The sequence below is a fragment of the Sphingomonas tagetis genome (assembly GCF_024211275.1).
Lineage (GTDB): Bacteria > Pseudomonadota > Alphaproteobacteria > Sphingomonadales > Sphingomonadaceae > Sphingomonas > Sphingomonas tagetis.
In genome coordinates, this window is the sequence record NZ_JAMLDX010000025.1 from 1 (window position 1) to 50,232 (window position 50,232).

The 50,232-nt window shown below is 62.5% G+C and carries 42 protein-coding genes, 1 tRNA gene and 3 pseudogenes; 22 read left to right on the top strand and 24 right to left on the bottom strand.

Going from position 1 to position 50,232, the window contains the following annotated elements; all coding sequences use genetic code 11:
* Positions 1-35: 35 nt before the first annotated feature.
* The 6 genes from M9978_RS20915 to M9978_RS20940 all read right to left on the bottom strand — a co-directional run bounded on the left by M9978_RS20915 (position 36) and on the right by M9978_RS20940 (position 7,011).
* Positions 36-797, bottom strand: coding sequence for a nucleotidyltransferase domain-containing protein (locus tag M9978_RS20915; protein ID WP_254296752.1), 762 nt, complete (start codon positions 795-797; stop codon positions 36-38).
* Between the two features lie 535 nt (positions 798-1,332).
* Positions 1,333-1,407, bottom strand: a tRNA-Glu gene (locus tag M9978_RS20920).
* 148 nt (positions 1,408-1,555) lie between these two features.
* On the bottom strand, positions 1,556-1,792 hold the full coding sequence (locus M9978_RS20925; protein WP_254296755.1) for a hypothetical protein: 237 nt from the start codon (positions 1,790-1,792) through the stop codon (positions 1,556-1,558).
* Between the two features lie 182 nt (positions 1,793-1,974).
* Entirely contained in the window at positions 1,975-3,729 is a 1,755-nt protein-coding gene (gene recJ / locus M9978_RS20930) for a single-stranded-DNA-specific exonuclease RecJ (protein WP_254296759.1), read from the bottom strand.
* Positions 3,730-4,115: 386 nt separating this feature from the next.
* Entirely contained in the window at positions 4,116-5,405 is a 1,290-nt protein-coding gene (locus M9978_RS20935; protein WP_254296762.1) for an MFS transporter, read from the bottom strand.
* A 136-nt stretch (positions 5,406-5,541) separates the two neighbouring features.
* On the bottom strand, positions 5,542-7,011 hold the full coding sequence (locus M9978_RS20940; RefSeq protein ID WP_254296765.1) for a S41 family peptidase: 1,470 nt from the start codon (positions 7,009-7,011) through the stop codon (positions 5,542-5,544).
* A gap of 330 nt (positions 7,012-7,341) precedes the next feature.
* Between M9978_RS20940 and rpsU the strand changes: the two genes are divergently transcribed.
* Together rpsU and M9978_RS20950 are read left to right on the top strand one after the other, a co-directional pair.
* Entirely contained in the window at positions 7,342-7,548 is a 207-nt protein-coding gene (gene rpsU, locus M9978_RS20945; RefSeq protein WP_010162663.1) for a 30S ribosomal protein S21, read from the top strand.
* Positions 7,549-7,643: 95 nt separating this feature from the next.
* A complete protein-coding gene (locus M9978_RS20950) occupies positions 7,644-8,270 on the top strand; it encodes an FKBP-type peptidyl-prolyl cis-trans isomerase (protein ID WP_254296768.1) in 627 nt (208 codons plus the stop codon).
* Here the strand turns inward: M9978_RS20950 and glpD are convergent.
* Positions 8,252-9,760: a glycerol-3-phosphate dehydrogenase gene (gene glpD / locus M9978_RS20955; protein WP_254296770.1), complete on the bottom strand. Its 1,509-nt coding sequence runs from the start codon at positions 9,758-9,760 to the stop codon at positions 8,252-8,254. The two genes, M9978_RS20950 and glpD, sit on opposite strands and share 19 nt — an antisense overlap.
* A 120-nt stretch (positions 9,761-9,880) precedes the next feature.
* Here glpD and M9978_RS20960 point away from each other — a divergent pair, with 120 nt between their 5' ends.
* Genes M9978_RS20960 through M9978_RS20970 form a run of 3 tightly spaced genes read left to right on the top strand, consistent with a single transcriptional unit; the run spans position 9,881 to position 12,416 of the window.
* A complete protein-coding gene (locus M9978_RS20960; protein WP_254296773.1) occupies positions 9,881-11,290 on the top strand; it encodes a cytochrome ubiquinol oxidase subunit I in 1,410 nt (469 codons plus the stop codon).
* The gene (gene cydB, locus M9978_RS20965) at positions 11,287-12,294 is read left to right on the top strand and encodes a cytochrome d ubiquinol oxidase subunit II (RefSeq protein WP_254296776.1); all 1,008 of its coding nucleotides are present in this window, start codon (positions 11,287-11,289) and stop codon (positions 12,292-12,294) included. Before M9978_RS20960 ends, cydB begins: the two co-directional genes overlap by 4 nt.
* Positions 12,294-12,416 (top strand): DUF2474 domain-containing protein, encoded by a 123-nt coding sequence (locus tag M9978_RS20970; RefSeq protein ID WP_254296779.1) that lies wholly within the window; start codon positions 12,294-12,296, stop codon positions 12,414-12,416. Before cydB ends, M9978_RS20970 begins: the two co-directional genes overlap by 1 nt.
* Before the next feature lie 3 nt (positions 12,417-12,419).
* Here the strand turns inward: M9978_RS20970 and M9978_RS20975 are convergent, their stop codons facing one another.
* The 3 genes from M9978_RS20975 to M9978_RS20985 all read right to left on the bottom strand — a co-directional run bounded on the left by M9978_RS20975 (position 12,420) and on the right by M9978_RS20985 (position 14,189).
* Positions 12,420-12,761, bottom strand: a complete 342-nt coding sequence (locus tag M9978_RS20975; protein WP_254296782.1) for a hypothetical protein — start codon at positions 12,759-12,761, stop codon at positions 12,420-12,422.
* Between the two features lie 78 nt (positions 12,762-12,839).
* The gene (locus tag M9978_RS20980; protein ID WP_254296785.1) at positions 12,840-12,983 is read right to left on the bottom strand and encodes a hypothetical protein; all 144 of its coding nucleotides are present in this window, start codon (positions 12,981-12,983) and stop codon (positions 12,840-12,842) included.
* 264 nt (positions 12,984-13,247) lie between these two features.
* On the bottom strand, positions 13,248-14,189 hold the full coding sequence (locus M9978_RS20985; RefSeq protein WP_254296787.1) for a M48 family metalloprotease: 942 nt from the start codon (positions 14,187-14,189) through the stop codon (positions 13,248-13,250).
* Between the two features lie 189 nt (positions 14,190-14,378).
* On the opposite strand from M9978_RS20985, the gene M9978_RS20990 reads away from it, so the two are divergent.
* The 6 genes from M9978_RS20990 to M9978_RS21020 all read left to right on the top strand — a co-directional run bounded on the left by M9978_RS20990 (position 14,379) and on the right by M9978_RS21020 (position 23,202).
* A complete protein-coding gene (locus M9978_RS20990; RefSeq protein WP_254296790.1) occupies positions 14,379-15,164 on the top strand; it encodes a metallophosphoesterase in 786 nt (261 codons plus the stop codon).
* A gap of 117 nt (positions 15,165-15,281) precedes the next feature.
* Positions 15,282-15,518, top strand: coding sequence for a hypothetical protein (locus M9978_RS20995; protein WP_254296792.1), 237 nt, complete (start codon positions 15,282-15,284; stop codon positions 15,516-15,518).
* A gap of 429 nt (positions 15,519-15,947) precedes the next feature.
* Positions 15,948-17,303 carry a bifunctional UDP-N-acetylglucosamine diphosphorylase/glucosamine-1-phosphate N-acetyltransferase GlmU gene (gene glmU / locus M9978_RS21000; RefSeq protein WP_254296795.1) on the top strand — a complete coding sequence of 452 codons (1,356 nt, stop codon included), beginning with the start codon at positions 15,948-15,950 and terminating at the stop codon, positions 17,301-17,303.
* A 65-nt stretch (positions 17,304-17,368) separates the two neighbouring features.
* Positions 17,369-19,192, top strand: a complete 1,824-nt coding sequence (gene glmS, locus M9978_RS21005; RefSeq protein ID WP_254296798.1) for a glutamine--fructose-6-phosphate transaminase (isomerizing) — start codon at positions 17,369-17,371, stop codon at positions 19,190-19,192.
* Between the two features lie 883 nt (positions 19,193-20,075).
* A complete protein-coding gene (locus tag M9978_RS21015; protein WP_254296800.1) occupies positions 20,076-21,311 on the top strand; it encodes a sugar transferase in 1,236 nt (411 codons plus the stop codon).
* A gap of 265 nt (positions 21,312-21,576) precedes the next feature.
* On the top strand, positions 21,577-23,202 hold the full coding sequence (locus tag M9978_RS21020) for a hypothetical protein (protein ID WP_254296803.1): 1,626 nt from the start codon (positions 21,577-21,579) through the stop codon (positions 23,200-23,202).
* Between the two features lie 166 nt (positions 23,203-23,368).
* On the opposite strand, the pseudogene M9978_RS21025 reads toward M9978_RS21020, so the two are convergent.
* Positions 23,369-24,451: pseudogene (locus M9978_RS21025) on the bottom strand (IS256 family transposase).
* A 367-nt stretch (positions 24,452-24,818) separates the two neighbouring features.
* Between M9978_RS21025 and M9978_RS21030 the strand changes: the two are divergent.
* A pseudogene (locus M9978_RS21030) lies at positions 24,819-25,763 on the top strand (IS630 family transposase).
* Between the two features lie 204 nt (positions 25,764-25,967).
* Here the strand turns inward: M9978_RS21030 and M9978_RS21035 are convergent.
* Complete coding sequence (locus tag M9978_RS21035; RefSeq protein ID WP_254296805.1) at positions 25,968-26,729, bottom strand: WecB/TagA/CpsF family glycosyltransferase; 762 nt, start codon at positions 26,727-26,729, stop codon at positions 25,968-25,970.
* On the bottom strand, positions 26,726-27,919 hold the full coding sequence (locus tag M9978_RS21040; RefSeq protein WP_254296807.1) for a glycosyltransferase family 4 protein: 1,194 nt from the start codon (positions 27,917-27,919) through the stop codon (positions 26,726-26,728). The genes M9978_RS21035 and M9978_RS21040 overlap by 4 nt, the downstream gene beginning before the upstream one ends.
* A gap of 186 nt (positions 27,920-28,105) precedes the next feature.
* Between M9978_RS21040 and gmd the strand changes: the two genes are divergently transcribed.
* On the top strand, positions 28,106-29,170 hold the full coding sequence (gene gmd, locus M9978_RS21045) for a GDP-mannose 4,6-dehydratase (protein WP_254296809.1): 1,065 nt from the start codon (positions 28,106-28,108) through the stop codon (positions 29,168-29,170).
* Between the two features lies 1 nt (position 29,171).
* Complete coding sequence (fcl, locus tag M9978_RS21050; RefSeq protein WP_254296811.1) at positions 29,172-30,104, top strand: GDP-L-fucose synthase; 933 nt, start codon at positions 29,172-29,174, stop codon at positions 30,102-30,104.
* A gap of 36 nt (positions 30,105-30,140) precedes the next feature.
* Here the strand turns inward: fcl and M9978_RS21055 are convergent, their stop codons facing one another.
* The 7 genes from M9978_RS21055 to M9978_RS21085 are packed head-to-tail and all read right to left on the bottom strand — an operon-like array spanning position 30,141 to position 37,664.
* Positions 30,141-31,226, bottom strand: coding sequence for a glycosyltransferase family 4 protein (locus M9978_RS21055; RefSeq protein WP_254296813.1), 1,086 nt, complete (start codon positions 31,224-31,226; stop codon positions 30,141-30,143).
* Positions 31,227-31,243: 17 nt separating this feature from the next.
* Entirely contained in the window at positions 31,244-32,002 is a 759-nt protein-coding gene (locus tag M9978_RS21060; RefSeq protein WP_254296815.1) for a glycosyltransferase family 2 protein, read from the bottom strand.
* Positions 31,989-32,891, bottom strand: a complete 903-nt coding sequence (locus tag M9978_RS21065) for a class I SAM-dependent methyltransferase (protein ID WP_254296818.1) — start codon at positions 32,889-32,891, stop codon at positions 31,989-31,991. Before M9978_RS21065 ends, M9978_RS21060 begins: the two co-directional genes overlap by 14 nt.
* Positions 32,892-32,900: 9 nt before the next feature.
* Positions 32,901-34,121, bottom strand: a complete 1,221-nt coding sequence (locus M9978_RS21070) for a hypothetical protein (protein ID WP_254296820.1) — start codon at positions 34,119-34,121, stop codon at positions 32,901-32,903.
* On the bottom strand, positions 34,118-35,377 hold the full coding sequence (locus M9978_RS21075) for a glycosyltransferase (protein WP_254296824.1): 1,260 nt from the start codon (positions 35,375-35,377) through the stop codon (positions 34,118-34,120). The genes M9978_RS21070 and M9978_RS21075 overlap by 4 nt, the downstream gene beginning before the upstream one ends.
* Positions 35,374-36,306 (bottom strand): class I SAM-dependent methyltransferase, encoded by a 933-nt coding sequence (locus M9978_RS21080; RefSeq protein ID WP_254296826.1) that lies wholly within the window; start codon positions 36,304-36,306, stop codon positions 35,374-35,376. The genes M9978_RS21075 and M9978_RS21080 overlap by 4 nt, the downstream gene beginning before the upstream one ends.
* A 5-nt stretch (positions 36,307-36,311) precedes the next feature.
* Positions 36,312-37,664, bottom strand: a complete 1,353-nt coding sequence (locus M9978_RS21085) for a lipopolysaccharide biosynthesis protein (protein ID WP_254296827.1) — start codon at positions 37,662-37,664, stop codon at positions 36,312-36,314.
* Positions 37,665-38,100: 436 nt separating this feature from the next.
* On the opposite strand from M9978_RS21085, the gene M9978_RS21090 reads away from it, so the two are divergent.
* From M9978_RS21090 to M9978_RS21110, 5 genes are read left to right on the top strand one after another with little or no spacing between them, the layout of a single operon-like run.
* Positions 38,101-39,468 carry an O-antigen ligase family protein gene (locus tag M9978_RS21090; RefSeq protein WP_254296829.1) on the top strand — a complete coding sequence of 456 codons (1,368 nt, stop codon included), beginning with the start codon at positions 38,101-38,103 and terminating at the stop codon, positions 39,466-39,468.
* Positions 39,469-39,507: 39 nt separating this feature from the next.
* A complete protein-coding gene (locus tag M9978_RS21095) occupies positions 39,508-40,218 on the top strand; it encodes a polysaccharide biosynthesis/export family protein (protein WP_254296832.1) in 711 nt (236 codons plus the stop codon).
* An 11-nt stretch (positions 40,219-40,229) separates the two neighbouring features.
* A complete protein-coding gene (locus tag M9978_RS21100; RefSeq protein WP_254296833.1) occupies positions 40,230-42,434 on the top strand; it encodes a GumC family protein in 2,205 nt (734 codons plus the stop codon).
* Positions 42,435-42,446: 12 nt separating this feature from the next.
* Positions 42,447-43,664, top strand: coding sequence for a hypothetical protein (locus tag M9978_RS21105; RefSeq protein ID WP_254296835.1), 1,218 nt, complete (start codon positions 42,447-42,449; stop codon positions 43,662-43,664).
* Positions 43,665-43,687: 23 nt separating this feature from the next.
* A complete protein-coding gene (locus M9978_RS21110; RefSeq protein WP_254296838.1) occupies positions 43,688-44,077 on the top strand; it encodes a hypothetical protein in 390 nt (129 codons plus the stop codon).
* A gap of 684 nt (positions 44,078-44,761) precedes the next feature.
* Here the strand turns inward: M9978_RS21110 and M9978_RS21115 are convergent.
* Complete coding sequence (locus M9978_RS21115) at positions 44,762-44,920, bottom strand: hypothetical protein (protein ID WP_254296840.1); 159 nt, start codon at positions 44,918-44,920, stop codon at positions 44,762-44,764.
* A gap of 29 nt (positions 44,921-44,949) precedes the next feature.
* Here M9978_RS21115 and M9978_RS23480 point away from each other — a divergent pair.
* Both M9978_RS23480 and M9978_RS21125 read left to right on the top strand, forming a co-directional pair.
* A pseudogene (locus tag M9978_RS23480) lies at positions 44,950-45,018 on the top strand (hypothetical protein); the annotation flags it as partial.
* Between the two features lie 160 nt (positions 45,019-45,178).
* Entirely contained in the window at positions 45,179-45,358 is a 180-nt protein-coding gene (locus tag M9978_RS21125) for a transposase domain-containing protein (RefSeq protein WP_254296845.1), read from the top strand.
* Positions 45,359-45,565: 207 nt separating this feature from the next.
* On the opposite strand, the gene wecC is transcribed toward M9978_RS21125, so the two are convergent.
* From wecC to M9978_RS21140, 3 genes are read right to left on the bottom strand one after another with little or no spacing between them, the layout of a single operon-like run.
* Positions 45,566-46,864 carry a UDP-N-acetyl-D-mannosamine dehydrogenase gene (wecC, locus tag M9978_RS21130; protein ID WP_254296848.1) on the bottom strand — a complete coding sequence of 433 codons (1,299 nt, stop codon included), beginning with the start codon at positions 46,862-46,864 and terminating at the stop codon, positions 45,566-45,568.
* A complete protein-coding gene (gene wecB, locus M9978_RS21135; RefSeq protein WP_254296850.1) occupies positions 46,848-47,981 on the bottom strand; it encodes a non-hydrolyzing UDP-N-acetylglucosamine 2-epimerase in 1,134 nt (377 codons plus the stop codon). Before wecB ends, wecC begins: the two co-directional genes overlap by 17 nt.
* A gap of 35 nt (positions 47,982-48,016) precedes the next feature.
* Positions 48,017-49,033, bottom strand: coding sequence for an NAD-dependent epimerase/dehydratase family protein (locus M9978_RS21140; protein WP_254296852.1), 1,017 nt, complete (start codon positions 49,031-49,033; stop codon positions 48,017-48,019).
* A gap of 104 nt (positions 49,034-49,137) precedes the next feature.
* On the opposite strand from M9978_RS21140, the gene galU reads away from it, so the two are divergent.
* Entirely contained in the window at positions 49,138-50,016 is an 879-nt protein-coding gene (gene galU, locus M9978_RS21145) for a UTP--glucose-1-phosphate uridylyltransferase GalU (RefSeq protein ID WP_254296856.1), read from the top strand.
* Positions 50,017-50,232 lie beyond the last annotated feature (216 nt).

The window sequence follows — 50,232 nt, forward strand, 5'->3', positions numbered from 1 at the left end:
TCCTTCGGCGATGGGTGCCTGGAAGGACGGTAAAACTATGCCGAGCCGGCTACCTCAAAACCCTGGGAAAACCGCGCGATCCTGCGTCCGCTCGGCATAGTCAGGCGCTCGGCATAAACCCCCTTATGCCGCGCGCGGCATAACGGAGTGTAGCTCGTGACGGTGAGAAGCACCGTGTGCAAAAGGCTTTCTGTTGTCTGATGTAGGTCAAAAGCTGCCTGCTTGGTGTGCCCCCGGTCGATAAGAAAGCGCGCGGCCTCGAACCTCTTCATCGCACCGGGGAACCACTCTTCAAAATACTCCTTCGCAAGCGCCAGCGCCTGTTCCGGGGTCTTCGGCTTGGGCTTGTGAAGCTCGGTATCGTCGCTTTGATAGAGCGCGATCCCGTCGCGGGCGATGTCCATGAAGAAGTAGCGGCCATGGGCAAGACCATCATTCACTTCTTGCAAGGAATGGACGATGAAGTTGACCGGTGTGTGGAGCGTCCTGGTGAGGGACAGCTCGCGGATCAGCCGCTCCTCAGCACGCTGCCAATAGGCGACGCGGTCGGTCAGCTCCTTCTGGTTGACGATCACCAGCAGATCGAAATCCGACTGATACCCTTTGGCGGTGTGCGGCTCGTCGACCCAGCCGCCACGCGCATAACTGCCGTAGAGGATGACCTTGAGGATACGGCCGAGCCTGCGATCGCCGGTGGGATTTCCGCGCGCATCCTCGAACTCCTCGAAGAGGATCTGGACAACCCGCTCCAGATCGCGCTGCTTGGCGGGCGGTAGATGGTCGAGGTCGGTGCGCATTCGTAGCAATCCCTAGCGGTAGCGTCGCGGCAATGCACCGCTGGAATGCGTATTGCGCAGTTCTGGCGTCATCTAAGGGGCGGTCTGGAGCAATGCGGCCAGCGCTTCAGCGAGAACCTGCCGACCTCGTATACCGGCAACTGCATTCCGCTTGACGGTACCTTGGTGGTTGCGTCTCGTGACCCATTTAAAGCCTGACGTAGGAGCACCAGTTTACCCTGGACTGAATCGTGGCGCAGGGGGATCGACCGAGTCAGAATAGGCGGACACCGGAAAACAATTGCGGTAGCAGCCGCGAAGCGCCGTTTTACATACTGGGGGGCGAACGTCGCTTGGGATTGCCTACGAGACTGCAGAAGATCCAAATAAACCCTCCGTCCAGACGCCATCCTGCGGCTCACCGGCGTGATCGTCGATGCACAGTGTCAAAAGGCAGCCGTAAGTGCGGACGTACCATCCTCCGGGTGCTAGGCCTCGATACAATCACCGATATCGAGCTTCCGAGTGTGGGCAGCAGCTCATCAGTTCAAATCGCTGGTGACCCCTACGGGAATCGAACCCGTGTTTCAGCCGTGAAAGGGCCGCGTCCTAACCGCTAGACGAAGGGGCCATAAAGGCGAGCGCGCGCACTAGGCCAAGGCGCGCGCGGTGGTCAAGGGGGTTTCCATTGGAGGGGTATCTCCCCGGCGAAGGGTTGCCCCCTCTTGCTAAAAAAATGGCGGCCAGAGCCGCCATTTCGATTTTACGGTTGAATCCGGTCAGTTGCTGTCGGAATCGTCCGAGATGATCAGGATGCCACCAATGATCGCGATGATCGCTATTGCCGGGATCAGGAAGCCGCCTACGCCTTCGTTGCTATCACCTGCCATCGAGGCAGCACGGACAGCGCCGCTGCTGGACAGGCTGAGGGACTTCGCCGAGTTCGCTTGAGCAACTCCTGCGCTGGCGAGCAGAAGGGCCGCGCTTGCACCCGTGAGGAAATTGTTGAGGTTCATCTGTAAGTCTCCGTGCGCAACGCTTATGTCGCTGTGCCGCGCGTAAGCTCATCAGATTTACAAGTCACTAACGCATCGTATGATACGCGGCGGAACGAGTGACGACCACGATTTTTCGTGTATTCGCTCATTCGGATCGCTCCCGAAAGCGCATGCACGAGGTTTTGCCTTCAGCGTAGGAGCTAATCCGCCCAAGCGGCGTCATCGAGATGGATTTCCGCCGCGGGCCTCGCCCCCCAGTCGTCGATCTTCGCGCGCCCCGCCACCCACAGCCGCCGGTCGCGCGGCGCACCGAGCAGCGCCATGCCGAGTGGCGTCTCGGCCGCGCGGAACGCCACGCATTTGATGCTGCGGCCGTCCTCGCCCGACACGATCGCGCGGACATGGCCATTGCCGACGATATCGCACTTGACGATCCGCACCGGCCCGGCGGCGACGCGCGGCGCGGGCCAGCCCATGCCATAGGGTCCGCCCGCTTCCATCGCATCGACCAGTTCGGGATTGACGCCGCCGGGCGCCAGCACCGCGTCGAGCAGCAGCGCGCGCTGGCCCGACACGCGCTCGACTCCCTCGGCGAGCTTGGCATCGAGGAACGCCGCGAACTCGGCGATCATGTCCTCCGCCACCGTGACGCCTGCCGCCATCGCATGCCCGCCGCCAGCGATCAGCAGACCGGCTTCCTTGGCGGCGATGATTGCGGCACCCAGATCGATGCCCGAGATCGAGCGGCCCGACCCCTTGCCGATGCCATCCTCGCCGATCGCAATGACGATCGCCGGGCGGCCGAACTTCTCCTTGAGCCGTCCGGCGACGATCCCGATTACGCCGGGATGCCAGCCCCGCGCCGCGACCACTGCGACTGCGCCATGCGTTTCGATCGCTTCGGCCGATTGCTGCACCTCGCCCTCGATCGCACGGCGTTCCTCATTGAGCCGGTTGAGCTCTTCGGCAATCACGCGCGCCTCATCGGCATCCTCGGTCGTCAGCAGCCGCACGCCCAGATCCGATTTGCCGACTCGCCCGCCCGCGTTGATCCGCGGCCCGAGCGCGAAGCCGAGATCCGTGCAGGTTGGCGCGCGCGTCAGGCGGCTGGCTTCGATCAGCGCGTTCATCCCGACATTTCGCCTTTGCGCCATGACCTTGAGACCCTGCGCCACGAATGCGCGGTTGAGCCCCTTGAGCGCAGCGACGTCCGCCACCGTGCCCAGCGCGACGATGTCAAGCAGGTCGAGCAGCCGCGGCTCGGCCCGATCGCCGAAAAAGCCGCGGCCGCGCAGCACGCGAACCAGCGCCGCCCCCAGCAACCAGGCGACACCGACAGCGGCGAGATGGCCGTGCGAGCGTCCCTCCTCCTCGTCGAGGCGGTTAGGATTTACCAGCGCCAGCGCCTTTGGCAGTTCCGACGCGCATTTGTGATGATCGACGACGATCACCTCGGCGCCCGCCGCATTCGCCTCGGCGAGCGCGTCGAACGCCATCGCGCCGCAATCGACCGTGACGATCAGGTCCGCGCCCTCGCGCTTCAAGCGCACCAGCGCCTCGCCGGACGGGCCATAACCCTCCATCAGCCGATCGGGAATGTAGGCGCGCGGGTCGAGGCCGAGGTCGCGCAGCAGCCGGATCAGCAGCGCCGCCGACGTCGCGCCGTCGACGTCATAGTCGCCGAACACGGTCACCGCCTCGCCGCGAGTCACTGCGTCCGCCAGCCGCTCGGCCGCCTTGTCCATGTCGCGGAAGATCGACGGGTCGGGCATGAAGGCGCGGATGCTGGGGCTTTTGTGCGCCTCCAAGTCCTCGCGTGCGCAGCCGCGCGTCAGCAGCAATTGCGTCACCAGATCGTCTGGCGCGAAGCCCGGGTCGCGCGCATCCGCGGCCAGTCCGCGCCAGCGCCAAGGCTGGCCGAGGATCGACGAATGGACATTGAGGACGGAGGTCATTGGATCGGCTTAGTTGGTTCCGGGACACAGCGCCACTGCGGCGCGAACGGACGCGTGTCACCGCGCCACGCGATCCAAGCGGCTATCAATGCCTAAGGCGGCGGTGTAAGGAGACAATTCGCAGCTCAAATGATTGAGCGGCCCGCAATGGAGAGGTGGGGGCGATGCGAAAAGGTGCAGCTGACCCCGGTTTATGAGCGTATCGATGGAAGTTCGCGAATTGATTGCATTTGGGCTGATTGGGGCCGGAGCCGTGAGCGCCGCAGTCACCTTCGCAATCCTGCGTCGTCGGGCCTATTGGCGTAAACTCCGAATGGCAGGGGACGGCAAGGCGAAGCGGAGAGAGCTCCGCCGCTGACGCCGTTCGCCACGAAAGGCGGGATTTTTCAGTCTTCCAGAATTTTGCTGTGGTTCCGTGTGTCGCGCATCCGCAGGTACACGACCAGCGAGATGCCGATCATCGCGGTGACATAGCAGTAAAAGCCCTGCTCGAACCCGCGGCCCTTGAACCACAAAGCCACATATTCCGCCGTCCCGCCGAAGATCGCATTGGCCAGCGCATAGGGCAGGGCGACGCCGAGCGTTCGGATATGCGCGGGGAACAGCTCGGCCTTCACCACCGCGTTGATCGAGGTGTAGCCGGTGACGATCACCAGCGCGCCGAGCATCAGCGCGAACGCTGTGAACGGGCTCTGCACCGTCGCCAGCGTGGTGAAGATCGGATAAGTGCAGATCACGCCCAGCACGCCGAAGCTGACCATCAGCGGCTTGCGTCCGATTCGGTCCGAGACGGCGCCCGCGAGCGGCTGGATGCACATGAACACGAACAAGGCCGCGGCGTTGATCTCCGACGCGGTCTCGCGGTCGAAGCCCGAGGTGTTGACCAGGAACTTCTGGAGGTAGATCGAATAGGCGTAGAAGGCGAGCGTGCCGCCGGCGGTGAGCGCCATCACGAGGCAGAACTCGCCCGGATGCTCGCGCAGCAGCGCCAGCGCGCCACTCTTGCGCCCCTCGGCCTTGGCATTGTGGAAGCTCTGCGTCTCGGCGAGCCCGCGCCGCAGCCAGAACACGATCACCGCGAGCGCGCCGCCGATGAAGAAGGGGATACGCCAGCCCCAGCTCTCCAGCGCGGCCTCGCTCATCGAGGCTTGCAGGATCAGCAGCACCGTGAGCGCGATCAGCTGGCCCGAGATCAGCGTCACATATTGAAAGCTCGAGAAGAAGCCGCGATTCTTCCTGCCCGCCATCTCGGACAGATAGGTCGCGCTGGCGCCATATTCGCCGCCGATCGAGAGCCCCTGGATCAGCCGCGCGAAGACGAGCAAGGCGGGCGCGGCCCAGCCGATCGACTCATAACCCGGCGTCACCGCGATCAGCAGCGATCCCGCGCACATCAGCGACACCGACAGCGTCAGCCCCGCCTTGCGCCCATATTTGTCGGCATAGACCCCCATCAGCCAGCCGCCGATCGGCCGCATCAGGAAGCCGACCGCGAACACCGCGGCGGTGTTCAGCAGCTGGGTGGTCTGATCGCCCTTGGGAAAGAAATGCGGCGCGAAATAGAGGGTGAAGGCGGCATAGGCGTACCAGTCATACCATTCGACCAGATTGCCCGCCGACCCGCCGAGGATCGATTTGAGGCGCTGCTTGGTGTCGAATGTGCTCGGCTCGGCCATCTCACCCCCGTCACCCCGGCCTCGTGCCGGGGTATGCCGTGAGGCATGCGATGGACGAGCGGCTCAAGTCCAGCCCTTGCCGCGCGGCGGACCCCGGCACGAGGCCGGGGTGACGACGGAGACCTTGAGACGGCCGTCAGAACAGCCCCGGTACCTCGCGCTGCGCCGTGCTCGGCCGTTCGGGGCTGAGCAGCTCCATCTCGGTCCGCAGCTTGATGCTGTCCGACTGCGCCGAATCGCCCGGCGCGCTGGTGATCACCGCGCCGCAGCTGCGCCCGGCGAGGAAGTCGAGTGCCGACTTGGTCGAGGCCTCGAGCGGATCGCCCAGCTGGCGCGTGACGTCGTCCGCCGCCTGGCAGGTCGCGCCCATGAACGGCGCGAGCCCGTCATAATAGGCGCCCTGATGGTTGGCATTTTCGAGCGCGAAGGCGATCACGCGAAGGCGGTCGTCGCACGCCGAACGGTCGAGCGCGATCTGGCCGACCGGCTTGCCGTAAGTGTTGGTACCGACCAGAGCCGCCCGGTTGCCGAGATAGGGGACGAAGGTGTTCATCACCAATTCGCTGGCCGAGGCCGATCCGGTCGTGCCGATGAACGCCACGCGAGTCGGTGCGATCGACTGGCTCTGCGGCGCGAAATAGACCGTCTCATTCTCCACCGCCTTGGACGGGCGGAAGGTGACGTAGTTCGCGACGGTAGAGGTCGTCCTGTCGCGGCCCATCAGATTGTTGACGAGGTCGGCGATCGAGACCAGCCCGCCGCCATTGTAGCGCAGGTCGACGATCACCTCGGTGATGCCCTGTGCGCGGAAATTGGCGAAAGCGTTGCGCAGCGGCGTCTCGGCGGTGTTGATGAAGGTGCGCAAATTGACATAGCCGACCTTGCGTCCGCCATCGTCGATCACCTTGGCGCCATAGCGTGACGATACCGGCGTCAGCTCATAATCCGCCTTGGTCACGGTCAGGTTGCGCGTGCCCGCGGCATCGGTGACGCGCAGCACGCGGCTGGTCCCGGCGGTCGACGGGCCGAGCGCGTTGGTGATGCCAGCGCTGCCTTCGCTGGCAAGGATGTCGCTGACGGTGCGCAGCGTGCTGACGCTGATGCCGATCGAGAGGATTTCGGTGCCGCGGTCGATTCCCGCGGTCAGCGCCGGGGCGCCCTCGAACGATTCGCTGACGAACAGCCGACGCGCGGCGGTGTCGATCGAGAAGCGCACCCCGAATCCCGCGCTTGAGCCGGAATTATAATAGGCATTCTCCTCGGCGATCGAGGTGATGTAGGTGAAATAGCGGTCCTTGCGCTGCGCCCGCGCGGTCGCGGTCAGCGCGTCGATGAACGACTGCACATCGGCATAGGCCGCCGGGTTGATGCTCGCGGGCAGCGTCTCGGGGAAGAGATACCATTCGTTCATCTGCGCCTGCACCCAGTCCTTGCGCGCGCTGAGCGAGCAGGTGCTGGCAACCGGCGTAGGCGTCGGAGTCGGCGTGACGGCGGCGCCGCCACCGGTAATCGAGCCGCTGCCGCCACCGCCGCCACAGGCGGACAACAAGGCAAGGGCGGCGGTGGCCGCGGTCAGGCGCGCGGGAAGCGAACGGAACTGGTACATGATGCAACCATCTTAGCTGAAGGTGCTTGCTGGGTCAGCAGCAAAAATTCCCTTCTAAATTCCGAAGCTTAACCTGCGATGTCCGGGTGGGTGAGGAGGGTGTAATCTATATGGCGATCCGTCGCCCGCGCCGCCGTCCAAGGGCTTATAAAGGATGAGCAGCGGCGCGGCTGCCTGGCGGCTGTGGCTTTGGCGTCACGGTGCGGTCTCGTACCGCCGCCTTTGCCTTGTCTTTCGGGACTCTCCCTGCTAGTGGCGCGTCCCAACGCCCGGGGCCTATGCTTCGGCGACCCTATCTCTATTGATATGATTCGGAGTTGAGACGGACTTATGCAAATCATCGTTCGCGACAATAACGTCGACCAGGCACTGCGCGCGCTCAAGAAGAAGCTGCAGCGCGAGGGCGTTTATCGCGAGATGAAGCTGCGCCGTCACTACGAGAAGCCCAGCGAAAAGCGCGCCCGCGAGCGTGCTGCAGCGGTTCGCCGTGCGCGCAAGCTCGAGCGCAAGCGCATGGAGCGCGACGGCGCCCGTTAAGGCCTGTCGGATCGCCACCTGTCGCGCGCGATGGGTGGCGTGAACTTTGTGACTTTTCGCCGCGGCCCGCTCGCGGAATCCAGGATAGCTGATCCATGTCGTCCGTGACCGCCGTGCCGATTCCGCCGACCAAGCGCAGCTATCTGGCGTGGCTCTGGATCGGCGTGATCGCCGCGGTGCTCGCCGCGGTGGCGCTGGCCTGGGTCGGGACGTCGCGAGTCGTCGCCGAAAAGGGTGACAACAACGCCTTCCTCGCCTGGAACAAGGGTCAGTCGGGCGTGGTCGAGACCTCGACCGGCCTGCAATATGAAGTGATCCAGGAAGGCGAGGGCGCGAGCCCGACCGACAGCGACGTCGCGCTCGTCATGTACAAGGGCATGCTGCGCGACGGCAAGCAGTTCGACGCGAGCCAGCAGCCGACGCCGCTGCCGGTCGCCGGCATGATCCCGGGCTTCAGCGAAGCGCTCAAGGTCATGAAGAAGGGCGGCAAGTACCGCATCTGGATCAAGCCCGAGCTGGGCTATGGCGCCGAAGCGCGCCGCGACCCACAGGGCCGCGAGGTGATCCCCGCCAATTCGCTGCTGGTGTTCGAGGTCAACATGATCGAGTTCCTGCCGATGAGCGTCTATCAGCAGATGATGCAGCAGCAACAGCAGGGCGGTATGCCCGGCGGCCCGCCTCCCGGCAGCCCGCCTCCGGGCGGTCAGCCCAAGGGCAACTGAGCCGCGTCGAGCCAGGCCGCGAGCTTGCGGGCTTCGTCTGGCGAAACGTGCAGGCCCAGCTTCGAGCGGCGCCACAGGATATCGTCCGCCGACCGCGCCCATTCATGGGCCATGAGGTAGCGGACTTCCCGCTCGCTAAGCCCCGCGCCGAATTGCTCGCCCAGATCGCCGCCTGTCCGGGCATCGCCAACGACGTCGAAGGCACGCGAACCATAGCTGTGAGCGAGCCGGTCGATCGTAGCGGTGTCGAGAAACGGCGCGCGTTTCGCCAGGCCCGCGATCAGGCCGGCCAGCCCCGCTTCTCCGAGATCGCCGCCCGGCAGCACCGCCTGTCCGGTCCAGGCCGGACCCAGTTCGGGTAGAAACGCACGCAGCTTGTCCAGCGCATGCTCGGCGAGCGCGCGGTGGGTGGTGATCTTGCCGCCGAACACCGACAGGATCGGCGCGTCGCCCGCCGCATCGTCCACCGCCAGCACATAGTCGCGGCTGATCTTCGAGGGATTGGCCTGCGCATCGTCATAAAGCGCGCGAACTCCGGCATAGCGCCACACGACATCTTCCGGCGCGATCGCCCGTGCGAACCAGCGGTTCACCGCCTCGCAGAGATAGGCGGTCTCCGCTGCGTCGATCTCGACCCGGTCGGGCGCGCCGTCCCACGGCACATCGGTCGTGCCGACCAGCGTGAAGCGGCGCTCGAAGGGAATGGCGAAGACGATGCGCCCATCGGGTTGCTGAAGCAGATAGGCATGCTCGCCCTCGAACAAGCGGGGGACGACGATATGGCTGCCCTTGACCAGCCGCAGCCGGTTGCCTGTTGCCTTTGCCGTTGCAGCGCCGAGCAGACGATCGGCCCAGGCGCCCGTCGCGTTCACCAGCGCCCGCGCGGTGACGGTTTCGGCGGTGCCGTCGCGCCCGAGCAGTTCGGCGCGCCACAGCCCGCCCTCCCGTCGGGCCTGTACCAGCCTCGTATAGCCCGCGATCCGCGCGCCACGCGCCGCCGCGTCCTGCGCGCACGCGACCACCAGCCGCGAATCATCGCCCCGGCAATCCCAGTAGAGAAAGCCCTTTTCAGCATCGGTCCGCAGCGGCGCGCCGTAGATCGAGCCGGGCAATTTGAGAGCACGCGAACGCGGCAGGCTCGAGCCGAGACCCAGCATATCGTAGAGCCACAGCCCCGCCCGCATCATCCAGGCCGGTCGCATCGCGCGGTCATGCGGCACCGCGAATTGCAGCGGGCGGATGAGATGCGGCGCCGCCGCCAGCAGCCGCTCGCACTCGGCGAGCGATTCGCGCACCAGCCGGAACGCATATTGTTCGAGATAGCGCAGCCCGCCATGGATCAGCTTGGTGCTGGCCGACGAGGTGTGCGCCGCGAGATCGTCCTGCTCGACCAGCAGCACGCGCGCGCCGCGGCCAGCGGCATCGCGGGCGATCGCCGCGCCGTTGATCCCGCCACCTGCGATCAGGATGTCATAATCGGCGGAGGTCATGCCGAAGGGCTAACATTCCGGGCACCATGCGCAACCTCGATTGCGCCGCCCGCACTTGCCGCCCGATTGCAAAAAGCGCACTAGGCCCGGCCGAGGGGCCGTCGCCCCGCGGAGCACAACGTGTTCGACGCATTCGACCCGATCGTCCTGGCGCGCATCCAGTTCGCGTTCACGGTCAGCTTCCATTTCATCTTCCCCGCCTTTTCGATCGGGCTCGCCAGCTATCTGATGGTGCTCGAAGGGCTTTGGCTGAAGACCGGCCGCGACCTCTATCTCGACCTCTTCCGCTTCTGGATAAAGATCTTCGCCGTCGCCTTCGCCATGGGCGTCGTGTCGGGCATCGTGATGTCCTACCAGTTCGGTACCAACTGGTCGGTCTTCTCGGACAAGACCGGACCAATCCTCGGGCCGCTGATGGCCTATGAGGTGCTGACCGCCTTCTTCCTCGAAGCCGGCTTTCTCGGCGTGGTGCTGTTCGGGATGAAGAAGGTGGGGAAGGGGCTGCACTTCGCCGCGACCTGTATGGTCGCGCTCGGCACCTTCATCTCGGCCTTCTGGATTCTCAGCGTCAACAGCTGGATGCAGACCCCGGTCGGCTATGCGGTCAACGCGGCAGGCCAGTTCGTCCCCGCCGCGCCGTGGATCGAGATCGTCTTCAATCCGAGCTTTCCTTACCGCCTCGTCCACACCGTGATCGCCGCCTATCTCACCACGGCGCTGGTGGTCGGTGCGGTCGGCGCGTGGCATTTGCTCAAGGACAAGGGCGACGCGCACGCCCGGAAGATGTTCAGCATGGCGATGTGGATGGCGGCATTGGTCGCGCCGGTGCAGATCTTCGCCGGCGACCTCCACGGCCTCAACACGCTCGAGCATCAGCCGCAAAAGGTGATGGCGATGGAGGGCCATTATCAAAGCCATCCCGACGGCGCGCCGCTGATCCTGTTCGGCATCCCGAACGGCAAGGAGAAGCGCGTCGATTACGCGATCGAACTGCCCAAGGCCTCGTCGCTGATCCTCAAGCACGATGCCAATGCACCGCTTGCCGGGCTCGACACCATCCCCGATGCGGACGAGCCGCCGGTATGGATCGTCTTCTGGTCGTTTCGAATCATGGTGGGCATCGGCATGCTGATGCTCGCGCTCGGGGCGTGGAGCCTGCTCGCGCGGCTGCGGCGCAAGCTCTACGACTGGTCCTGGTTGCACCGTGCCGCGCTGGTGATGGGGCCGTCGGGTTTCGTCGCGGTGATCGCCGGCTGGGTGACGACCGAGGTTGGGCGGCAGCCCTTCACCGTCTATAATCTGCTGCGCACCGCCGACAGCGCCTCGCCGCTCGCCGCGCCGGCGGTGGGGGCGTCGCTGATGGCGTTCCTCCTCGTCTATTTCGCGGTGTTCGGCTTCGGCACCTGGTACATCCTCAGGCTGATGCAGAAGGGCGCGCAGCCGCACGAACCCGAGATCACCGACGACGCGCCGATCCGCACCGCCGGGATCACCCCGGGACCGGCGCAGAAGCCGGAGGGCAACCCATGACCCCCGACCTGACCCTCGCGACGATCTGGGCGTTCCTGATCGCCTTCGCCGTCTTCGCCTATGTCGTGATGGACGGGTTCGACCTCGGTATCGGCATTCTCTTCCCCGCGTTCGAGGTGGGAGCCGAGCGCGACAAGGCGATGAACTCGATCGCGCCGGTGTGGGACGGCAACGAGACCTGGCTGGTGCTCGGCGGCGGAGGCTTGTTCGCGGCATTTCCGCTCGCCTACGCCATCGTGCTGCCCGCGCTCTATCCGCCGATCATCGCGATGCTGCTGGCGCTCGTATTCCGCGGTGTGGCGTTCGAGTTTCGCTGGCGCGATCCGGAGCATCGCCGCTGGTGGGACTTCGCCTTCACCGCGGGCTCGTTCATGGCGGCGCTCAGTCAGGGAATCATCCTTGGCGCGCTGTTGCAGGGGATCAAGGTCGCCGGCCGCGCCTATGGCGGCGGCTGGCTCGACTGGCTGACCCCGTTTACGCTGCTGACCGGGATCAGCGTAGTGGCGGGCTATGCGCTGCTCGGCGCGACCTGGCTGATCTGGAAGACCGACGGGCGCGGGCAGGACCATGCCTATCGGCTCGCTGGCTGGTTCGGCCTCGCGACGCTGGGCGCGATCGCCGCGGTCAGCGCCGCCACGCCGTTCCTCTCGCACAGCTATTGGCAGCGCTGGTTCGACTTCCCGCACGTGCTGGCGACCGCGCAGGCTCCGCTGCTGACCGCGATCATTGCCTTCGCTTTCTACCGCTCGCTCAAGAAACGGCGCGAGGCGCGGCCATTCTTCCTCGCGCTCGGGCTGTTCCTGATGGGCTTCGCGGGGCTTGGGGTCAGCATCTGGCCCTATGTCATCCCGCGCAGCGTCACGATCATGGACGCTGCCGCACCCGCCGCGAGCCAAGGCTTCATGCTGGTCGGCGCGGGCATTCTTGTACCGATCATCCTCGCCTACACCTCCTGGTCCTATTGGGTTTTCCGCGGGAAGGTGGGCGTCGAGGGCTATCACTGATGACGGCGGACACGCCCGGACCGTTGTGGAAGCGGCTTACCTGGCTGGTGGCGATCTGGGGGGCGAGCGTTGCCGCGCTCGGCGCCGTGGCCATGCTCATCCGGTGGTGGCTGCGCCCCTGAGTTTCACTCCGCCGGCGAAAGCTCGCCCCCGCTATTGGCGTCGATGCTCGAGTGCGGAGGGTACAGGCAAATCGCGATGCTGAGCACCAGCGGCCAGAATAATGTATACCCGATATCGCTCAGCATATCGTGCCAGCGCCACGAGCCGTGATTGATCCGGTCGATGGTCTCGTTGGCCAGTTCCACACCCAGCACGGCGAGCAACGGTACGAACGTGCCCATAGACCGGCGCGTCACCAGCCTTGCTACCAGTAGGATCAGCAACCCGGCATGGATGTGAAGGACAGTATCGGCGAACCCGCTGTAATTGGCGAGCGCCTCTTTGAAAGTGGCATAGAACAGCACGGAGCACGCTGCCTTTTGGTACGCAAAACAGAATTCCGGCCGCCGCAAGGCCGCCGTCACCACAGCAACCGCTCTGGCTCAGTTGCTGTCCGAATCGTCCGAGATGATCAGCACGCCGACGATGACGGCGATAATCGCGATGGCCGGTATGAGGAACCCGCCCTTGGCTTCGTTGGCGTCGCCCACCGCGGTGGCAGCGCGGTTGTCCGTCAGTCCGGTCACCGAGAGCCTGGCTGCCGAGGGTGCTGCCAGGGCCGGTGCCGTGGCCAGTGAGAGCGCAGCGAGCGCTGCAAGATAGTTCGTAGTGCGAATTGGTCTGCTCCTACTTTTGGGGAGGGCCGAATCGTGGATGCGGCGTCCAACGCAAAGCAAAGACCGAATAGAAATTTGCTGCAAGTGCGAAATGATATGCAGGGTTGCGGCGTGCATGGACTGTGACAGACTGATTTGGTATTTTCACTTTTCGCCCTGCGAGATGATCAGGCGTTACCGTGCCGAGGGCGGCAGCAGCTTGCGCCAATCGCCGTCGAGCGGCTGGTTGCGCTTGGCGAGAAAGGGCGGCGGGGCGGGCGGGGCGCCTGGGCGGGTAAACCTGGCTGCCTCGCTTACTGCCAGATCGATGCGGTCGCGAAGGGGCGGATGCGACCGGCTGCGGACGATACCCGCCATCAGGCGAGGACCCGCCTCACGCCAGAAGCGAGCCGCCGTATGGGGCGAATAGCGTGCGCGTGCGAGCAGGTGCACGGCAAGAATATCAGCCTCGATCTCCGTCTGGCGGAACAGCCCGACATTGCGCCCGAAGCCCGAAGCGAATCCGAACTCGGCGCCGGCCGCAGCAAGCCGTTCGCGATGGCGCAGGATGTTGTGCGACAGCTCATGCGCGACGACCGCCGGCAGCAGATCGCCATCGATCGCTTCGAGATATTTCGAGGTGATCTGGACGAGCTCGCCATTGGCGCGAGCGTCGAAACTGTTGCCGATCCGCAACTCATAGCGGGAAAAGCACGCGGCGACGGGCTGGACCCGCACCGCGATCCGCCGGCCGGCCCGGCTGAGCGTCAGATCGATCGGTGCAGTCGGCGGGAGCGCGGCGAGTTGCTGATGGAGTGCGGCGAGTTGGGCGGTCGATGCCTCGCCTGCGGGCGCTGGCGCAAGTGCCGTTCCGTTGATGGCCATGAGCGTGTCGTCGGCCCGGACACCCGCCTGCACCGCGGGGCTTCCGGGGACCACGCCCTCCACCCCGACCGGCCCTGCCAAGCCGAAATGCGCACGAATGCCATCACGCGCGGGCGGCGCATATTGCGCCAGTGTATGCAGCTGAAGGCCGGTGCCGGGCTCCAGCCGGTCGCACAGCGGGGCACCCGCCACGCTCAGCCTGAACCCGATCGAGGCGAGCTGGAGATCGGCCACGCGAAGCGCCTCCAGCATCGCTGTTTCGATCGTTGATTGCGCATAAGCTACAGGAATCAGCGCGGTCGACAGCGCTATTGCGGCGCAACCCAGACGCCATCCGGACATGCAGGACGCTCGACTCATCGAGGAGGCTATGCACGATCATGGTTGCGTGCGGAAGCGTTGTCCCGCTATCGCGCCAGCAACTATTGGCCCCTGTATCTCATGCTTCGTCGACTTTTCTCTGCCTTCTCGAAGAATGTGCCCGGCACCGCGGTGGGTTCGATTCCGGACGGCCGCCGTATCTATGCCGTCGGGGACATTCACGGGCGGCTGGATTTGCTCGATCGTCTGCTGGCGCAGATCGAGGCCGATGACGCGGCGCGTGCGCCAGCGGACACGGCTGTCATCTTTTTGGGCGACCTGATCGACCGCGGCCCGGATTCGGCGCAGGTCGTCCAGCGGCTGCTCGACCTGTCGCTGCGCAGTAGCAAGGTGCGGTTCCTGCTCGGCAATCACGAAGAGGTGTTTCTGAAAGCGCTGGACGGTGAGAAGGGCGCTATGTCATTTTTCCTCCGGATCGGAGGCAAGGAAACCGTGTTGAGCTATGGCATCAGCGAAGCCGATTACCGGGCGGCCGACTATGATTCGCTGACCGGGATGTTGCAGTCGCAGGTGCCACAATCGCACATCGAATTCCTGAGCGGGTTCGAGAATCTAATCCAGATCGGCGATTATGCTTTTGTCCATGCCGGCATCCGTCCGGGTGTGCCGCTGGCCGAGCAATCGCCGGCCGCGCTAAGGTGGATCCGCGAGGAATTTCTCGGCCATCATGGCTCGCTGGAGAAAATCATCGTCCATGGCCATACGATCGCCGACGAGGTCGAGGAGCGCCAATGGCGTATCGGGATCGACACCGGTGCATTCGCGACCGGCAAGCTTACCGCGATGGCATTCGAGGGCGCGGCGCGGTGGGTGTTGCAAACGAGTGAAAACGAAAAGGATTTTTAACGCCTTGCTACACATGCTGCCATGCGGTAGGGCTATGAGAGTCTGATTTCACGGCGTTTGCGGCCCTGCCCGAATTCGCTGAAGGATGTTGGCGTAAAAAAAAGGGAGTTAGAACACATGCGGTTCGCGAAAATGATGATGGCAGTTGCTGCCTGCTCGCTGGCCACTGCGCCTGCGCTGGCGAATTCGGCGTCGAAGCTTTCGATCTCGGGTGACTCGGCTCGCGCGGCCACCGTTGCTGGAGAGTCGAACGAACTGCGTGGCGGGTTCATCATCCCGCTGGTCGCGGTCGTTGCGATCATCCTGGGGGTCCTCGCGGCGACCTCGGGCGACAGCCATCCCGACAGCCCATAATACATAATTGCTGAAAAAGGGCGGCGGCCTAATGGCCGCCGCCCTTTTTTTGTTGGCTCGGGATGGGTTTGGCTTCAGACCGGCTCACGTCGCAAATGGTGTGCCATTGATTTGTAGATCACGCATGTAATCGCTGATCTCGGAGTAAAAGGTGGTATCAGTGGCTAGGTCCAGCGAGCGGTCGAAGGCCGATTCATGCAATCCCGTGGCAATGGTCTTCGACGGTTGGGACTATACGCCGATTTCATTCGATCGGCTGGTTAGTAATTCTACGGACAAACCAGGGAATAATGGGAACCCGGTTGGTGTTTCGTTGAGGAAGGCGGGCGAGAAGTCAATTTGATGGAGTGTTGTTGATAGCGCCAATCTACAAATCGACTTCGGATTTGCACTTTTAATAGCGGCTTCGCTTCTTCCTGGGCGCAAACCATGATTAGCCAGCCTATTGCCGCCGTCATCCTTGCCGCGGGCAGCGGCACCCGCATGAAATCCGACACGCACAAGGTGCTGCATCCGATCGCCGGGCGGCCGATGCTGTTGCATCTGGTCGATACGGTGGCGGCGCTTTCGCCCGAGCGCACGGTGGTGGTAGTGGGCGCGCGGCGCGAGCAGGTCGAGGCGGCGGTCGCGCCGCATGGCGTGGCGATGGCGCATCAGGCCGAGCAGCTCGGCACCGGCCATGCGGTTGCGCAGGCGGAGGCCGCGCTGGCGGGGTTCGCGGGCGACGTGCTGATCCTCTATGGCGACGTGCCGCTGGTGAGCGCGGAGACGATGCGGCGGATGGTCGAGCGGCTGCACGTTGAGGATGCGCCGGCGGCGGTGGTGCTGGGCTTTCGGCCCGCCGATGCGGGCGCCTATGGCCGGGTGATCGCCGATGCCGATGGGCGGATCGCCAAGATGGTCGAGTATAAGGATGCCTCGCCCGAGGAACGCGCCGAGACTTTGTGCAATTCGGGGCTGATGGCGGTGCGGTCGGCCGACCTGTTCGCGCTGCTGGCGCGGGTCGGCAACGACAATGCCGCGGGGGAATATTATCTGCCCGACATCGTGATGCTTGCCGCCGGTGACGGGCGTGCCAGCGCGGTGATCGAGACCGATGCGGTCGAGGTGACCGGCGTGAACAGCCGCGCCGAGCTCGCCGCGCTGGAGGCGCAATGGCAGCAGGCCCGCCGCGCACGGGCAATGGCGGACGGCGCCACGCTGACCGCGCCCGAGACGGTGTGGTTCGCGCATGACACGGCGATTGGGCGCGACGTGACGATCGAGCCCAATGTCGTGTTCGGGCCGGGCGTGAGCGTGGCGGACGGCGTGGCCATCCGGGCGTTCAGCCATATCGAGGGCGCGACCATCGCGACCGGCGCGACGGTCGGACCCTATGCGCGGCTGCGGCCCGGCGCGGTGGTCGGCGAGAACGCGCATGTCGGCAATTTCGTCGAGATGAAGAAGGCGGTGCTGGGTAAGGGCGCCAAGGCCAATCACCTGACCTATCTCGGCGACACTGAGGTCGGCGCTGGGGCGAATATCGGCGCGGGCACGATCACCTGCAATTATGACGGTTTCTTCAAATACAGGACGCAGATCGGCGCGGGTGCGTTCATCGGATCGAACAGCGCGCTGGTCGCGCCGGTGTCGATCGGCGACGGCGCGATCGTGGCGGCTGGATCGGTGGTGACGCAGGACGTGGCGGCCGACGCGCTGGCGCTGGTGCGGCCGCCGCAGACCGCCAAACCGGGCTGGGCGAAGCGCTTCCGCGCGATGATGACGGCGCGCAAGGAGGCCAAATGACCGACCGCTATGCCGGCAAGGTGGACACCAATTTCCCGCATTGAGCGGCTGAAGGACGAGTTTCGATGTGTGGAATCGTTGGAATCCTGGGCAAGGACGACGTCGCCGACCGGCTGCTCGACGGGCTCAAGCGGCTGGAATATCGCGGCTATGATTCGGCTGGCATCGCGACGGTGGTCGATGGCGCGATCGAGCGTCGGCGCGCATCGGGCAAGCTGGTCAATCTCGGCAAGGTGCTGGCCGCGGAACCGCTGGCGGGGGTGACCGGTATCGCGCACACGCGCTGGGCGACGCATGGCGGGCCAACCACCAACAATGCGCATCCGCATGCCACCGATCGTGTCGCGCTGGTCCACAACGGCATCATCGAGAATTTCAAACCGCTGCGCGAGGAATTGCTGGCGCGCGGCCGCAAGCTCGAGAGCCAGACCGATACCGAGATCGTCTGCCATCTGGTGAGCGAGCAGATCGAGGCGGGACTGGATCCGGTCGAGGCGGTCAAGGTCGTGCTGCCGCGGCTGCACGGTGCGTTCGCGCTGGCGATCCTGTTCCGCGATCATCCCGATATGCTGATCGGTGCGCGGCTCGGCTCGCCGCTGGTGGTGGGTTATGGGGATGGGGAAACCTATCTCGGTTCCGACGCGCTGGCGCTGGCACCGCTGACGCAGCGCATCTCCTATCTCGACGAAGGCGACTGGGTCGTGCTGACGCGCGGCGGCACGCAGGTCTATGACCAGGCCAACAACCCGGTCGAACGGGCGATCGTCAACTCGGGCGCGTCGGGCCAGCTGATCGACAAGGGCAATCACCGCCATTTCATGGCGAAAGAGATTTACGAGCAGCCGATCGTGGTGGCGCAGACGCTGCGCGCGTATCTCCAGCGGCTCGAGGACAAGGTGACGCTGCCGATTCCCGACTTCGACCTGTCGGTGATCAAGCGCGTGACGATCGTGGCGTGCGGCACCAGCTATTATGCCGGCATGGTCGCCAAATACTGGTTCGAGCAGTTCGCACGCGTCGCAGTCGATATCGATGTGGCGAGCGAGTTCCGCTACCGCGCGCCGGTGATGGAGGATGGCGGGCTGATGATCGTCATCAGCCAGTCGGGCGAGACCGCCGACACGCTGGCGGCGCTGCGTCATGCGAAGGCCGAGGGGCAGACGATCGCGGCGGTGGTCAACGTGCCGACCAGCACGATGGCGCGCGAAGCCGACTTGCTGCTGCCAACGCATGCCGGGCCGGAGATCGGCGTCGCCTCGACCAAGGCATTCACCTGCCAGCTCGCGGTGCTGGCGGCGCTGGCGGCGAACCTCGCCAAGGCCAAGGGCCGGATGACGCCGGAGGAAGAAAAGGCGATCGTCGCGCACCTCGCCGAGGTGCCGGCGGCGCTCAACGATGCGCTGGGCCGGGACGAGGCGATCGAGGCGATGGCGGGCGCGGTCGCGGTCGCGCGCGACGTGCTGTATCTGGGCCGCGGCACCGACTATCCGCTGGCGCTGGAAGGCGCGCTCAAGCTCAAGGAAATCAGCTACATCCATGCCGAAGGCTATGCCGCGGGGGAGATGAAGCATGGGCCGATCGCGCTGATCGACGAGCATGTGCCGGTGATCGTGATCGCGCCGTCGGGGCCGCTGTTCGAGAAGACCGTCAGCAACATGCAGGAAGTGCAGGCGCGCGGCGGCAAGGTCGTGCTGATCAGTGATGCCGAGGGGATCGCGGCAGCGGGCGAGGGGTGCATCGCGACGATCGAGATGCCCAAGGCGCACCCGCTGATCGCGCCGATCGTCTATGCGGTGCCGGTGCAGCTGCTCGCCTATCACGTCGCGGTCGCCAAGGGCACCGATGTCGATCAACCTCGCAACTTGGCGAAATCGGTGACGGTGGAATGAAGTGTCGAACCCTCGTAATAAGCTTGAAAAGCCTCTGCACTATCATTGAGCTTCCCCGCGTCGGCACGCGAACGTCTAGCTTCGCAGGCTCAAGGCAAGGGCACGCCGTAAGGTTCGTGGCGAACCGTCCACTTCGTCAACGATCACCTTGAGTCTGCGACTGATTTTCGCATGCAGTTGCCCATTGAAATCGCCGTGGTCTTTTCCCTGATCCGGACTAGTGCCCTTATTCGACTTCTTCCGGCACCGCGCCCCGGAGATCGTTCGGCGCCGCGCCTGGACGGAACGTGCCCCCGTGGTCGAGCTGCGCTTCGTCGAGCCAGTCGAGCAGATACTGGAAGTCCGCTTCGGTCTCGCCGGGAAGCTAACGACGAAGGGCGAGGGCGATATTCGGCGCAATCGACCGCCAGCGCGGTGCGCATGAGCCGCAAACCCAGCTTCGCCAACCTGCGCGGTACAGCCTCGCGGCGGCACCCGCTCCGACGCCGGGGCTGCGCATGCCCGAGCGGCAGGGACAAGCGAGGCTGACAGGACCCGCCGCGCCAGCAGGGCAACACGCAGATCGCCGGCTTAATTCGCCCGAAAAGTTGTTTGCGATGTACATGCCGGCGCGCCGTCAGAGTCGAAGCCTGCAGGCGTTGATCACCGAGGCGTTCAAAGACGTGCTCAGGAAGCGCCGAGAAAGCTTGGTGGGGGATTTAGCGCGTCCAAAAAGACACGCGTTAAGGAAAATCCTGTTAGTAAAGCGCCCTGCGTTGAATGCGAGGCTCACACGTGCCGGCATTTTTGGTAAGCCAAATATCTATCAACGCTTCATAGGGCCCCCATGCTTCTGACTCGTGTCAGTCCAACTCGGACCAAATCTATACTCTTCCTGGAACGGATGCGCGTCCAGATCATCTTCGGTATCGTTTTCGGCGTTCTGGTGCCGCTGCTGCTGATCGCTCCCGGAAGATATGGGGTGGATCGAGTCGCTACCAGAGGGATTGAGAATAGCGTTGTGGCAGCCGTTCTCGCCGTCATGCTGGCGGTTACCCTGCATCGGCGGGTCACGTCATTCCCCGGGATACGCGCATTCCGGTTTGTTTTGCCGACCTATGCTGGCGCATTCAGTATCGTTCTTTCGGCGATCCTGATCCTCCGTCTCGACTACAATCGGCCAATGCTTCTACTGTCCTTAATATTGTCGCTGTCGGTCGCTCTCAGCCTGGACTTCTACGTACTGCGTCGGGCGGTACGGCGATTTTATCTGGTTCCCTTTGGTCGCTACGAAGTCGCGTACCGGTCGCCGAATACCGAGTGGATTGTCATTGAATCACCGCAAATTCCGGACGATCCCGATGCGGTGATCGTTGCCGACCTGCGGTACGATCACGAGCAAGCTTGGGAACAGATGCTCGCTCATGCTGCCGTCGCCGGGCATCCGGTTTATCATATCAAGCAGTTGCGTGAATCGTTAACCGGACGGGTATCGATCGAGCATATTTCCGAGAACAGCTTTGGCTCAATGCTGCCGAACTTGGCGTATCGCAAAGTCAAGCGCATCATAGACCTCGTAGCGGTCATTGTGCTGCTGCCGATCCTATCGCTACCGATGCTATGCGTAGCCTTTATCATCAAGCTGGATTCGGCAGGACCGGTGCTGTTTCGGCAGGAGCGGATGGGCTATCGCGGGAAGCCTTTCCGTATCTATAAATTCCGAACTATGCGCGTCACTCTTGAAGGAGGACCCGACCCGCGTTCTGCGGCGATGACCGAAGACGGCGATCCTCGGATCACGCGGATTGGCCGCTTCCTGCGACGCAGTCGGATCGACGAACTGCCGCAAATCTTCAATATCATCGGCGGTCAAATGAGCTGGATTGGCCCCCGACCCGAGGCTATCGCTCTATCTACATGGTATGAGGACGAAATCCCGTTCTATTTCTACCGTCATATTGTCCGTCCTGGAATCACCGGGTGGGCGCAGGTTAACCAAGGGCATGTCAGCGATATCGATTCTGTCTCGACCAAGTTGGGATTTGATTTTTACTATATCCAGAATTTTTCGGCGTGGCTGGACCTGTTGATCGCCCTGAGAACGGTCAGCACGATGCTGAACGGCTTCGGTCATCGTTAGCGCTTCGATGTTCGGCAAGTGTCGTCATCCCACAGAACTTGCAAGACAATCCCGACACCATCCGACCACGACCCGACGTGGGGATTTATTACCTTACGTCAGGCTGGCGTCTTTATAGTGGGTGTTGCCCTGCGGCGCGTGCGCGGGGCCAGACGACTGCGAAGGATTCTTGATTATGGCAAAGCGGATTACGCGGCGGGATAGTCTAGCCAGCGTGGCGACAGCTTTACTGGCATCTGTTCCGACACGATCGAGAGCGGAAACCATGCCTGCCGAACACGTTGCCGTCACTTTACGGCAACTGAAGGACGCGCCGATTGAGCGGAGCACCATGTTGTGGGGCGGGGTTCCGTTCCAGTGGGAAACCCACAAAGCACCCTATCGAAGTGACGAGGACCAGCCTTTCATAACCATCGTGCACAGTTCCCGCGTGCCCGCATCCGTCGGCGCATGGGTGAGGCAGACGACGGATTCCATCGCTGCGCGCGATAGTCGCTTCAAATGCGCGCCTTCACTCTCGCTGCGAAAGTGGATGGAAGGCAGCGTCGTAAACGCAAAGCAGCAGGCGCTTCCGCCGGGGTTCAGCCACGACACCGACGATGCCTGGCCGCATCTGCAGCAGCTTATTGCTGACGTGGAAAAGATCGGCGAGCGCAACGCGATCCTGCTGCCGACGGCGGATACTTATCGTATCAGCAAGCAGCTGGTCCTTGGCCCTGCCACAGGCCTGATGGGTCTCGGACCAGTGAAGCCCATCATAAGCTACGTCGGCGATGCGCTGGACCCGATAACACAGGACAATGCCGCTGGCGCCATGATCACGTGGAAAGGTTTTGATCACGCGTGGGGCGGCATCAAGGACGTGGCACTTTTCGCCAACCGCCGAGCCGTGCATTGCCTCTACATCGAAGGCGACGTCACGCCAGGGTTCAAGATCTCGGATGTCCATGGCCAGCATGCGCTTCTCGACATCGTGTCCGTCGCGACGGCGGGTTATTCCTCATCGCCGGTCAACATGATCATTCAGGCTTTCACCGCCTATCCTTTCATCAAGGACGGGTTTTCAGGAGTGAGCGCGGTCTGCGGTCGAAGCGTTCTGCGCTTCAGGCTGAACGGCAGCGTGGGCACCGTCACGGTGCGCGATGCCAATCTCGATAACGGTGTGTTGAGCTTTATCGATATCGATTGCCCCGGCGACCTGAGCGGGATCGACTATCTCTTCGACAACTGCCGGTTCGAGCAAAACCGGTTGAATGGCGACATAGTGACTCTTCGCTACGGCGATGCGGGAAGCGAACCCGGGACTCTGACCTTCCGCAACTGCAAACATGCTCATGGGGCGGCTGGATCACGAACAAGCGCGTTCGTCCGTAATCACACGAGATCAAATCCGCAGCGTCCGGATATCACGTGCGACCCATTTCTGTCCAACGAAGCGATCGGCAGCGTTTACGCCGATGCCTACGATAGCGGAAAGACTGTCCCCTATGTCCTTGCCGAGCACTTCCGTCGGCAATTCCGGATTGAGCATTCGCGGTCACCGGTCCGGGGCGCCTTCCCGTCCATCTCCCGCCCGATGGGGCTGTGGCCGCCGATCGATGCCGCAGCGGGCGGCAACGTCACGGTACACGATCACGATAAGCTTTTCACGAACCTCGGAGCCGAAGCGCCATCTGGTTTCCGCCTGCCTCCTCTTGCCCATGTCGCCGCCGGATTTCGGGTGCGGTTCTCGGTGCAGTCCGGTCACCCCATGACGGTCCGGCCGAGCGGCTCCGACGCGATCAACGGATTGCCCAGCCTCACGAGCAGCGCGAGCCGCGATGCTCTGACCGTGGAGAAGAGCGGTCTCGGCGAATGGACCGTGCTAGGCAGGATCGGCAACTGGACCTGAACCGTGGGCGCAGCCGCGGCTCAAGGAACTCTTTCGGCGCGCACCTGCTTTCTCTTAGAGACAAGAAAAGGCACGTCCTCTCCAAGGAACCTCTCGTGGGAGCATCGGCGACGAAGGTCACGTCCGTCAACGTGGTGTAATTTCGGTGTGGCGCCGGGCCGCATCGTCAGGCGGCCTTGGGCGTAATCTGTAGCTGTGTGATCTCCTCTATCTGGGGTGTGGCGAGCGCGGTCATGCCTTCGAGCTGCATGTAGCGGCACTGGAGCTGGTATTCGTCCTTCTGCTCGAGCATAACGGCGCCGATCAGTCGGGTGATGCTGTCCTCGGTAGGGAAGATGCCGACAACGTCGGCGCGGCGCTTCCCCGCTTGTTCAAGCGTTCCAACGGATTCGTGCTGTGAAGCTTGACCCGGTGCTGCTCGGGGAAGGTCATGTAGGCGAGCACGTGGTGCTCGGCGGCACCCATGCAGTCCCCGAGCTTTGGCCAACGCCCGCGCAACTGGTCGGCGACACGGCGCCCAGTCTGGGTCGCGGTGGTTTGATCGGGTTGGAGGAAAACCTGGCGGATCGCGGCGGCGACGACGGTGTTCTGGCCCTTTGGAACGTGTGCCAGGGCGTTCCTCATGAAGTGGACGCGGCAGCGCTTCCAGGTGGCGCCGACGACGCGGGTAATGGCCGCCTTGAGGTCCTCGTGGGCGTCGGAGATGACCAGCATCACCCTCTTGAGACTGCGGCGCACGAGGTCGTGCAGTAAGGTCGACCAGAACGGCTCGGCCTCGCTCGGACCGATGTGCAACCCGACGACCTCGCGCTTACCCTCGGTGATGACCGCGACGGCTATTATTGCGGCGACCCTGACGATGCGCCCGCCCTCGCGCACGTTGAGGTACGTAGCGTCGAGTCAGAGATACGGCCACTCGCCGGCGAGCGATCCACGCCTCCTGGATCACCGACACCAGCGCCTTCTCGGCGGACTTACGCGGCTCAAGGAAGCCCGGGGAGTAGGCCCCGGTCCTGAGCTTGGGGATCTTGAGGTTGAGCGTCCCGAGCCGGGTACCGAGCGCGCGATCACGGTAGCCGTTGCGCCAGGTGCTGCGCTCGCCCGAACGCTCGTGGCGGCCGGCGCCGATCAGGCCATCGACATCTGCCTCCATGATGATCTGCAGCACGCTCTCGGCGACTGCGTGGAGTAAAGTCGCCATCTCTGGTCTTCGCCTCAGCTCGGCAAGCGGTAGTCTGTCGTCGGTCATCGGGATTAACTCCTCGGTGGGGTGAAGCTTCGACGCTTCCACCTTACCGATGAGCCCGGTGGCCACCAGATCGGCCGCCGAGGGTGAGGCCTCGGCCCCACCCCCCGGTTACACCGTCATCTACACCACGACCGCGGACGCTAGCGCGACGAAAACGGCGGGGGCCTCATCTCCATATATAAGGACGGGGTTCGGCCTACCCAGAGAAGGTGAGGGCGGGTCGTCTCTTTCCGCTGCGTTCTGGACGTCCTGGCCCCGGTCTCAATGCGGGGCTAGAGCGGTTTCCACACGAATTGCCTCGTTGTGGATTTCCTTGTCGGCGGATTTGTGATTCAGCCTTTCTGCTGGTGGCAGGAGGCCGGCATGGATGGCGCGAACGCTCTCACAGGATCTGCGGGACAGGGTTGTTGCAGCGATTGATGGCGGCCTGAGTTGCCGTGCGGCAGCGGCGCGCTTCGGTGTCAGCGTGTCGAGTGCGATCTGCTGGCGACGTATTGCCCTGGAGCACGGTCAGCCTTTGGCCAAGCCGCGCGGCGGTGACCGTCATTCGGGCAGGATCGAGGTGCATGGTGGCTTCATCCGCGAGCTGATCGCCGAGCAGGGAGACATGACTCTGGTTGAGGTTCAGGCGCGGCTGATCGAACGCGGCGCCCCGGCTGGGATCGGCACGGTGCATCGCTTTTTCGTGCGTCATGGGATCACGCGCAAAAAAAGACCGGGCACGCGGTCGAGCAGGACCGTCCCGATGTCCTGAGGCAACGTCGGCATTGGTTCGATGACCAGCTCGACCTCGAACCGAGCGCCTCGTCTTCATCGACGAGACCTGGACCGCCACCAATATGACACGCAGCCACGGTCGCTGCCCGAAAGGCGAGCGATTGGGGATGGGCTTCCCTCACGGCCACCGCAAAACCACCACGCTGGTCGCGGGCCTGCGCATGACCGGCATGGTCGCACCGATGGTGCTCGACGGGCCGATCACCGGCGACTGGTTCGAGGCCTATGTGGCGCAGGTCCTGGTCTCCGAACTGCGGCCCGGCGACATCGTCATCATTGACACCTCTCAAGCCACAAGCGGGTGGCAGTGAAGGAGAGGATCGAAGCGGCCGGCGCAGCCTTGCGCTTCCGTCCGCCATACAGCCCGGACTTCAACCCCATCGAGAAGGCCTTCTCCCGACTCAAGGCCATGCTCCGCAAGGCAGGTGAGCGCGCCGTCGGCGGGCTGTGGGACCTGATCGGCAGGCTCGTCGACATCTTCCAGCCCGTCGAATGCGCCAACTACTTCAAATCTTGCGGCCATGAACCGGAATGAATGAAAGTCGCTCTAGTCGCGCGAGACTTAATGCCCCATGAAATCGAAGTGCGTCGATGCAATTGGTCGGTCAAGGTCCGGCCGTGGAGAAATAGATATAGCTACTCGCGTTGACGGCAGGCTCGGCCGATTGTGCCGCTCCGTCGGGAGCAGCCGCAGGAACGGTATATAGACGACCGTCTCCAGCCGAGACAGTTCCGGCGATTACCTAGGGCGACCAATCTTCGCGCGTATCACATGCAGTAGAAAGATGGGTGCGGATACAAAGGTGCGACGCCACAGCCGGCGTGGCTCTCGGAGAAGGCGTGGCAGCCACTCTAGGCCAAGACGCTGATACAATACCGACGAGCGGGGGACATTGGCGACATAGAAATCGAAGACGGCACCTACTGCAAAGGCGAGACGGACATCGAGCCGGCTGCAGTTCGCGTGAATCCATTTCTCCTGTTTCGGCGCGGTCATTGCCACCCAGAGGATATCGGCACCGCTGGCATTTACCGTATCGACCATTAAGTTGGTTTCGGCGGCGGTGAATTCGGATCGATAGGGCGGGGACAGCTTCCCTACGACGGACACCCGCGGGAAGTCCTGAGCGAGTTTGGCTTCCATCTTGGCCAGCGTCTCTTCGGATGAACCCAACAGGAATATGCGTCCCCCCCCGGCGTGATCGAGCCGCGTGTGAAGCCCCGAAAAGACGTCCCACCCCGTGATACGGTCGACGACCTGCCCGGACTGTGCCCGGGATGCGATGACGATACCGACACCGTCCGGGATCAGCCAGTCCGCCGCATTCAGGGCGTCGCGAAATGACAGGTCCTGTAGGGCAGTGGCATAGGAATGGGGGTTGAGGCACGCAAGCCAGCGGCACGGCCGGAGCGCCTTCCGCGTCGCGTCCAACTCATCGATCAGGGTATCCAGGGTCAAGGTGCTGACCCGGTAGCCGAGGATGATCTCGCTATCTGTCATGCTTGTTTCCGACGTTCGAGCGCTCGGTCGTAAATCCGGTGCAGGATCTTGATGTTCGCGTCTGCGGTGTAGCGCAGGAGAAATTCGCGGTTACCAGCTTCCCCGATCTGCCGGAGGCGCGACGAATCTGCCCAGATCCTGCGGAGACGGTCTGTCACGGCCGTGTCGTCGAACGGGTCGAGCAGAAATCCCAGGCGCCCGCCACCCACGATCGAGGGCAATGCTCCGAGGTCAGATACGGCAACCGGGGTGCCGAAGGCGAAGGCCTCGCGGACGACCATCGGAAAGCCTTCGAAACATTCCGATGGCAGGATCAGGAGGCGGGCTTCGGCGATATGGCGTTCGGTTTGGATGCGCGGTAATTGGCCGAGGAACGACACCCTAGCGCCTGCTGCCTCTCGTTCGAGCTCGCTGCGGAGCGGGCCGTCACCGATGACGAGAAGGCTCGGCGCATCCCCTCCCCATTTCCGCCAGGCACGGATCAGCTTAAGGACCCCCTTTTCGGGCGAAAGACGGCCCACGAAAACGCAATGCGGCGGACGCTCATCCCATCTCCTGACGTGGGGGCGGCCCGGATAGAAGTTCGGCTTGACCTCGATCATGGCGGCCGGGAGCCCCCCTCGCGACAGCAGGTCGCGCTGGAAATCTGTCAGCGCGATCAGTGCCTCGACGTCCTTATGCCATGTCCCCCGGGCGCGGTGGAGGGCAATACCCGCCGCGAGTGGAACTGTAGCGATCCTGCTGTCCCGGTAGCAGCCATAATGCAAGGCTGGTGCGACGCTGCGCTTCTCGATGCACAAGGTGCATGGGCGATTGTCGCGCATCGGAATTCCGGCTGCGCACAGCAGGCGATAATTGTGGAGCGTCAGCACACGCGCAGGCCCCCCGGCGGCCGCCGGGAAAATCGCCGGCGAAATCAGGGGAAAAGTGTTGTGGGCATGGAGGATATCCGGTTTCCAAGATGCCACCACCTCGCGCATCTTTCGCGCCGAAAAGGGATTCCAGGGAACGGAAAGTGCGCCTGTTGTCGCGCCGGTAATGCCACGGTCGCGGATGCTGTCGCTATGCCGCTCGAACATCATGACCTCATGCCCATGGGACCGTAACAGTTCCGCCTCGGCAGTGACGACCTCGTTCTCACCGGATGGTGAGGACGAGCCGTAATAGTTGTGGGCGATCACGATACGCATTCTGCCGAGCCTATATGCTAGGCATTCTGGTTTGTCTGCACCGTGCCGCGCGTAGGCACGTCGGGGACGAGAACCCCAAGCGCGTTCTCGTGCGGTCTTCGGCTTCCCTAAAGAGCGTATTTCGCTATGAGCAGGCACCTCGCGCGATAGGGCCTTTCGCGCTGACTCATCGATATGGAGTTTTGAATGTCCCAGAAGACCGCGCTGATTACGGGCACCACGGGGCAAGACGGCGCCTACCTCGCGCAACTTTTGCTTGAAAAGGGCTACCGGGTTCACGGATTGAAGCGGCGGTCTTCCTCTTTCAATACGGGCCGAATCGAACATATCTACGAGGATCCACACATAGAGGACCCTCAATTCTCGCTTCATTATGGCGACATGACGGACTCCACCAACTTGATCCGCCTCGTCCAGGAAACCAAGCCGGATGAAATCTACAATCTAGCAGCGCAGAGCCATGTCCAGGTGAGCTTTGAAACGCCGGAATATACTGCAAACGCCGACGGCATCGGCACGCTGCGCCTTCTGGAGGCGATTCGAATCTTAGGCATGGAGAAGTCCTGCCGATTCTACCAAGCGTCGACGTCCGAGCTCTACGGCTTGGTTCAGGAAGTACCGCAGCGAGAGACGACACCGTTCTACCCGCGCAGTCCGTATGCAGCGGCAAAGCTTTACGCCTACTGGATCGTCGTCAATTATCGAGAAGCCTATGGTATGCACGCCTCCAACGGCATCTTGTTCAATCATGAAAGCCCGATGCGTGGCGAGACCTTCGTCACGCGCAAAATTACGCGCGCGGCCGCCGCGATCGCGCTGGGACGGCAGGACAGGCTATACCTCGGCAACCTCGACGCGCGTCGCGATTGGGGACATGCTCGCGAATATGTGCGCGGCATGTGGATGATGCTGCAGACGGACGAGCCCGACGATTATGTGCTGGCTACTGGAGAAACCACGCCGGTCCGCACCTTCGTCGAATGGGCGTTCGAGGATGCGGGAGTCACGCTGGAATGGCGCGGGTCGGGGGCAGACGAGAAAGGCTATTGCGCGAAGAGCGGGCGTCTCCTGATCGCGATCGATCCGCGTTATTTCCGCCCGACTGAGGTCGAACTCCTTATCGGCGATCCGTCGAAGGCGCGGGAGAAGCTGGGCTGGCATCACGAAACCTCGCCGCGCGATCTGGCGCGAGAAATGGTCCAGGCGGACCTCAAGGTCATGCAAAGCGCACCGATCGGCAAGGGCGCCTAACATGTACGACCTGACGGGAAAGCGGGTATGGGTTGCTGGCCACCGCGGCATGGTAGGATCGGCGATAGTGCGGCGCCTGACGACGGAGGGGTGTGACGTCCTTACGGTGGATCGTCGCGAGGTCGATCTGCGCGATCAGGCTGGCGTGCTGGGTTGGATGTGTGACAATCGCCCTGACGCGATCTTCCTCGCGGCGGCTAAGGTCGGCGGCATCCTAGCGAATGATAGCCATCCTGTTGATTTCCTGCTTGACAACCTGCTGATTGAGACGGCGATCATATCGGGCGCCCACCAGACTGACGTGGAGAAACTGCTCTTCCTCGGGTCGAGCTGCATCTATCCCAAGTTGGCTCCGCAACCCATCACCGAGGATGCCCTGCTAACGGGACCGCTGGAGTCGACCAACGAATGGTACGCGATCTCCAAAATCGCTGGCATCAAGCTGGCCCAAGCATACAGGCGTCAATATGGTCGTGACTATATCTCGGCCATGCCGACCAATCTCTACGGGCCAGGAGATAATTTCGACCTGCAGTCCAGCCACGTCATGCCCGCCCTCATTCGCAAGGTGGAAGCAGCTAAGGCCGGAGGTGGCGAAGTGGTCGTCTGGGGGACGGGCACGCCGCGCCGAGAATTTCTATATGTCGACGACTGTGCCGATGCCTGCGTGTATCTGATGAAGAACTATTCCGGCTACCACCATGTCAACGTCGGGACCGGTGAAGACATCACAATTGCCGATCTTACCAAGCTCGTAATGGACGTCTTGGAGTACGACGGCCCTATCGTCTACGATAAATCGAAGCCAGACGGCACGCCGCGAAAGCTGATGGATGTGTCTCGTCTTGCCGAGATCGGTTGGCGGGCCTCGACCCCGCTTAGAGATGGTATCGCCCATAGCTATGCAGCCTACCAAACCGGAAATCATCGATAGGGCGGAAGCTGCCGCATATGCATGCAAATCCAATGTCTATCGTCCCGCTTCTAAAACAGCCCTTTCGCACGCCGCTTCGAGGCCTGCTGCTGCATCTGCGTAGTTGAACGCTTGGACGTCGTGGAAGGCTTGGGTCGACAGGGTCTGCCAGCGAGACGGATTGTCGAGTAGTTCAACGCATGCCGTCGCCCAGGCCTGCACCTCGTCCGGCAGGATCCTGCCATTGACATAGTCGATGACGAGATCGGCCGCCACGCCGGCAGCTGGCGTGGTGACGACCGGAGTGCCCGAGGCCATGGCTTCGTTGGCAACCACTCCCCAGGGATCCAGTCGAGTGGGAAACAAGAGCAACCGCGCTTTAGGGTACCAGTTCGCGAGCTGGTCAGGCTGGATGAATCCCGGAGCGGTAATCTCGATGCCCGCATCACGTAGCGCGTTCAGCACAGCTTCCCGCTCAGGTCCGTTGCCAAGGACCAGTGCCCTGCAGGTGCCGCGCCGTCTGCGAATCTCCGCGCATGTCTCAACGAAGAAGTAGGGAAGCTTGCGCTCGTGCAACTGGCCGCAGAACAAGACGTCGTACGGCCGCTCTGACAATGGCAGAGGCGAGAACTTCGCGTTGTCCGCGCACAACCTGCTCAGGAAAATGCGATCCCGGGCCAGCCCATATCCTTCAAGCAGGCGCTTACCGGATAAGCTGGCAGCCACACCGGCCGAAGCGCCGCGGATCACCAGCCTGCGCAGTAGGCGATGCTTCCAACCCATGTTCTGCTCTGATAGTTCGGTTCCGTCGGTCATGTAGACGTGTGCAGCCTTGTGCATCTTTGCCCAAATAATTGCATAGAGATGCGTGGGATTGAGACCGGTCGTCACAACGACCTCAGGTTTGATCCTGTTCAGGACTCTCCAGACGTCAGGATTGTTGTGAACGAAATTGTAGCCATCTGGCAGGTCGCGGATGTTCTCGGCTAGGAAGACATGATCAAAGTTCGGAGGCGGAAGGCGCCATTCGCGATTTCCTTCTGTGCGCGCGCAGAAGATCGCCACATAGTCTCCGCGCGGCAGGCGAGACCATATCGGGTTGCGGTACGGCACCGGAATGTTTGTAATGATGGCGCATTTCATGACGAACAGATTGCGCGCTAGCTGCCACGAACCAGCGCGCCCAGATAAAACCGGGCGGCAAGGAACAGATCCTTGAATGTTACGCAGGTGGCAACTACCAGAGGCCGGTCGTTGAAGGAATAGCGCACCTTTTCGAACCAGAACTTGTGGAAAGATTTTTGCGACAGTCCGCCCAGCAGGTAATTGGACATGGGACCAGAAATGTGGAGGGTTGTGTCTGCTTTCTTCAGCGCGTCGACAATCCACTTCTGATCGGCGATATAGGAGTATTGTAGGTCGTACAGTGGGACGATGCTCCGCCGGAACATGATCGACTGATGCGATACGCGCATGCCCCAGATCATCGTTCCAGACGACAGCGTCGCCGGCGCCTTAGCAACGTTTGACAGACGTCCCTGCTCGTCGATCAAGTTTGTATCGCCGTAGAGGACATCCGGCGATGGCCCGGTCAGCAGCGCTTTCAAGACATCGGGAGTGGCGGGTGAGTCCCCGGCGTTAAGAAACCATAGATAGTCGCCCGACGCGAGATGAATTCCCTTGTTCATCGCGTCGTAGATGCCCCGATCCGGCTCCGACAGACTGCGGACCGTGACCCGTCGATCACGGTTTAATATGTCTGTTGTCCCATCGGTCGACCCGCCGTCGATGATGACATGCTCGATATCGGGATAGTCCAGCACGTCGATCGCCGCAATGGTCTGCTCCAAGAGTGCGCGAGCGTTGAAGACTACCGTGATAATCGAAACGCGGGGCGCAGCAGGGTCATTCTGCGGCATTGCGACCATCGCTGCGCTTGGTCAGCACCCAGCAGCCCATTGTCGGGGCAAAGCGCCGAAGAAACTGCGTCCGGTGATAGCTCCAGTTCCACCGCGTCATTTTAGAGAAAAGGCGATCGACTTTCACGAACAGCGTGTTGTTCCACGGCGTGGCGTCACTGCCTCGTGTCGCGAGATTTAGCAGGGGGCCAAATCCGACCAGATGTTCCCGGGTGACGTCCATGCCGATCCGATCACTCAGCGTCGCGATGAAATCCTTCGGCAAGCCTCGCTCCCGGCGCGTCAGGCCGCGCCTTGGATTACGCCAATCGCCCATCGAGGTCACGGGTTCGCGTACGAGCAACTTCCCGCCCGGGCGCAGGACTCGGGCCATTTCCGCCAGTACCTGCGAGACATTGGGAATATGGTGTAACACCGCGAAGACGGTGCCAACGTCGAAGGAAGCGTCGTCGAACGGCAGGCGCCCGGACGGCTCAGGCATGACATATTTTGCCGGGATCCCCGCGACGTCCCTTCGCCAGAATTTGGCGCCTGGCTCGACGATCGTGAGGGATCTCACACGGCCTACCAACGGCTTGAATTCCGAGCCCCAAGCGCTGCCCAGGCCGATGATGTCGAGCTGACCCGGGGGCAGCGAACGCCAAGCATAGGCTGCGTCGAGCGCGCTGTAGTGGTAGGCGTCGGTCAGGCTGTCAGTGTGATCGAGGTTCGTATAGCCCTCGACCTCATCCGCAAACCAAGCATCGATCTCGTCGGCATCGAAGTCGTCGCCGTAAAGGCGCTCTCCCCGCAAAGCAGCTTCAATTTTAGGGTCAGAGGTGTTCATCTGCGGAGCGCTTTTGCTGCGTGTCGAAGAAAGGGGCGTGGGGGAAACAAGGGCCTTGATCACACACGCTTGCTAAGAAGGGATAGCGACGAGCGGCCGATGTGTCACCGTCGATCGCAGGTCCATCAAACGCAGAAACGGAAGGCCGAGAAATAGCGCATAGCCGAGAAATTGTTCACTGAAGACAATCACGCCAACCGCGATCGCCAGAACGATACGATCTCCGCGCGTAAGTCCGGTCTGCCCAGTGAGCAAGCAGAAAAAGTAGAGGAGCGCGCCGAAAAATCCAAAGGTGGCCACGAAATTGCTTAGGCCGTTGCTGTGCCCCAGGCTGAGCCCGTGGAGCTCCGGGTTATCGGCAAGGCGAGTTTCTTCCGTCAATCCATTGCCGAACACTGGGTTTTTTTCGATGTAGTGGATATCGAAAAGTAAGGACCCGAAGCGATCCGGGGCAAAATCTAGTGTATCGAACGACCTTTCATACTGTCCGGCGATCTTGTCGCCAAGAAAATCCAGTTCGAACGTGGCGACCACCGAGGTAACCACCGCCAGGGCGATTAGTGGCAACCGGATAAGCCAAGACTGCCTGATCTGCGAGAACTTCAATATGGCCAGAAGAAAGAACAGCAGATATCCGGTCGTGCTGAAGGTCGTCAGCAGCGCCAGCAAGACGCAGATCATTCTCAAGCGGCGCTGCGGCGCCAGCCAAGACGATATGGGAAGAAGGGCCAGCGAAAGGTTGATGATCGCTTGGAACGCTCCGGGTTCCCATAGCAGGGAGCAATTGCGCCACCATTCATCGGTCATGAGCGTTGTAAAAATTAGCATCGACTTAACGTTCTGACCAAGCAGTTCGGGGTCCTCGTAGCCCGGCATCGCGTCGGGGCCGACAGTGAGGAGCACAGCGTAGCAGATCAGGCTGACAAGGCTGATAAAGAACACGATTGAAAACAGGCGCTCAGGAAAGCGAGGGCCGATCTTGTGAATTACAAGCCCGCCGGAGAAGATCTTGAGCAGGAAGAACGCCGATGCGTTGATCGCATAGACATTGAACTGGAGCGCATGGATCACCAAGATCGCAAAGAAGCCGAGGCCTAAGATCGAAAGCTTCTTGTAGAAGCCGCTATCGTCGGTCGCGTGATGAAAAAACAGCAAATACAGCGTCAGCGGTAATAGGATGACGGGTGAGGCCAGCGAGCTAGAAAATGCCGGATTGCCGCTGACCATAATCAGCAGGAAGACGATCGCCAACTCCTTGCGCCGCTGGGACCTGTGGGAGGCGATTTCGTTCATCCGTGCTTCTCGTATAGCATTTGAGCAGCGGCATAGGCATCTAGGTACAGCGGCACAATCGCCGCCGGCGACCAGCGTGAAACGGCGCGCTGGCGGGCCTGTTCCCCCAGAGCCCTGCGGCGATCGGGATCTTCTAAGACCCAAGCCACGCCCGCTGCCATCTCTTCTGTATCGTAGGCCTTCGCCAGATAGCCGGTGGTCCGGTGATCCACGACGTCGGGAAGGCCAGCGACGTCGAAGGCGACGACCGGCGTTCCGCAGGCATGGGCTTCCGTGCCCGATTGCGGAAGGTTTTCGATACGGGACGAAATGACGACAACGTCGACGGCTGAGTAGAGCAGGGCGAGCGATTGATCGTCTGCCAACCGCCCGACATAGTGGAGCGGCATGCCGATTTCGGGCGTCACTGCGGGCCTGCTTTGTCCGACCACCACTGCTTGGCAATCTGGTCTCAGCTGCGCCAGTCTTCGGAGAGTTGACCACAGCAGGTCGGCACCCTTTATCATGTTGTCCGCGCCGCCAAGAGCCCCGAAGAGCACGAGAGGGGCGTCCGTCGGAAGGCGAAAGGCGGCTCGCCCGGTCGCAGGGTCCAGCGGACGGAAGACATCTACGGGCAGCGGATTGGGAATGACGTGGACCGGCCAGTTGTGAAGTAGCGCGGAACGTCGCGCGCAGTCAGCCAGCCATGTGCTCGGGGTTACGACGACTTGGCGGCGGGTCCAGGCTTTCCGCTTGCGATTGTACGTCCAGCTGTCAAGATCGATGCCGCTGTGGTTCCTAGGACGGGAGTCGCTGGCATAGCCGGAGGTGAAGCGGACGTTCACCAGCCCGTCGCTGAGATGTTCCGAGCCGCAAAAGGTCCACATGTCGTGCAACGTCCAGACCGCCGGGCGATCGATTGCGGCCATATCTCCGATCGACATGAACTCCTGCCCGACCCAGTGCAGATTGACGACATCTGCCGACTGGACCAGCCGGCTGGACGATAGCTGCGAGGGAAGACACGCCAACGTATGCTGGACGGGATTGGGGGTTTTCTGGAGACGAAGCAGGGCCTCTCCAATCCGGGGGCGCACTAATTCGATCGCGCGGGCAACTTTGCCGCGCGACGTCACGACACGCGGATCGTCGGTCATGCGTCGCCCCACCCGCATCCAGCTATCAATGCCGTTGGCGAGCAACTCGGTATGAAGGCGATGCGCGGCGCGTGCTGCTCCGCCATGCGCGTCGGCTTGGGAAAGCAGTACGACCTTCATGCGTCGCGACGGCGTGCGGTTTTGCGATAAGACGCCACGACGGTGTGACCGGCCATGTCCTCGGGGGCAGGCTGATCTGCCGCGCGAAGACCGGCGTATTTGGAAATTGCCCTTCCGACGATCGACGTATCGAGGAGCGTCTCGCCTAGGCCGAAGCGATGGCGAAGCTTGCGCTCTTCGACCGCACGGGCTGCCCAGGCGGTGTGCAGGCTGGAGACCGTCTCCCGCTCGATCACCACCACTTCCAGGTCGTAGAGCTCGGCGAGCATCCGTAGCGATTGCTCGCTCCAGTGGCTGACATGGTGTGGGGGCATATCTAGGATGTTGTTCTGCGCGATACCGCACAGCCCTTCGTGATCCGGAACAGCTAAGACCAGCGTTCCGCCAGGCTTGAGCGCCTGAACACAGCCTTGAACGAAGCGGTGCGGATCAGTCACATGCTCCAGCACCTGAAACGATACGACACCGTCATAGGCTGCCGGATGCGCGGCGGCATGATCCTCAATTGTTTCTTTTAGCAATGTGATGCCAGCCTCCGCTGCGCGTCGAAACGCGGCATCACTGAATTCCAAGCCAGTATATCGATGCGTGCCAATGTAGGAGGCAAATGCCGCCTTCCCCGACCCGACTTCTAAAATAGGGCCCTCAGCGGGCAACAAAGGCTTCGCTATGTCATATTCGGGCTTGGCAGTCGTATAATACCAGTCGAACTTCTGTAAGGTGTCGTAAAGGTCGCCCCCACCTGCGCTCGGCGGATGGAAAAACTTCAGGTCGCAACGATTGCAACAGATGTAACTGACATCTTCGCCGTGAAGATCGATATTTATGCCGTAGCTCTTGAACCAGGCGCGGGTGAGTTTCTGTCCGTGAATGACTTCAACTAACGAAGTCTCATTCGTGAGACAAAGGGGGCAAGGTGCGGTCGTCATGTAATTCAGGTTCCTCTAACTTGCGCGGGTTCCATAATATCGTTCCTGAAGAATATCGCGTAGAGAACCGGTACGGCAAGCGTCCAAGCGATGATCGTGGCGAGAACGACACCCTGCAAACCCAAAACATGTCCCAAAATAATTTTAGCAGGAATGGAAATAACGCAAAAACTAATGACGGCGAAGACTTGCGGTCGGATGATATGGCAGCCGTTCAAATACATCGAGGCAGTCGCCGCCGTAGCCTCGATTACCGACCAAATTCCATAGATTAAAACAAATGATATCGGGAGAACTATTCGGCCTTCCGTCCACCGCGCGACGAGTGGAATGTGCACTAGGATTAGAAGCGAGACCAGGGTCAGCGCGAGCGCCGTGGCCCCGGCCAAGCTGAGTTTCAATGTACGGCGGATGAAAGTCCGGTCGCCACGGGCATGCGCGTCCGCATAGGCGCCCCACAAAGGTTGGGTGAGAATCTGGATTGGCATCGAGGCGAACTGAAAAAGTCGTTGTGCCACGGCGTAGGATGCAGCCAGTGCCGCGCCCATCGTGGACGATACGATCAGGAGGTCCGCTCCCCATCCCACCATGAAGCCGATTTGGAGCACGAAGAAGAGACCGCCGCTTTTCAGAATGTGCGGCGCTTCGGTTGCGATAGCTCCCCAACCCGCTCCAACGTCGAACAGCCCCTCCTTCCAGAGGGCGACCAGGAGGGGAAGGGCACTGATCGATTGCCCCGCCAGTGTGATCGCGAGCAGCATGGGAACGCCGGCGCGGTACTCTGCCGCGATGATCAGCGAGAGGATTGCCACTACATTCGCGCACATGGAAGCAATATGGCCCCAGGCGGCACGCTGCAGCCCGAGCAACACCTTCTGAACTCCGCCTGCGAAGAGGACAGCACCGAAGCCCAAGGCAAACACCGTCCCGCCCGCCCTGGCTTCGCTGACGATAGCCGGATCCGTAAGGCGGAACATGCGAGCCCAGGGCACGATCTGCGCCAAGCCTAGCATCACCACGGTGACGGTCACCCCGCAGCCGGCCACAATTAAAAGTCCAGAACTTATGGCTTGTCGGAGGTAGACGGAGTTTCCACGCGCGGTCCGCTCGGCTGTCAGGTTTGTCAACGCGTTGCCCACGCCGAGGTCGAGGAAGCTTAGCATCGCCACAAAGCTCATGAGCGTCATCCACACGCCGAACCGGGCCGATCCCAGATATCCGATCGTATAGTGGACGCTGACGATCATGAGCAGCATGGAGATGCCCTTGCTGCCAAAATTGGCCAATGACGCAAGACCCGCGACCTTGAGGCGGGCGGCGTCGCGCCCTTCCCCGATATATCTGCTTAGCGAACGCATAATTGGGCGGCCGTGCAAATAAGATTATTGCGTCTGCTGGAATGGGTGTATCTCATGCAAAGAAGGCATCCTAGAGGTGAGCTGTCCCGGTATCTCGCGGGGCGGCGGTTGCGAATGTCGGATTGCGCCGCCATGAAAATCTCGGTCCGCAGCCGTAGATCGTTTACCGGGCCGCATTGCACTCGAAAAAGCCTGTCTTTGCGTAATAAGCGTTCATTCCAAAATCCGGCGTGAACCGAGGTGGTTCGCCCAAGTTGCCGGCAGTCGGTTCTCAGGACGATAGCGCGGCGACGCATATTCGAGAGTGTTGCTGTCGTCTAGACGATGCGCAGCGGCTACATGCTGGCCATCGATGGTGTCAACGATGGGCTACCAACCCATGGAACAAAACAACCAGTAGGCAAACGATCGCCTGAACGCTATTGGGATGCCTGCAATGGGTTTCAGTCTCTCGCGTCGCCCCGGCGTCAATTTCATCATGCTGTGTCTCTTGCTCGCTGCGTTGTGGTTCGCAGGTGGAGCGTCGCGCGGTAATGTCTCGGCGCAGATCATCGTGCGGGCAGCAGCGTTTGGGGCGTTGATCGCCATGATCGTGTTCGGGCAACGGCCGGGCCTTGCTTCGGCCAGGGCGGTGTGGATATTCATGGGCGCCGCACTTGCGATCGCAGTGATCCAACTGCTACCGTTACCCGAAGACCTTTGGCGTTCGCTTCCCGCTCGTGATATCGTTGCCGAGGTTCCTGTGGCGGGTGCAACGCGCACCTGGTCGCAGATGCCCGGAGGAACCCTGAACGCACTCATTGGGCTTGTCGTCCCGCTAGTCGTTCTTGCGCTTACGTCGGCCCTAGCGAAGAATGAGAGCGAATGGCTGCCGACCGTCTGTCTCGGGTTAGCCGCAGCGTCGATGGTGCTTGGAGTGATGCAGTTTTCCGGGGCAGGCTTCGACAACCCGCTTCTTAACGACACCCCGGGCAGCGTCAGCGGTATGTTCGCCAACCGCAACCATTATGCGCTGTTGCTGGCGCTGGGCTGCCTGCTTGTGCCAGTCTGGATATTTCGCGAGCATCGTCCGATGCGATGGCGCGGTGGCGCGGGCCTCAGCCTGATGCTGTTATTCGCCCTGACGATCCTCGCCAGCGGCTCTCGGGTTGGCATGGTAGTAGGGGCCTTGGCGGTCGGCATTGCCGGCATCCTGTCATGGCCCGAACTTCGACGCGAACTTCGGCAAGCCCCGCGCTGGGTTTTTCCGGCGATCGTCGTTGCCGTCCCTGCCCTCCTCATATCGGCGATCTTGGCCAGCGTGGCTGCCGATCGGGCGGTGTCCATCCAGCGCGTCCTTTCGCTCGATGCCGGACAGGACCTGCGCGGTCGCGTGCTGCCGATCATATGGGACATGACCCGTGCCAATTTTCCGGCTGGAACCGGTCTGGGGACCTTCGATCAGATGTTTCGCGCCAGCGAGCCGCTCGATCTGCTGAAGCCGACTTACCTGAACCAAGCGCACAACGACTTTCTAGAGGTGGTGCTGGACGCTGGCCTACCTGGACTGTTGCTGCTGTCCGCAGCGCTCGTCTGGTGGGGGTGGGCAACCGGCCGGGCCTGGCGCGCACCGATGAACCGTGAGACTATGCTCCCGCGGGTGGGGTCGGCGATGTTGTTGCTCGTCATGATTGCCAGCGTGTTTGACTATCCCGCCAGGACGCCGTTGATCATGGCGATGGTGGTGATTGCTGCGGTCTGGCTCTCGGCGCACCCAGATAAAGACCGTAGCTCGGCTTTACCTGGCTCGAGGCAGCTTCTATAGCTGCCGGAAGTTTCAAATTCCTGGAATAATCCCGAACGCATGCGAAAAATCTGTATCGCGCTTCTGATCGTCGTTGCCTTGTCGGCATGCGCCCGGAACGAACCCTTAGTTTCTACCGGGCGACTGACCGTCGTTCAGGACAGCGCTACGCTGCCTGCCCCGGTCCGACAGGATCTTATCACTGCTGACCGCCCGGCACTGATTGGCCCGCTCGACACGATCCAAGTCGACGTATTCAATGTTCCGGATCTCAGCCGGGAGATGCAAGTCGATGCCAGCGGTCGGATCGCCATGCCGCTGGTCGGCACGATCGACGCTCGCGGGAAGACGGCGCAGGAGCTGGCGGTGATGGTGGAGGCCGCGCTGCGCGGTCGCTATGTCCGCAACCCAGAAGTCACCGTTAATATCAAGAGTTCGGTCAGCCAGGTGGTGACCATCGACGGGCAGGTGATCGAGCCGGGGCTTTATCCCGTGACGAATCAGATGACGTTGTTGCGCGCGATAGCGTCGGCAAAGGGTATGAATGAGTTCGCTCGCACCGAAGAAGTGGTGATCTTGCGCACCGTGGAAGGGCGCAAGATGGCGGGTCTTTATAATATCGAGGCGATCCGCCGCGGAGCTTATGACGATCCTCCCATCTACGCCAATGACGTCATCGTTGTCGGCGACTCTCCCCAGCGCCGGCTGTTCCGCGATTTCGTTTCGCTGGCACCGCTTCTCGCCGCACCGCTGATCGCGGTTTTCCAGTAAGGCTTTCTCAAATGAATTCGGCCACCATAAATTCCGGCGGCGCCGTCGCCTTGTCAGGGTATCAGCCCTATCCCCAAGGGGTCGGCATGCCGCTGGTCCGGCATTATGTGCAGGCCGCGCTGCGCTGGCGGTGGGTCATTATCGGGATCACGGTCGCCTGTCTTCTGATTGGCCTTGTGGGCACCTTGCTCATGACGCCGAAATATACTGCAGTGGCGACGGTGGAGATCGCCCGTGATGCTAGCAAGGTTACCGATTTTCAGGGCGTCGAGCGCGAAACGAGTGCGTTCGATCAAGAATTCTATCAGACACAATATGGTCTGCTTCGCTCGCGCGCCTTGGCTGAGAGGATCGCCGTCCAGCTGCGCCTACTCGATGATCCCAAATTTTTCGAACTGTTCAAGGTAGCCAGCGACGCGCCGGCCTTCCGACTAGTTAACGGTCGCTATCCTGCTACGGGCCGGAGCGAACGCCAGCGCGTGGCCGGCGGGATCCTGCTGGGGAATGTATCGGTCAAACCGACTCGCCTGTCGCGACTGGTCGAGATCGGTTTTACCAGTGCTGACCCCGCCTTCTCTGCACGCGTCGCAAATGCCTGGGCCGACAATTTCATCACGACCAACTTGGAGCGCAAGGTTCAGGCGACATCCTATGGCCGTAACCTGTTGCAGCGTCAGCTGGCGCAGCAGAAGCAGCGCCTCGACGAAAGTCAGCGGCAGCTTGTTGCCTACGCGTCGCAACAGCAGATCATTAACCTGCCGGCACAGGGCGGTGGGTCGACCGGGCCCGCGACGGTCGAGCGCTCGATCGTCGCGGACGATCTAGCGGCGATCAATGCATCGCTCGCGCGGGCAACTGCCGAACGTATCCAAGCGGAAGCGCGTGCGCGCGCGAATGGCGGCGCCGGCGCATCGGCGGAAGCCTTGCGAAATCCGGCGATTAACAGTTTGCGCCAGCGGCGCGCCGAGCACGCTGCCGAATATGAGCGGTTGATGGTACAGTTCGAGCCGGAATATCCGGCTGCCAAGGCCATTAAGGCGCAGATCGATCAGCTCGATCGGTCGATTGGTCGTGAAGAGGGGCGCGTATTGGGGTCAATCCAGGCCGATTACCGCGAGGCGGTGCAGCGCGAAGCAGCACTAGCTGCTCGGGTCGATCAGCTAAAGGCGAGCTATCTCGACAACCGGCGACGCAGCATCCAGTACAATATGTATCAGCAAGAAGTGGATACGAACCGGGCGTTGTATGATGGTTTGCTACAGCGATATAAAGAAATCGGCGTCGCTGGCGGCGTCGGCGTCAATAACGTCTCGGTTGTCGATACGGCTGATGTTCCCCAGCGCCCGTCCAGCCCGCGCATGCTCCTCAATCTTGCCATCGCGCTGCTCGCCGGCTTGGGCCTAGGTGCGCTTGCTGCGTTGGTTCTAGAGCATATGGACGAGGCAATCGCGGATCCGATGGAGGTCCAACGACTGCTTGGTCTGCCGCTACTGGGGTCCGTCCCCAAGGTCGTTGACGGCACCACGCCGCGCGATGCGTTGCTCGATCGCAAGTCGGACCTCGTCGATGCGTATTTGGCGATCAACACCAACCTCGGCTTCACGACCGAGCACGGCGTGCCCCGGTCCTTCTCGGTCACCTCGACGCGACCTGCAGAAGGCAAGTCGACGACCGCGCTTGCGCTTGCGACGATGTTGGCGCGTGCCGGCAGACGTACCATCCTGATCGATGGCGACATGCGCTCACCCTCCGTTCACCATTTGGGTGGTGTGGACCACGAAAAAGGGCTCAGCAACTTTCTGGCTGGTGACGATAATATCGACGCGCTGACGTTCCCGATGCGCGATCTCGATTTCACTGCAATGTCAGCAGGCCCGATCCCTCCCAATGCGGCAGAGTTGTTGACAGGCGATCGTCTTAGCGTGCTCATCAACCGGTTACTCGAACGGTTCGATCATGTGGTGATCGACAGCCCGCCAGTCATGGGCCTTGCCGACGCACCGCTGATAGCGAGCCGGGTCGAAGGCGTAGTTTATGCGGTGGAGTCGCACGGGATCCGCTCGAGCTTGGTCAAGACTGCCCTCGGCCGCCTTGCCGCCGCAAACGCTCGCATCTTTGGTGGCGTGCTCACCAAGTTCGAGGCGCGCAAGACGCACTATGGCTATGGCTATGAGTATGGCTACGGCTACGGCCGCGCCAAGGACGTAAAGGCGTAACCGGTAGTCGCCATGTCCTGTCGTCGCGATCTCGCGCGCCGCTCGCCCAAGGAATGGGCGGTTCGCCTCGCGCTGGCCGCGGTGGCCGCAGTGTTTGGCTTTTACAGTGCGACCTTCTCCATAGCGCAGGAGGTGGTGAAGCGCGATCCGGCGCTGGCCTATCGTCTTGCGCCCTATGACGGGCGGATGACCGCCGCCTATGCGATGTCGCTTGCCGGGCCCAGAGCAACGCCGGGGGATCGTGTCCGCGCCGATGTCCTTGCAAAACGTGCACTCCAACAGGACCCGACGGCGGTTGCAGCGGTGACGACGCTGGGCGTGAATGCTGATTTTCGTGGCGACAAGGCGGCGGCGCGCCGCTATTTCGCCTATGCGCAAAAGCTGTCGCGGCGTGACCTGCCAACACAGCTGTTCATGATTGAGGATGCGGTGCAACGCGGCGATATACCGGGAGCGTTACACCACTATGACATTACTCTGCGCGTCTCGCCACAGCTCAGCGAAATGCTCTACCCGGTGCTGGCATCAGCAAGCGAAGATCCGTCGATCCGCGCTGCCTTGGTCAAGACGCTCGCCGGCAAGCCCGCATGGGGAAGCAGCTTCATCGATTACGCCGCTGGTCACGGATCCAATCCGCAGGCCACCATCGACCTGCTCTCAGCCGTCCACCGCGCCGGAGTCGCGGTGCCTGAAAGAGCGCATGCCAATGTAGTCAATGCGCTGCTCGCCGCAGGACAGGCGGATGCGGCCTGGAAATATTATGCCGCGATCCGCCCCGGCTCCGATCGCCGCCGCTCGCGCAATCCGCAGTTTCTCCATACGATTGAGACACCGTCGCAGTTGGATTGGAACCCCGTCAACGAAGGCGGGCTGAGCACCGGCATTCAAACTGGGATTTTCGATTTCGCCGCCCCTTCAAGTGTCGGTGGGCCGATGCTTCAGCAGTGGCAGTTGCTTATCCCGGGCATCTATCGTCTGAGCGTGCACAGCATCGGCATCGAGCAGGCGAAGGGTGCCCTCCCCTATTGGACGCTACGCTGCATGGATGGGCGAGAGCTCGGGCGGATCGACGTGCCGAATTCGAATGTGAGCAACGGTAATTCTTCGGGCATGTTCAGCGTCCCGAAAGGCTGCCCGGCGCAGACCCTGATCTTGATGGCGCGACCGTCGGATGCAGTGTCTGGCTTGTCAGGGCAGATCGATAGGGTCACTTTGGCGCCGGCGCGATAAAGGGGGTTAGGGTGCGCGTTGCTATGCTGGTCGCTCTGAGCCTCGCGCTGACGACGTCGCCTGCGATTGCGCTGCTGCGTTCGTCTCAGAGCAGTGCCTCCACCGGAGACAGCCAAAGCGACGAGAATGCAGGCGTCCCGCAGCAGCAACAGCAGCAGACGCCGCTCCAGACTAATCAGGCTGGCCGCACCGCGCGGTCCTCTGTCGGACAGGCCGGCCAGCGCCAGACCCGCGACACGGTGGCCGAGCAGGCGGGCATCAAGCCGATGGCGCGGATTGTGAGCCGGATCCAGAACCGCGTGCAGAACCGCATCCGCAACCGGATCGACCGCAACTTCAGTCCAAAGGCGAATGCGACCGATCCTTTCGTCGTTGCCGAGGACCAGGTACGCAAGAGCGGCCGCCCGCGATAAATCATTACGCGTCGCCACCGGTAACGGGGGAAGACCGCTTCGATCCAGCCAGAATAACGATACGGCGCGTTCGCCCGTAAATCGGCCATCTTTGGCTGGTCATGCTACGGATATTACTCACGTGGGTCGAGTAGCGTGGAGGCCAGTGCGCCGCTATTTCGACGCCGATTATCGAGGTTCGGGAGGCGGCGGCTCAGCGATGAGGAGAAAGCGCGGGTCGTATCCGGGGTGATGACGCCCGCTGCAGGCGTAGGGCTATTGGGCGGCGTCCGCATCTGGCCATCGCTGATCTATAGCTGGCATCGCTAACTGCTAGGGCGCGAAGGTGTAACGCGGCCGACTGGCTCCTTCGTCCAAGTGGAGTGGCGCGGTGTGGGCCTTCCCACACGCCGCCGCCGGGGATCGTCCAAGTGCAGGACCGCTGACCCCTGTGCTAAGCTGCCAGGGATGCTGATCACCTGCTACTCTATTGCCAGTCGGCGATCTATGGGTCGATGGGCCAGGTCACGGTGTTTTCAGGTCCGGAGGGCTCCGGCGATGCGGAGCATTGTTAGAAGGCCGTGGAGGGCGGACGTTCCGCCACATTGCTCAACACGCTCGTCGACGCGCTCGAACGCCATGTCCCCGCTGGCCGTAGCTCCATGCCGATGACACGCCGGTCCCCGTGCTCGCACCCGGTGCCGGTCAAACAAGGCCGGACGGCTTTGGACCTCTGTCCGCGACGGCGGAGCGGGCAGCGATACCCCGGCCGCCATACTGTTCCGCGACATGCCCGATCGCAAGGGCGAACGGCGAGCGCAGCAGCTCGCCCGGTTTGCAGGCGATCGTCACGCCGATGGTCATGCCGGGTTCGATCGACTCTACGGACATCTATCGCCGAGGTTGCTTGCTGGGCGCAGGTTCGCCGCAAGTTCTTCGATGTCCATGCAGGCACCAGCTCGGAAACCGCGCGCGAAGCGCTCGATCACATCGCCGGACTCTACGCCATCGAAAGACGAGGTCCGCGGCACGCCACTCGCAATATCGACGATGGCAGGATCGAGATCGACAACAACGCGGCCGCTCGCGCTGCGAGGCACCGCGGTCGGGCGCACGAACTGGGTGTTTGCCAGCTCCGACCAGGGCGGCAACCGCGCCGCCACCATTTACAGACTCATCGAGACCGTCAAGCTCAACGACGTGGATTGCGCGGCATACCTGCTCGATACTACCGCGCGTATCGCCGACCATCTCGCTCGTCGCACCGACGAACTGCTGCCCTGGAACTACCGGCAAGCCTGACGAACAGGCTCACCGGACGCATACTTAGGAGGCGTCCCGCCACTGTCGGCTCCGATTGACGCAACTCCGTTTCCCTCCATGTGGGACTAGGCTGGAGGCCGCAATCATATCACGGACGGAATGAAGCGGCAGCAGTTGTCGGAAGAGCAGATCACCCGCATCTTGAAGGACACGGGAGCAGGGCAGGGTTATCCCCATTTTGCTCGTCTACCTAATCAAACGAAGCGACGTAGTAGCAGGCAACCGCGCCGGTTGATCGGGCCAGATCCCGCGGGTATCATAGACCAGCTTGTCCGCCCGCTCTGCAAGCGGGACGGAACGGAACACGTCGTGATCGACTAACACGATCATGATCGGGCAAGTTTCGATTGCGTTGTCGATGTCGACGAGTTGCGCGCCGGTGGTGACGAGCGCGTCGGGCAACTCTGTCGCATAGGGTTCGACGATCTTGATGCGCGCTCCGTGGCGGGCGGCAAGTTCCTGCGCGACATGCAGTGCAGGGCTCTCCCGGAAGTCGTCGATGTTCGCCTTGAAGGCTAGGCCAAGGCATGCGACCGGCGCGTTGGGTAGGACGGCGATGAGCGCTTCGGCTCGGTCGACCGTATAGTCTACCTTGCCATCATTCACCTCGCGTGCCGTGCGGATGAGCGGTGTGTGCTCGCGATCAGCAGCAACCAGGAACCACGGATCGACAGCGATGCAATGGCCGCCGACGCCGGGCCCGGGCGAAAGGATGTTCACGCGAGGATGGCGGTTGGCGAGGCGGATCACCTCCCATATGTCGATGTTCATGCCATCAGCTACGATCGAAAGCTCGTTCGCGAATGCGATGTTCACGTCACGGAACGCATTTTCGGTGAGCTTGGTCATCTCTGCGGCCTTGGCCGAGGTGGTGACGCAGGCACCGCGCACGAAGCGGCGATAGAATTGCAGCGCCTTTCGCGCGCAGCGCGGCGTGATTCCGCCGACCACGCGGTCGTTCTCGATCAACTCGACCAGGATACGGCCGGGCAGCACGCGCTCGGGGCAATAAGCGATGGCGAGATCGGCGGTGCCTATGCAGTGACCCGGCACTTTCAGATCGGGGCGAAGCCGGGCGAGGAGTTCGGCGACCTTGTCGGTGGTGCCGACCGGCGAGGTCGATTCCAGGATGACGGTGTCGCCGACCTTGAGCACGGTCGCGACGGTGGTCGCGGCCTGAAGCACATAGCCGATATTGGGAGCGTGATTCTCGCCGAACGGGGTCGGGACGGCAATGACGAACACGTCCGACGGCTCGATTTGGGCCGAGGCACGCAGCGTGCCGCGCGCGATCACGCCTGAGACGAGCCCGTCGAGATCGACTTCCTCGATATGCACCTTGCCGGCATTGATCGTGTCGACCACGCTCTGGTGGACATCGATGCCCAGCACCATCGCGCCGGTGCGAGCAATCACTGCAGCGGTGGGCAGCCCGATATAGCCCAGCCCTAGTACGGCAACCTTGAGTTCAGAGCCCGAATCCATGCGCGACGACCTTTGCAATCCGTGCCGAGGCATGGCCGTCGCCGAACGGATTGTGCGCGCGCGCCATGGCCTGGTAGGCGCCCTTGTCGTCTAACAGGGTTGAGATTTCGGAAACGATACAGTTCGCGTCAGTGCCGACAAGCTTCGCGGTACCTGCTGCGACGCCCTCGGGCCGTTCGGTGGTCTCGCGCATCACCAGCACCGGCTTGCCGAGCGCCGGGGCTTCCTCCTGCACGCCGCCCGAATCGGACAGCACGACCTCGCACAGGTCGAGCGCGCGGATGAAGTTGGGGTAATCGAGCGGCTCGATGCGCGCGACATTGGCGCGCTCGCCCAGCACGGCGTCCATCACCGACACGACATTTGGGTTGGGGTGCATCGGGAACAGGATGGCGGTGTCGGGGCGGTCAGCTATGCGCGCGATGGCGGTGGCAATCGATTCCATGCCGCCGCCGAAATTCTCGCGGCGATGGGTGGTAACGAGGACGAGCCGCTTGCCGGCGAAGCGGTGTGCGATCGGATCGAGGTCGGCTGCCAGACCCGGCTCGGCGGCTATGCGGGCCTGAGTCGCCAGCAATGCGTCGATCACGGTGTTACCGGTCACGTGGATCGTCGCCGGGTCGATATTCTCGCGGCGCAGGGCGTCGGCCGCGGTTTGCGTGGGCGCGAAATGCTGGTCGGCGATCGGCGCGACGATTCGGCGGTTCACTTCCTCGGGCCAGGGCTGCCAGATGTCGCGGGAGCGCAGGCCCGCTTCGACATGTCCGACCGGCACCTTGCGGTAATAGGCGGCGAGCGCGCCGACCATCGCGGTCGCAGTGTCGCCCTGCACGATGACGCGGTCGGGTTTCTCGGCGTCCATCACTTCGCCGAGGCCAGTGAGCAGCCGTGCGGTCAGCCGGTCGAGGGACTGGCCCGGCTCCATCAGGTCGAGATCGATATCAGGCGTCAGGTCCGCGATCGACAGCACCTGATCGAGCAGTCCGCGATGCTGAGCGGTGACGCAGGTGCGCACGGTCAGTCCGGGCACTTCGGCCAGCGCGCGCACCACCGGGAACAGCTTGATCGCTTCGGGCCGCGTGCCGAAGATCACCAGGACTTTCGCATTGCTCGTCATGGCGTCTCCCATAACCGACGCCCGTTAAGGAGCCGCTACCCGGCATAATGGTCGCGGTACCAGTCGACGAATGCCTTTACGCCTTCGCGCACCGGTGTGGTGGGCACGAAGCCGATCAATGCGCGCAGCAACTCGGGCGAGGCTTCGGTGGCGGGGACGTCACCGGCCTGCATCGGCAGGAAGTTCTTGCGCGCTTCCTTGCCAAGCGCGGCTTCCAGCGCGGCGACATAGTCCATCAGCGGCGTTGGCTGCCCGCCGCCAATATTGACGGTGCGGAACGGCGCGACCGGCGACAGGCTGTCGCAGGCCGCGACCGGCGACTGGCCCGGCACGGCGTCGATCAGCGCGACCAGCGCCTTCACGAGATCGTCGACATAGGTGAAGTCTCGCGCCATCTCGCCATTATTGAAGATGTTGATCGGCTCGCCGCGGAGCATCGCGTTGGTGAATTTGAACAGCGCCATGTCGGGCCGTCCCCATGGTCCGTATACGGTGAAGAAGCGGAAGAAGGTCGCGGGGATACCGAACAAATGGCTGTAGCTGTGCCCCATCAATTCGGTCGCGCCTTTGGTCGCGGCGTAGAGGCTCATTGGCGTCTGCGTGCGCTGGCATTCCGCGAACGGCATCTCGCTGTTCGCGCCATAGACGGAACTGGTCGAGGCGGCGAGGAAGTGGCGCACAGGGTGGTGCCGCGCCAGCTCGAGCAGGTTGAACGTGCCCACGATGTTGGCGCCGACATAGTCCGCCGGATGATCGATGCTGTAACGGACCCCGGCCTGCGCGGCGAGGTGGATCACCGCATCGGGCGCGAACTGCCGCCACGCTTCGCCGAGCGCCGCGGCGTCTTCGATGGACAGGCGGGCGAGGCTGAAGCCGGCATGGTTGGCAAGAATCGCGTTGCGCGCTTCCTTGAGCGACACGTCATAATAGGGCGCGAAATTGTCGATCCCGAGCACGCTCGCGCCCGATTGCAGCAACAGGCTCGCGGTGTGAAAGCCGATGAACCCCGCCGATCCGGTCACGAGAATGCGGCGTCCGGCCAAACTGGTCATCGCTATTGCACTCCGTCCGGTTTCCGCAAGGCTTACAACTTAAGACAAGCCTTGCTCTACATTTCGTTTAGGCTATCTCGCCGCCGCGAAAGGTTCCTCCCGATATGACGATCAAGCCGATCCGCAAGGCCGTGTTCCCCGTCGCCGGCCTTGGTACTCGTTTCCTCCCGGCGACCAAGGCGATGCCAAAGGAGATGCTGACGGTGGTCGACAAGCCGCTGATCCAGTACGCCGTCGAAGAGGCGCTGGAGGCGGGGGTCGAGCAGATCATCTTCGTGACCGGCCGCGGCAAGGGCGCGCTCGAAGATCATTTCGACATCTCCTATGAGCTCGAAGCGACGATGAAGGCGCGCGGGAAGAGCCTGTCGCTGATCGACGGGATCCGCCAGAAGCCGGGTTCGCCGGTCTATCTGCGCCAGCAGGAGCCGCTGGGCCTTGGCCATGCAGTGTGGTGCGCGCGCGAGATCGTTGGCGACGAGCCGTTCGCGGTGCTGCTGCCCGACGAGTTGATGGTGGGAACACCCGGTTTCCTCAAGCAGATGGTCACGGCCTATGAGCAGGTCGGCGGCAACGTGATCGGCGCGCTCGAAGTGCCCGACAGCGAGACCGATAAATATGGCATCATCACGCCCGGCGCGCGCGACGGGCGACTGACCGAGGTCACCGGGCTAGTTGAAAAGCCCGCCGCCGGCACCGCGCCGTCGAACCTGATGATCCCGGGCCGCTACATCCTCCAGCCCGAGGTGATGCGCATCCTTGACAACCCGGTCAAAGGCGCGGGCGGCGAAATCCAGCTGACCGACGCGATGGCGCAACTGATCGGGCGGCAGCCGTTCCACGGCTGCACGTTCGACGGCGATCGCTATGATTGCGGGGACAAGGCTGGTTACATCCAGGCGAATTTGGCGCTCGCGCTCGCCCGCGACGATATTGGTGCGACCGTGCGCGGTTTTGCATTACAGCTCCTGGGCGAGGCGAATTGATCGGTTTGCCCGCGCCGCGTGTTTTCCGAAGGTCGGTTGAGAAGGTCCTGTGAACAGCGATCGGTGTGTGTTGGCACATCGCTGATGCGCGCGCCGCCGACGCACCCGCGCTGGTCGGCATTGCCGGGCGGCTCAACCGCGATGCGGTGGCGCTGGTGCGGCTGGCGGACGGCAGCTCGCGCAGCATCGGCGTGGGCGAGAGCGTCGATGGCTGGC

What these genes read in the sequence shown, in the direction of transcription:
- M9978_RS20915 (WP_254296752.1), bottom strand. Translation starts at nt 797, where the DNA reads ATGCGCACCGACCTCGACCATCTACCGCCCGCCAAGCAGCGCGATCTG.
- M9978_RS20925 (WP_254296755.1), bottom strand. Translation starts at nt 1,792, where the DNA reads ATGAACCTCAACAATTTCCTCACGGGTGCAAGCGCGGCCCTTCTGCTC.
- recJ (WP_254296759.1), bottom strand. Translation starts at nt 3,729, where the DNA reads ATGACCTCCGTCCTCAATGTCCATTCGTCGATCCTCGGCCAGCCTTGG.
- M9978_RS20935 (WP_254296762.1), bottom strand. Translation starts at nt 5,405, where the DNA reads ATGGCCGAGCCGAGCACATTCGACACCAAGCAGCGCCTCAAATCGATC.
- M9978_RS20940 (WP_254296765.1), bottom strand. Translation starts at nt 7,011, where the DNA reads ATGTACCAGTTCCGTTCGCTTCCCGCGCGCCTGACCGCGGCCACCGCC.
- rpsU (WP_010162663.1), top strand. Translation starts at nt 7,342, where the DNA reads ATGCAAATCATCGTTCGCGACAATAACGTCGACCAGGCACTGCGCGCG.
- M9978_RS20950 (WP_254296768.1), top strand. Translation starts at nt 7,644, where the DNA reads ATGTCGTCCGTGACCGCCGTGCCGATTCCGCCGACCAAGCGCAGCTAT.
- glpD (WP_254296770.1), bottom strand. Translation starts at nt 9,760, where the DNA reads ATGACCTCCGCCGATTATGACATCCTGATCGCAGGTGGCGGGATCAAC.
- cydB (WP_254296776.1), top strand. Translation starts at nt 11,287, where the DNA reads ATGACCCCCGACCTGACCCTCGCGACGATCTGGGCGTTCCTGATCGCC.
- M9978_RS20970 (WP_254296779.1), top strand. Translation starts at nt 12,294, where the DNA reads ATGACGGCGGACACGCCCGGACCGTTGTGGAAGCGGCTTACCTGGCTG.
- M9978_RS20985 (WP_254296787.1), bottom strand. Translation starts at nt 14,189, where the DNA reads ATGCTGGAGGCGCTTCGCGTGGCCGATCTCCAGCTCGCCTCGATCGGG.
- M9978_RS20990 (WP_254296790.1), top strand. Translation starts at nt 14,379, where the DNA reads ATGCTTCGTCGACTTTTCTCTGCCTTCTCGAAGAATGTGCCCGGCACC.
- M9978_RS20995 (WP_254296792.1), top strand. Translation starts at nt 15,282, where the DNA reads ATGCGGTTCGCGAAAATGATGATGGCAGTTGCTGCCTGCTCGCTGGCC.
- glmU (WP_254296795.1), top strand. Translation starts at nt 15,948, where the DNA reads ATGATTAGCCAGCCTATTGCCGCCGTCATCCTTGCCGCGGGCAGCGGC.
- glmS (WP_254296798.1), top strand. Translation starts at nt 17,369, where the DNA reads ATGTGTGGAATCGTTGGAATCCTGGGCAAGGACGACGTCGCCGACCGG.
- M9978_RS21015 (WP_254296800.1), top strand. Translation starts at nt 20,076, where the DNA reads ATGCGCGTCCAGATCATCTTCGGTATCGTTTTCGGCGTTCTGGTGCCG.
- M9978_RS21020 (WP_254296803.1), top strand. Translation starts at nt 21,577, where the DNA reads ATGCCTGCCGAACACGTTGCCGTCACTTTACGGCAACTGAAGGACGCG.
- M9978_RS21035 (WP_254296805.1), bottom strand. Translation starts at nt 26,729, where the DNA reads ATGACAGATAGCGAGATCATCCTCGGCTACCGGGTCAGCACCTTGACC.
- M9978_RS21040 (WP_254296807.1), bottom strand. Translation starts at nt 27,919, where the DNA reads ATGCGTATCGTGATCGCCCACAACTATTACGGCTCGTCCTCACCATCC.
- gmd (WP_254296809.1), top strand. Translation starts at nt 28,106, where the DNA reads ATGTCCCAGAAGACCGCGCTGATTACGGGCACCACGGGGCAAGACGGC.
- fcl (WP_254296811.1), top strand. Translation starts at nt 29,172, where the DNA reads ATGTACGACCTGACGGGAAAGCGGGTATGGGTTGCTGGCCACCGCGGC.
- M9978_RS21055 (WP_254296813.1), bottom strand. Translation starts at nt 31,226, where the DNA reads ATGAAATGCGCCATCATTACAAACATTCCGGTGCCGTACCGCAACCCG.
- M9978_RS21060 (WP_254296815.1), bottom strand. Translation starts at nt 32,002, where the DNA reads ATGCCGCAGAATGACCCTGCTGCGCCCCGCGTTTCGATTATCACGGTA.
- M9978_RS21070 (WP_254296820.1), bottom strand. Translation starts at nt 34,121, where the DNA reads ATGAACGAAATCGCCTCCCACAGGTCCCAGCGGCGCAAGGAGTTGGCG.
- M9978_RS21075 (WP_254296824.1), bottom strand. Translation starts at nt 35,377, where the DNA reads ATGAAGGTCGTACTGCTTTCCCAAGCCGACGCGCATGGCGGAGCAGCA.
- M9978_RS21080 (WP_254296826.1), bottom strand. Translation starts at nt 36,306, where the DNA reads ATGACGACCGCACCTTGCCCCCTTTGTCTCACGAATGAGACTTCGTTA.
- M9978_RS21085 (WP_254296827.1), bottom strand. Translation starts at nt 37,664, where the DNA reads ATGCGTTCGCTAAGCAGATATATCGGGGAAGGGCGCGACGCCGCCCGC.
- M9978_RS21090 (WP_254296829.1), top strand. Translation starts at nt 38,101, where the DNA reads ATGGGTTTCAGTCTCTCGCGTCGCCCCGGCGTCAATTTCATCATGCTG.
- M9978_RS21095 (WP_254296832.1), top strand. Translation starts at nt 39,508, where the DNA reads ATGCGAAAAATCTGTATCGCGCTTCTGATCGTCGTTGCCTTGTCGGCA.
- M9978_RS21100 (WP_254296833.1), top strand. Translation starts at nt 40,230, where the DNA reads ATGAATTCGGCCACCATAAATTCCGGCGGCGCCGTCGCCTTGTCAGGG.
- M9978_RS21105 (WP_254296835.1), top strand. Translation starts at nt 42,447, where the DNA reads ATGTCCTGTCGTCGCGATCTCGCGCGCCGCTCGCCCAAGGAATGGGCG.
- M9978_RS21110 (WP_254296838.1), top strand. Translation starts at nt 43,688, where the DNA reads ATGCTGGTCGCTCTGAGCCTCGCGCTGACGACGTCGCCTGCGATTGCG.
- M9978_RS21115 (WP_254296840.1), bottom strand. Translation starts at nt 44,920, where the DNA reads ATGACCATCGGCGTGACGATCGCCTGCAAACCGGGCGAGCTGCTGCGC.
- wecC (WP_254296848.1), bottom strand. Translation starts at nt 46,864, where the DNA reads ATGGATTCGGGCTCTGAACTCAAGGTTGCCGTACTAGGGCTGGGCTAT.
- wecB (WP_254296850.1), bottom strand. Translation starts at nt 47,981, where the DNA reads ATGACGAGCAATGCGAAAGTCCTGGTGATCTTCGGCACGCGGCCCGAA.
- M9978_RS21140 (WP_254296852.1), bottom strand. Translation starts at nt 49,033, where the DNA reads ATGACCAGTTTGGCCGGACGCCGCATTCTCGTGACCGGATCGGCGGGG.
- galU (WP_254296856.1), top strand. Translation starts at nt 49,138, where the DNA reads ATGACGATCAAGCCGATCCGCAAGGCCGTGTTCCCCGTCGCCGGCCTT.